Origin of the sequence: Acidovorax sp. Root217 (assembly GCF_001428645.1) — a bacterium.
Classification (GTDB): domain Bacteria; phylum Pseudomonadota; class Gammaproteobacteria; order Burkholderiales; family Burkholderiaceae_C; genus Acidovorax.
This window is the reverse complement of the sequence record NZ_LMIH01000024.1, coordinates 175,012-220,351: the sequence shown is the minus strand read 5'-3', so window position 1 is coordinate 220,351 and position 45,340 is coordinate 175,012. Positions and strand designations below refer to the sequence as shown.

42 protein-coding genes are annotated in these 45,340 nt (G+C 67.6%); 20 read left to right on the top strand and 22 right to left on the bottom strand.

The genetic code is table 11. The features are described from left to right. From ASE31_RS22655 to ASE31_RS22640, 4 genes are all read left to right on the top strand, one after another. Positions 1-706: MBL fold metallo-hydrolase (locus tag ASE31_RS22655; protein ID WP_235514727.1), on the top strand; the 706-nt coding region annotated here is incomplete at its 5' end. 21 nt (positions 707-727) lie between these two features. After that, entirely contained in the window at positions 728-2,377 is a 1,650-nt protein-coding gene (locus tag ASE31_RS22650) for an FAD-dependent oxidoreductase (protein WP_057204053.1), read from the top strand. 17 nt (positions 2,378-2,394) lie between these two features. Next, a complete protein-coding gene (locus ASE31_RS22645) occupies positions 2,395-2,646 on the top strand; it encodes a DUF2783 domain-containing protein (RefSeq protein ID WP_057204052.1) in 252 nt (83 codons plus the stop codon). A 124-nt stretch (positions 2,647-2,770) separates the two neighbouring features. Next, entirely contained in the window at positions 2,771-3,742 is a 972-nt protein-coding gene (locus ASE31_RS22640) for a tripartite tricarboxylate transporter substrate binding protein (protein WP_057204051.1), read from the top strand. Positions 3,743-3,751: 9 nt separating this feature from the next. Here ASE31_RS22640 and ASE31_RS22635 read toward each other — a convergent pair whose 3' ends face one another. The 3 genes from ASE31_RS22635 to ASE31_RS22630 are packed head-to-tail and all read right to left on the bottom strand — an operon-like array spanning position 3,752 to position 5,474. Continuing rightward, entirely contained in the window at positions 3,752-4,318 is a 567-nt protein-coding gene (locus ASE31_RS22635; protein WP_235514726.1) for a DUF2062 domain-containing protein, read from the bottom strand. A 10-nt stretch (positions 4,319-4,328) separates the two neighbouring features. Further along, the gene (locus ASE31_RS32285) at positions 4,329-4,487 is read right to left on the bottom strand and encodes a hypothetical protein (protein WP_164470727.1); all 159 of its coding nucleotides are present in this window, start codon (positions 4,485-4,487) and stop codon (positions 4,329-4,331) included. Between the two features lie 12 nt (positions 4,488-4,499). Then, entirely contained in the window at positions 4,500-5,474 is a 975-nt protein-coding gene (locus tag ASE31_RS22630; RefSeq protein ID WP_057204049.1) for a TerC family protein, read from the bottom strand. A 266-nt stretch (positions 5,475-5,740) separates the two neighbouring features. On the opposite strand from ASE31_RS22630, the gene ASE31_RS22625 reads away from it, so the two are divergent. Beyond that, positions 5,741-6,646: a LysR substrate-binding domain-containing protein gene (locus tag ASE31_RS22625; RefSeq protein WP_057204048.1), complete on the top strand. Its 906-nt coding sequence runs from the start codon at positions 5,741-5,743 to the stop codon at positions 6,644-6,646. Here the strand turns inward: ASE31_RS22625 and ASE31_RS22620 are convergent. From ASE31_RS22620 to ASE31_RS22555, 14 genes are all read right to left on the bottom strand, one after another. Then, positions 6,636-7,811, bottom strand: a complete 1,176-nt coding sequence (locus ASE31_RS22620; RefSeq protein WP_162261428.1) for an ABC transporter substrate-binding protein — start codon at positions 7,809-7,811, stop codon at positions 6,636-6,638. The two genes, ASE31_RS22625 and ASE31_RS22620, sit on opposite strands and share 11 nt — an antisense overlap. Before the next feature lie 150 nt (positions 7,812-7,961). After that, complete coding sequence (locus ASE31_RS22615; protein WP_057204046.1) at positions 7,962-8,711, bottom strand: ABC transporter ATP-binding protein; 750 nt, start codon at positions 8,709-8,711, stop codon at positions 7,962-7,964. After that, positions 8,708-10,621 carry an ATP-binding cassette domain-containing protein gene (locus ASE31_RS22610; protein WP_082604312.1) on the bottom strand — a complete coding sequence of 638 codons (1,914 nt, stop codon included), beginning with the start codon at positions 10,619-10,621 and terminating at the stop codon, positions 8,708-8,710. The genes ASE31_RS22615 and ASE31_RS22610 overlap by 4 nt, the downstream gene beginning before the upstream one ends. Next, entirely contained in the window at positions 10,618-11,646 is a 1,029-nt protein-coding gene (locus ASE31_RS22605; RefSeq protein WP_057204044.1) for a branched-chain amino acid ABC transporter permease, read from the bottom strand. The genes ASE31_RS22610 and ASE31_RS22605 overlap by 4 nt, the downstream gene beginning before the upstream one ends. Before the next feature lie 111 nt (positions 11,647-11,757). Beyond that, positions 11,758-12,912 carry an ABC transporter substrate-binding protein gene (locus ASE31_RS22600; RefSeq protein ID WP_057204043.1) on the bottom strand — a complete coding sequence of 385 codons (1,155 nt, stop codon included), beginning with the start codon at positions 12,910-12,912 and terminating at the stop codon, positions 11,758-11,760. Positions 12,913-13,029: 117 nt separating this feature from the next. Beyond that, positions 13,030-13,659 (bottom strand): TetR/AcrR family transcriptional regulator, encoded by a 630-nt coding sequence (locus ASE31_RS22595; RefSeq protein ID WP_057204042.1) that lies wholly within the window; start codon positions 13,657-13,659, stop codon positions 13,030-13,032. Positions 13,660-13,787: 128 nt separating this feature from the next. Further along, on the bottom strand, positions 13,788-14,873 hold the full coding sequence (gene paaE / locus ASE31_RS22590; RefSeq protein ID WP_057204041.1) for a 1,2-phenylacetyl-CoA epoxidase subunit PaaE: 1,086 nt from the start codon (positions 14,871-14,873) through the stop codon (positions 13,788-13,790). A 34-nt stretch (positions 14,874-14,907) separates the two neighbouring features. Next, a complete protein-coding gene (paaD, locus tag ASE31_RS22585) occupies positions 14,908-15,450 on the bottom strand; it encodes a 1,2-phenylacetyl-CoA epoxidase subunit PaaD (RefSeq protein WP_057204040.1) in 543 nt (180 codons plus the stop codon). Beyond that, entirely contained in the window at positions 15,450-16,226 is a 777-nt protein-coding gene (gene paaC / locus ASE31_RS22580; RefSeq protein WP_057204039.1) for a 1,2-phenylacetyl-CoA epoxidase subunit PaaC, read from the bottom strand. The genes paaD and paaC overlap by 1 nt, the downstream gene beginning before the upstream one ends. An 11-nt stretch (positions 16,227-16,237) precedes the next feature. Continuing rightward, complete coding sequence (gene paaB, locus ASE31_RS22575; protein WP_235514725.1) at positions 16,238-16,567, bottom strand: 1,2-phenylacetyl-CoA epoxidase subunit PaaB; 330 nt, start codon at positions 16,565-16,567, stop codon at positions 16,238-16,240. 23 nt (positions 16,568-16,590) lie between these two features. After that, the gene (gene paaA / locus ASE31_RS22570; protein ID WP_057204037.1) at positions 16,591-17,598 is read right to left on the bottom strand and encodes a 1,2-phenylacetyl-CoA epoxidase subunit PaaA; all 1,008 of its coding nucleotides are present in this window, start codon (positions 17,596-17,598) and stop codon (positions 16,591-16,593) included. A 28-nt stretch (positions 17,599-17,626) separates the two neighbouring features. After that, on the bottom strand, positions 17,627-18,934 hold the full coding sequence (paaK, locus tag ASE31_RS22565; protein WP_057204141.1) for a phenylacetate--CoA ligase PaaK: 1,308 nt from the start codon (positions 18,932-18,934) through the stop codon (positions 17,627-17,629). 31 nt (positions 18,935-18,965) lie between these two features. After that, positions 18,966-19,430, bottom strand: coding sequence for a hydroxyphenylacetyl-CoA thioesterase PaaI (gene paaI, locus ASE31_RS22560; protein ID WP_057204036.1), 465 nt, complete (start codon positions 19,428-19,430; stop codon positions 18,966-18,968). A gap of 7 nt (positions 19,431-19,437) precedes the next feature. Beyond that, complete coding sequence (locus ASE31_RS22555) at positions 19,438-20,241, bottom strand: enoyl-CoA hydratase-related protein (RefSeq protein WP_057204035.1); 804 nt, start codon at positions 20,239-20,241, stop codon at positions 19,438-19,440. Between the two features lie 145 nt (positions 20,242-20,386). On the opposite strand from ASE31_RS22555, the gene paaN reads away from it, so the two are divergent. Then, complete coding sequence (gene paaN / locus ASE31_RS22550) at positions 20,387-22,069, top strand: phenylacetic acid degradation protein PaaN (protein ID WP_057204034.1); 1,683 nt, start codon at positions 20,387-20,389, stop codon at positions 22,067-22,069. A gap of 6 nt (positions 22,070-22,075) precedes the next feature. Here the strand turns inward: paaN and ASE31_RS22545 are convergent, their stop codons facing one another. Together ASE31_RS22545 and ASE31_RS22540 are read right to left on the bottom strand one after the other, a co-directional pair. Continuing rightward, positions 22,076-23,407: a sulfatase gene (locus ASE31_RS22545; RefSeq protein ID WP_057204033.1), complete on the bottom strand. Its 1,332-nt coding sequence runs from the start codon at positions 23,405-23,407 to the stop codon at positions 22,076-22,078. A gap of 5 nt (positions 23,408-23,412) precedes the next feature. Then, a complete protein-coding gene (locus ASE31_RS22540) occupies positions 23,413-24,366 on the bottom strand; it encodes a Bug family tripartite tricarboxylate transporter substrate binding protein (RefSeq protein WP_057204032.1) in 954 nt (317 codons plus the stop codon). 96 nt (positions 24,367-24,462) lie between these two features. Between ASE31_RS22540 and ASE31_RS22535 the strand changes: the two genes are divergently transcribed. The 14 genes from ASE31_RS22535 to gspD all read left to right on the top strand — a co-directional run bounded on the left by ASE31_RS22535 (position 24,463) and on the right by gspD (position 42,367). Next, entirely contained in the window at positions 24,463-24,996 is a 534-nt protein-coding gene (locus tag ASE31_RS22535; RefSeq protein ID WP_057204031.1) for a MarR family winged helix-turn-helix transcriptional regulator, read from the top strand. Between the two features lie 126 nt (positions 24,997-25,122). Then, entirely contained in the window at positions 25,123-26,703 is a 1,581-nt protein-coding gene (locus tag ASE31_RS22530; RefSeq protein WP_057204030.1) for an MFS transporter, read from the top strand. Between the two features lie 206 nt (positions 26,704-26,909). Further along, the gene (hemE, locus tag ASE31_RS22525) at positions 26,910-28,025 is read left to right on the top strand and encodes a uroporphyrinogen decarboxylase (protein ID WP_057204029.1); all 1,116 of its coding nucleotides are present in this window, start codon (positions 26,910-26,912) and stop codon (positions 28,023-28,025) included. A 1,462-nt stretch (positions 28,026-29,487) separates the two neighbouring features. Beyond that, positions 29,488-31,611 (top strand): primosomal protein N', encoded by a 2,124-nt coding sequence (gene priA / locus ASE31_RS22520; protein ID WP_057204028.1) that lies wholly within the window; start codon positions 29,488-29,490, stop codon positions 31,609-31,611. Between the two features lie 228 nt (positions 31,612-31,839). Then, positions 31,840-33,438: a GspE/PulE family protein gene (locus tag ASE31_RS22515; protein ID WP_057204027.1), complete on the top strand. Its 1,599-nt coding sequence runs from the start codon at positions 31,840-31,842 to the stop codon at positions 33,436-33,438. Beyond that, positions 33,435-34,631, top strand: coding sequence for a type II secretion system F family protein (locus ASE31_RS22510; protein ID WP_057204026.1), 1,197 nt, complete (start codon positions 33,435-33,437; stop codon positions 34,629-34,631). Before ASE31_RS22515 ends, ASE31_RS22510 begins: the two co-directional genes overlap by 4 nt. A 33-nt stretch (positions 34,632-34,664) precedes the next feature. After that, positions 34,665-35,123: a type II secretion system major pseudopilin GspG gene (gene gspG, locus ASE31_RS22505; protein WP_057204025.1), complete on the top strand. Its 459-nt coding sequence runs from the start codon at positions 34,665-34,667 to the stop codon at positions 35,121-35,123. A 27-nt stretch (positions 35,124-35,150) separates the two neighbouring features. Beyond that, positions 35,151-35,630, top strand: a complete 480-nt coding sequence (locus tag ASE31_RS22500; RefSeq protein WP_082604310.1) for a prepilin-type N-terminal cleavage/methylation domain-containing protein — start codon at positions 35,151-35,153, stop codon at positions 35,628-35,630. Positions 35,631-35,634: 4 nt separating this feature from the next. Next, entirely contained in the window at positions 35,635-36,144 is a 510-nt protein-coding gene (locus ASE31_RS22495; protein ID WP_057204023.1) for a prepilin-type N-terminal cleavage/methylation domain-containing protein, read from the top strand. Next, the gene (locus ASE31_RS22490) at positions 36,141-36,779 is read left to right on the top strand and encodes a type II secretion system protein J (protein WP_082604308.1); all 639 of its coding nucleotides are present in this window, start codon (positions 36,141-36,143) and stop codon (positions 36,777-36,779) included. The genes ASE31_RS22495 and ASE31_RS22490 overlap by 4 nt, the downstream gene beginning before the upstream one ends. After that, on the top strand, positions 36,776-37,816 hold the full coding sequence (locus ASE31_RS22485) for a hypothetical protein (protein WP_057204021.1): 1,041 nt from the start codon (positions 36,776-36,778) through the stop codon (positions 37,814-37,816). Before ASE31_RS22490 ends, ASE31_RS22485 begins: the two co-directional genes overlap by 4 nt. A gap of 79 nt (positions 37,817-37,895) precedes the next feature. Beyond that, the gene (locus ASE31_RS22480; protein WP_057204020.1) at positions 37,896-39,242 is read left to right on the top strand and encodes a hypothetical protein; all 1,347 of its coding nucleotides are present in this window, start codon (positions 37,896-37,898) and stop codon (positions 39,240-39,242) included. Beyond that, positions 39,239-39,856, top strand: coding sequence for a hypothetical protein (locus ASE31_RS22475; RefSeq protein ID WP_157412611.1), 618 nt, complete (start codon positions 39,239-39,241; stop codon positions 39,854-39,856). Before ASE31_RS22480 ends, ASE31_RS22475 begins: the two co-directional genes overlap by 4 nt. Before the next feature lie 39 nt (positions 39,857-39,895). Then, on the top strand, positions 39,896-42,367 hold the full coding sequence (gene gspD / locus ASE31_RS22470; protein ID WP_082604307.1) for a type II secretion system secretin GspD: 2,472 nt from the start codon (positions 39,896-39,898) through the stop codon (positions 42,365-42,367). 60 nt (positions 42,368-42,427) lie between these two features. On the opposite strand, the gene ASE31_RS22465 is transcribed toward gspD, so the two are convergent. From ASE31_RS22465 to ASE31_RS22455, 3 genes are all read right to left on the bottom strand, one after another. After that, positions 42,428-43,381: an AEC family transporter gene (locus tag ASE31_RS22465; protein WP_057204017.1), complete on the bottom strand. Its 954-nt coding sequence runs from the start codon at positions 43,379-43,381 to the stop codon at positions 42,428-42,430. A gap of 97 nt (positions 43,382-43,478) precedes the next feature. Then, on the bottom strand, positions 43,479-44,741 hold the full coding sequence (locus tag ASE31_RS22460) for an ABC transporter substrate-binding protein (RefSeq protein ID WP_157412610.1): 1,263 nt from the start codon (positions 44,739-44,741) through the stop codon (positions 43,479-43,481). Between the two features lie 105 nt (positions 44,742-44,846). Then, on the bottom strand, positions 44,847-45,206 hold the full coding sequence (locus ASE31_RS22455; RefSeq protein WP_057204016.1) for a hypothetical protein: 360 nt from the start codon (positions 45,204-45,206) through the stop codon (positions 44,847-44,849). Positions 45,207-45,340: the final 134 nt, after the last annotated feature.

Sequence of the window (45,340 nt, the reverse complement as noted above, 5' to 3'; positions counted from 1 at the left end):
GCGCGTGCTGGGCGCCAGCGCCTACGGGGCCGAGCACATCATCGCCAGCGAGGACACGCGCGACCTGATCGTCGAGCGCGGCCAGTTCGACAAGGACAGCGAGATCGGCCGCTTCCCGCGCCTGTTCCAGAATGTGGAAAGCGTGCCGGACGGCCTGACCTGGCCGACCATGACCTTCAACAAGAAGATGACGCTGTGGCTGGGCAAGCTTGAGGTGCAAATCCTGCAGCTGGGCCGCGGCCATACCAAGGGCGATACCGTGGCCTGGCTGCCAGCAGAGAAGATCCTGTTCAGCGGCGATCTGGTGGAATTCGGCGCCACGCCGTACGCGGGCGATGCCTACTTCAACGACTGGCCGCAGACCCTGGACAACCTGGCGGCCTTGAAGCCCGAGAAGCTGGTGCCCGGCCGGGGCGCCGCGCTGCAGACGCCCGCCCAGGTGCAGGAAGGCCTGGCCGGCACGCGTGCCTTCATCAGCGACCTGTACGAGAGCGTCAAGGAAAGCGCCGCCAAGGGCGAGGACCTGCGCAAGGTGTACGAAGCCACCTTCGCCAAATTGCAGCCCAAGTACGGCAACTGGGTGATCTTCAACCACTGCATGCCGTTTGACGTGACGCGCGCGTACGACGAAGCCACGCAGTACCCGGACCCACGCATCTGGACCGCCGAGCGCGACGTGCAGATGTGGAAGTCGCTGGAAGGCTGAGGCGCCCCGGAGGAGACAAGCATGACAACAACAACGTCCGCGCCACCCGCCTTCGACGGAACAGGCGTCCAGGTACAGGCCATCGAATTCGCCTACCGGCGCTCCCCCGACCAGGATGCCCCGGCACCCGTGCAGCACCCCGTCGTGGTGGTGGGCGCGGGGCCCGTGGGCCTGTCCCTGGCTATCGACCTGGCCCAGCGCGGCCAGCGCGTGGTGGTGCTGGACAACGACTGCAAGCTGTCCAGCGGCTCGCGCGCCATCTGCTTTGCCAAGCGCACCCTGGAGATCTGGGACCGCCTGGGCGTGGGCCAGCGCATGGTGGACAAGGGCGTCTCGTGGAACGTGGGCAAGGTGTTCTTCCACGACGCGCCGCTGTACGAGTTCAACCTGATGCCCGAAGAAGGGCACGAACGGCCGGCCTTCATCAACCTGCAGCAGTACTACGCCGAGGCCTACCTGGTGGAGCGGGCGCTGCAGTTGCCCAACATCGAACTGCGCTGGCACAACAAGGTCACTGGCATTGCGCCGCGCGATGACGGTGCGCTGCTGACCATTGAAACACCCGAGGGCTGCTACAGCATCGACGCGCAGTGGGTCGCCGCCTGCGATGGTTCGCGCTCGCCGCTGCGCCAGCTGATGGGCCTGGAGAGCAAAGGCCGCATCTTCCAGGACCGCTTTCTGATCGCCGACGTGAAGATGGCCAGCAGCGCCGACTTTCCGACCGAGCGCTGGTTCTGGTTCGACCCGCCCTTCCACCCCAACCAGAGCGTGCTGCTGCACCGCCAGCCCGACAATGTCTGGCGCATCGACTTCCAGCTGGGCTGGAACGCCGACCCCGAGGAAGAGAAGAAGCCCGAGAACATCCTCCCGCGCGTGCGCGCGCTGCTGGGCCCCGATGCGCAATTCGAGCTCGAATGGGCCAGTGTCTACACCTTTGCCTGCCTGCGCATGGACCGCTTCGTGCACGGCCGCGTGGTGTTCGCGGGCGACAGCGCGCACGGTGTGTCGCCCTTTGGCGCACGGGGCGCCAACAGCGGCGTGCAGGACGCCGAGAACCTGGCCTGGAAGCTCGACTGGGTACTGCGCGGCCGGGCCGGCGAGAAGCTGCTGGCCACCTACGGCCCCGAGCGCGAGTACGCGGCCGACGAGAACATCGCCAACTCGACCCGGGCCACCGACTTCATCACACCCAAGAGCGAGATCAGCCGCCTGTTCCGCGACGCCGCGCTGGAGCTGGCGCGCGAGCACCCGTTTGCGCGCCGCATCGTCAACAGCGGGCGCCTGTCGGTGCCGGCCACGCTGCACGGCTCGGCGCTGAACACGCCCGACGGCGATGCGTTTACCGGCACCCAGGTGCCGGGCGCGGTGCTGCTCGATGCGCCCGTGCTGCACGGTGGCCAGAGCGCCTGGCTGCTGCGCACGCTGGGGCCGGACTTCACGCTGCTGGTGTTCGGCCCCGCTCCGGCCTGGGCCGCCACCCTGCCCCAGGTGAAGCTGCTGCAGGTGGGCACCGACCTGCAGGACACCCAGGGCCTGCTGGCCAGGCGCCTGGACGCCCAGCCCGGCACGGCCTACCTGGTGCGGCCCGACCAGCATGTGTGCGCGCGCTGGCGCATCCCCACCGAAGCCGCGGTACGTGCGGCCCTCGCCACCGCTACGGCCACCGCCTGAACCAGGAGCGCCATACCATGCTGAACACCCAGCCCCACCTGCAGGCCTGCGACGATTTCTACGAGGCACTGATCAACGCGCACCAGGGCCTCACGCCGCCAGAGAGCCACGCGATGAATGCCCGCCTGGTCCTGCTGCTGGCCAACCACATCGGCGACCAGGCCACGCTGCTGCATGCGCTGAAGCTGGCGCGCGGCAGCAACGCGCCCGCCAGCGCTGCAGACATGGCGGCCGTGACACCGGTCGCGCCGGTGCACGCTGCGAACTGACGCCGCCCACAACCGCCCCCAACCACCATTCAGCCACCGCGCAAGCCCCGCACAGACGGGGCCTGCGGCGCCGCTGTGCCCGTTCCAACCCCATCCATCCCTTGACCACCGGAGACAAACCACCATGCTGCGCCAACACTTCCTCGCCACCCTCGCGGGCCTGGCACTCACGCCCCTCGCCCTGCCCCTGCACGCGCAGGACCACAGCAAGCCCCTGGAATGGGTGGTCGGCTACGCGGCCGGCGGTGGCTCGGACATCGTGGCCCGCACCATTGCCGAATCCATGGGCGCCAGCCTGGGCCGCCCCGTCATCATCAACAACAAGCCCGGCGCGGGCACCAACATCGCGGCCGACTATGCCGCGCGCCACAAGGATTTCGGCAACCTCATCTTCTCGGCCGACTTCGCCACGCTGGCGGCCAACCCCTTCCTGTTCAGCAAGCTGAGCTACAACGCCGAGAAGGACTTCCAGCCCGTGGGCCTGCTGGTGCGCTTTCCGATGTTCCTGGTGGTCTCGAACAACGTGCCCGCGAAGAACCTCAAGGAGTTCATGGCCTGGGCCAAGGGCAACGCCGATGGCGTGAACTGGGCGTCGGCCGGCCCCGGCAGCCCGCACCACCTGGTGGGCGAGCTGTTCCGCGAGCAGAGCGGCCTCAAGCTGACCCACGTGCCCTACCGCGGCGCGGCCCCGGCCATCCAGGACGTGATCGGCGGCCAGGTGCCGGCGATGTGGATCGACAGCGCCACGGTCTACCCCTTCCTTGCCACGAACAAGGTGCGCGCCATCGGCGTGGCCAGCCCGCAGCGCGTGGCGACCATGCCCGACGTGGCCACCATCCAGGAGCAGGGGCTGCAGGGATTCGAAGGCTATGCATGGCAAGGGCTGGTGGCCCCCACGGGCACTTCGGCCGAGGCCGTGGCCCAGTTCAGCAAGGCGCTGCAGACCGCCCTGGCCGATACGCGCACGCGCGCGCGCCTGCAGGCCCTGGGTGTGGAGCCCCTGCCCGGCACCCCGGCCCAGATGGGCAGCTATGCGCGCGCCGAGCGAGAAAAATGGGGCCGCGTGATTGCCAAGGTCGGCGTCAAGCTCGATTGAGCCACAGGCTCAGGCCTGGTCGCGCAGGGCGCGGGCACGCTGCCGGCGGCGCCCGCGTTGCAGCACGGGCGCGAGCCACAGGGCCTGCACCGCTGCATAACCCAGTACGGCGAGGACCAAGCCCAGCACCGGCAGGCCGACCAGCAGCGGCGTGCCCAGCGCCTGCATCCACTCGGCCAGCGCCTGCACGCTGAAGGCGCCTGCCGGGCCGGCCGCATTGAAGGCCGGCAGCGACTGCTCGCCGGGCAGCACCAGCGAGCCCACCTGGAAGGCCAGCACATACAGCGGCACGGTGGTCAAGGGGTTCGTATAGAAGGTGGTGACGCCGCCGGCCACCACGTTGCCGCGCAGCCAGGCGCAGGCGCCGACCGCGCCCACCAATTGCAGCGGGCCGGGAATGAGCCCGCAGAACAGGCCGGCGGCGACCCCGCGTGCCAGCGGCTCGCGCTGGAAGCGGAACAGCGCACGCTGCTCCATCCACGGCACGGCACGGGCCAATGCCGTGCGTGCCAACTGGTCTCGCACACTCGGCTCCAGGTGGCGCAGCTTGCGGCGCAGGGTGCTCAGCATCCGCATGGGCGGGCCGTCACCAGCTGAAGGCCGCTGCGGTGGCCAGGCCCCACAGCGTTGCCAGGGCCGTGAGCAGGCCCACGTCGCGCCGGTCGTTGCCCAGGCGCCAGGCCATCAGGGCCGTGCCCGCCAGGGCCACCATCAGGGTGAGCATCACCGATTCGATCATGTCCATGGCCGGTCTCCTTCAAGGCTTGGGAGGCTCAGCAGCCGGTGGGCTGCCGGCCGAGCTGCGCAGCGACAGGACGATGGAGCCGGCAATCAGGCCCGCGGTGACCAGCAGAGCGTAGCCGATCGGGATCTTCACCAGGTCGATGAGCAGCATCTTGCCGCCGATGAACACCAGCACCAGGGCCAGGCCATAGGCCAGCAGGTGGAAGCGGTCGGCCAGGTCGGCCAGCAGGAAGTACAGCGCACGCAGGCCCAGGATGGCGAAGATGTTGGCCGTGAGCACGATGAACGGGTCGCTGGTGATCGCGAAGATGGCCGGGATGCTGTCCACCGCGAAGATGATGTCCGTGGTGCCGATCAGGATCAGCACCACGAACAGCGGCGTGTAGTGCTTGACGCCGTTGATGCTGGTGGTCAGCTTCTCGCCGTCGAACACGTCGGCGATGCGGATGCGCTTGCGCAGAAAGCGCAGCACCGGGTTGGTCGCGATGTCGGGCTCCTGGCCGGCGGCGAACCACATCTTGGCACCCGTGAACACCAGGAAGGCGCCGAACACGTAGAGCAGCCAGTGGAACGAGGCCAGCAGCCAGGCGCCTGCCAGGATCAGCAGCGTGCGCAGTACGATGGCGCCGATGATGCCTATGATCAGCGCGCGCTTCTGGTGCTGTGGAGGTACCGCAAAGTAGCTGAACAGCATCAGGAAGACGAAGATGTTGTCGATGGACAGGCTCTTTTCCACCAGGTAGCCGGTGATGAACTGCATCGACACGGTGTTGGCCACCTCGCGGCCCTGGCTGCCGTCCAGGTACCACCACAGGCCGGCCACGAACACGAAGGCCAGCGAGAACCACAGGGCGCTCCATTTCAGGGCTTCCTTGGTCGTGACCTTGTGCGCGCCCTGGCGCTCCATGACCAATAGGTCGATGCCGATGGCCACGACCACAAAGACGGCAAACCCCGCCCACATCCACCAGGTTCCGATTGTTTCCATGATGTTCTGATCCTTCGCGCGATGGCGTCAGCGCCGCGAACGCGGCAGGGGTGGCAGGCCCGGGGTCGGGGTGGACAGGGGACGGGGGGCGGCATGGCGCATGGGTTCTCTCCGGTGCGGTCAGTTGGGAATTTCAGGGCAAGCCCGCACTGTAGGGATGCTTTTGCATCTTAAAAACCTGTCTTCACGGTACTATGGGTTCGGTTTTTACGAACCAAATATTCTCCACGCCCATACCCCTTCAGCCTGTTGGGATACGCAACACCATGAGCCAGAGCTTCAACTACCGCCACCTGTATTACTTCTGGGTGGTCGCCAAGGAGGGCGGTATCGCGCGCGCCGCCGAGCGGCTGGACATGGCCGTGCAGACCATCAGCGCGCAGGTGCGCCTGCTGGAGCAGGCCTTGGGCACCAGCCTGCTGCGCACCGAGGGGCGCAGCCTGGTGCTCACCGAGGCGGGCGTGGCCGCGCTGCACGAGGCCGACCAGATCTTTGCGCTGGGCGAGCAGTTGACCCACCGCGTGCGCGAGGCCGCCAGCGGCCGGACGCTGCGGCTGAACCTGGGCATCTCCGACGGCATCGCCAAGCTGGCCATGCACCGGCTGCTGACGCCGGTGCTCGACGAGCCGCACCTGCGCCTGCTGTGCCACGAGGGGGAATTCCAGCCGCTGCTCGGCGAGCTCGCGCTGCACAAGCTCGACGCGGTGCTGGCCGACCGCGCCGCGCCGCCGAACCCGGCCCTCAAAACCACCAGCCAACTGCTGGGCACGAGTGCCGTGGCCTGGTACGCGCCGCCTGTGTGGGCCGAAGCGGCGGCCCGGCAGTTTCCGCAAAGCCTGGCCGTGGTGCCAGTGCTGCTGCCCACCGACCACGCCGCCATGCGCGCGCGCATCGACCACTGGCTGGAGCGCGAACGCATCCGCCCGCGCATTGCCGGCGAGTTCGAGGACAGCGCCCTGCTGAGCACCTTTGCCGCCACGGGCATGGGCGTGATGCCGGCCCCCGTGACAGTGGGCGCACACCTGCTCAAGACCCACGGCCTGGTGCAGGTGGGCTCCACGCCCGACGTGCAGGAGCAGTTCCACTTGATCTACAACGCGCGCAAGGTCATGCACCCGCTGCTCACGCGGCTGCTGGAGGCGGCGCAGGGCGGTGCGCTGCTTACTTCGTAAAACGGCCGTCGCGGCCCATCATCAGCAGATCAACAAACTTGCCCGAGCTGTGCTGCGTGGCCGATAGCTCCACGGGGTAGCCGCCCAGGTTCACGCTCTTCATCGACTCCATGGCCTGCACCAGTCCTGCGCGCGTGGGCTTGGCGCCGGCGCGCTGCAGCGCTTCGACCAGGAAGCGGGCGGAGATGAAGCCCTCCATCTGGCTGAAGGTGTACTCGGTGATGCCCTTGGCCTTGGCCAGGGTCTGGAACTCGCGCGAGATCGGCATGCTCTGGTTCCACGGCGAGGGCACGACCTGCGAGACCACGATGCCCCGTGCGCGTTCTCCGAGGGCCTTGACCAGTTGCGCGTTGCTGATCACCGAGAGCATGTAGAACGTGGTGCGGTGGCCGGCCGCCAGGTAGGCATCGACGAAATCCACGCTGGGCTTGCCCGCGCTGATGACGATGATGGCCTGGGGCGCGGCCTTGGCCACCACAGCCACGGCGTCGGCCATCTTCGAGCCGTCCACCTCCAGCGGGGCCTGGGCCACAAGTTCCACCTTGTGGTTCTTGACCGACTTCTCGACCGAGGCCAGGCCGCCGGTGCCGAAGGGGTTGTTGAGGTAGACCGCCGCGATGCGCGCGATGCCCACCGAGGCCAGTTGCTTGACCGTGGCATCGAGTTCGGCCGCATAGCCGGCCTTGATGTTGAAAACGTAGCGGCTGCCAGCCTGGCGCAGGCCGTCAGAGCCCGTGAACGGCGCGATGAAGGGCACGCCGCGATCCTCGGCAATCGGCAGGGCGGCCAGGGCCGGGGGCGTGCCGGCGTACTGGAACAGCGCGAGCACCTTGTCCTCGTCGATCAGCTTCTTCGTGTTCTCGGCCGCCTTCTTGGGGTCGTAGGCATCGTCGATGGCGACCACGCGGATCTTGCGGCCGCGCACGCCGCCCGAGGCATTGACGTGGTCGAAATACAGGGCCGAGCCCTGGCGCACTTCGCTGGTCAGTGCCGCGAGCGGACCGCTCAACTGGCACGACTGGCCGATGACGATCTCGCCGTCGGTCACGCCCGCGCTGTCCTGGGCCCAGGCCGTTCCGGTGGCCCAGCCCAGGGCCATTGCGAGTGCGGTGCGCCGGCGGGCGGCACCCGCGCGTGAGAGGGGTTGAACTCCTGCTGCTGCCATGTTGTCTTGTCTCCTGTCGTCTTTATGGTTCTTCATCACAACGCAAAAACCTTCCGGTGCCAGGCCTGGCATGCGGAAGGATGGAATAACGGAGCTGCCGCCGCGTCACGCAGCAGCCCTGGGAGCGCGCTGGCGCTCCCCGAAAAAATCTCAGGCCACCTCGGCCGGGGCGTGCGCAGCCCCGCCCATGCCCAGGTAGGTGTCGATGATGCGGCGGTCGTTGAGCAGATCCTGCGCGGCACCCGTGAGCGCCACGGCGCCCATTTCGAGCACGTAGGCCCGATCGGCCACGCGCAGCGCGGCGCGCGCGTTCTGCTCCACCAGCAGCACCGACACGCCATGCGCCCGCAGCGAAGACACCACCTGCAGCACCTCGCGCACGATGAGCGGGGCCAGGCCGAGCGAGGGCTCGTCGAGCATCAACAGGCGCGGGCGCGCCATCAGCGCACGGCCGATGGCCAGCATCTGGCGCTCGCCGCCCGAGAGCGTGGAGGCCAGTTGCGGGCGGCGCTCGCGCAGGCGCGGGAAGATCTCGAACACCTCGTCCATGCGCTGCGCCTGGTCGCGCTGGCCACGGCGCCAGCGCGAAAAACCGCCCAGCAGCAGGTTGTCCTCCACCGACATCTCGCCAAACAGCTCGCGCTTTTCGGGCACCAGGGCCACGCCGCGCGCCACCATGGCTTCCACGCTGGGGCGCACGATGCGCTCGCCGGCCAGGGTGATGGCGCCGGTGGCCGGCAAGAGGCCCATGGCCGCGCACAGCAAGGTGGTCTTGCCCGCGCCGTTGGGGCCGATGACGGTGACGATCTCGCCCTCGTTCACGTCAAGCCTCACCTGGTGGACGGCTTCCACTTGGCCATACGACACGGAGAGGTCCTGGAGTTGCAGCAAGGCGGTCATGCGGTGGCTCCTTCGGTGGCAGTGGCGGCAGGCAGGTCGTCGTCGGACCCGCCCAGGTAGGCATCGAGCACGCGCTGGTTGCTCTGCACCTGTGCGGGCGTGCCCTCGGCGATCACGGTGCCGAACTCCAGCACCGTGATGCGGTCGGCCAGGTTCATCACGAACTCCATGTCGTGCTCCACCACCAGGATGCCCAGGCCCTCGGCGCGCAGCTGGCGCAGCAGGTCGGCCAGGGCGCGCTTTTCGAGGTGGCGCAGGCCGGCGGCGGGCTCGTCTAGCAGCAGGATGGCTGGCTGGCCGGCCAGTGCGCGCGCGATCTCCACGATGCGCTGCTGCCCCAAGGCCAGCGAGGCGGCGGGCGCATCGGCATGGGCGCCCAGGCCGCAGCGCTCGATCTGGCGGCGCGCCTCGGCCAGCAGCGCGGCCTCTTCGGCCCTGTCCAGCCGCAGCATCGAGGCCAGCCAGCCGCGGTGGGCGCGCTGGTGCGCGCCCAGGGCGACGTTCTCGACCACGCTGCGCTGGCCCAGCAGGCGCACATGCTGGAAGGTGCGCGCCATGCCCAGGCGGGCGAAGGCCCGCGAGGGGCGGCGCAGCATGGCCTGGTCCACCAGGCGCACCTCGCCCTCGGTGGCGTCGTCCACGCCCGAGATCATGTTGAAGAAGGTGCTCTTGCCGGCGCCGTTGGGGCCGATCAGCGCATGCACCTCGCCGGCCTTGACGTCCATGGACACGTTGTTGTTGGCGACCAGCCCGCCAAAGCGCTTGGTCACGTTGCGGGCCTGCAGCAATACCGTGCCGGGCGCTGGCAGCGTGCGCTGCGCCAGCTCGGTGGCCTGGCGCACGGCACGCGGCGCCTCGCGGCGCAGCCAGCGCTCGCCCAGGCGGTTCAGCGTGGGCCACAGGCCATCGGCAAAGCGCTGCAGCACGAAGACCATGAGCAGGCCGAAGACGATGACCTCGAAGTTGCCGCTGGTGCCCAAGAGTGAGGGCAGCACGTCCTGCAGCTTCTCCTTGAGCAGGGTGATCAGCGTGGCGCCCAGCACCGCGCCCCAGAGGTGGCCGGCACCGCCGACCACGACCATGAACAGGTACTCGATGCCGATGTTGAGGTTGAACGGCGTGGGGCTCACGAAGCGCTGCAAATGCGCATACAGCCAGCCCGAGATGGCCGCCAGCAGCGCCGCCAGCACGAAGAGCTTGATGCGGTAGTGCGCCGTGTCCACCCCCATGGACTCGGCCATCACCCGCCCGCCCTTGAGCGCGCGGATGGCACGGCCCTCGCGCGAATCGAGCAGGTTGTGCAGCAGCCACAGCGACACCAGCAGCACCGCCCAGATCAGCACGCCGATGGCGCGCGGCGAAGCCAGAGAGAACCCGGCCACGATGAGCGGGGGCACGCCGGTGATGCCGGTCTGCCCGCCGAGGAACTCCATGTTGCCGAACAGGTAGTACAGCGATAGCCCCCAGGCGATGGTGCACAGCGGCAGGTAGTGGCCCGAGAGCTTGAGCGTGACCGAGCCCAGGCCCCAGGCCAGCGCGAAGGTGATCACCAGGCCCAGCACCAGCCCCACCCAGGGCAGGCCGGCCATGCCGACGATGCCCGAGAGCGCCTGCACCGACGCGGGCGCGGTGCAGATCCAGGCCGTGGCATAGGCCCCGACGCCCACGAAGGCCGCCTGGCCAAACGAGGTCATGCCGCCCACGCCGGTGAGCATCACCAGGCCCGCCGCGACGATGGCGTACAGGCCGATGTAGCTGAGCACGACCACGGTGAAGTCGGGCAGGAAGCCCCAGCACAGGGCCAGCAGCGCCACGGCCGCGAGCGTCAGCTGGGTGCGCGTGACGATGCCGCGCGATGGGCCTGCAGCTTGTGCCCTGGCGGCCATCTCTGTCTTGACGGGCGTGCTCATTCCTCATCCTCCACATGGCGGCTGTTGAGCGAGCGCCACCACAGCACGGGCACGATCAGGGTGAACACGAGAACCTCCTTGTAGGCACTGGCCCAGAACGATGCAAAGGCCTCCAACTGGCCCACGATCAGCGCGCCGAGCAGCGCCATGGGGTAGCTGCCCAGGCCGCCGACGATGGCCGCGACGAAGCCCTTCAAGCCAATCAGGAAACCCGTGTCGTAGTACACGGTGGTGAGCGGCGCGATCAACAGGCCCGAGACGGCACCGATCAGCGCGGCCAGGGCGAAGCTCACATCGCCCGACAACTCGGTGGGGATGCCCATGAGGCGCGCGCCCACGCGGTTGAGGGCCGTGGCGCGCAGCGCCTTGCCCACCATGGAGCGGCCGAAGAACAGGAACAGCAACATCACCAGCGCCAGCGTGACGCCCAGCACCACCAGCGACTGGCCCGAGACGGGGATGCCGCCGAGGTCGAAGCGCGCCTCCGAGAAGGGTGGCGTGCGCGAGCCTTCGGCGCCGAAGAACAACAGGCCCAGGCCCACCAGCACGCCATGCAGCGCCACCGAGACGATGAGCAGCATCAGCACCGTGGCATCGGCCAGCGGGCGATACGCCAGGCGGTACAGCAGCGGCCCCATGGGCGTGATCAGGATCAGCGTGGTGAGCGCCTGCATGCCCAGCGAGGTGGGGCGCAGCCCGAGGATCAGGCCGGCGGCCACCAGCGGCAGCACCAGGCACCACACCACCGTGGCGGACCAGTTCACGGGGCTGCCGCGCCGAAAGCGCACCGCCTCGACCACCAGCACCACCGCGGCCATCCCCAGCAGCAGCCACAGCGTGGCGGGAATGCGCCCACCCTGCATCATGGCCATGGTCAGCGCCCCGAAGGCCACGAACTCGCCCTGGGGGATGAAGATCACCCGGGTCACGGAAAAAACCAGCACCAGCGCCAGCGCCATCAGTCCATAGATGGCGCCGTTGACAATGCCGTCCTGCCCCAGCAGCAGGGCGATCTGCAAATCCATATTCGGCTTTCTGTCTATTGAAGGCAGGTATGCCGCAGGGCTGCGCAGGCAGCGGGCACTTCGTCAGCCCGCCGCCCTCGCATCTGCGCCATCAGACCTCGCTGTGCTCGGTCAGGGCTGGTATTTCCAGGTGCCGTTCTCGATCTTGACCATCACGCGGGCGCGCTGGTCCAGGCCAAGGTGGTCGTTCTCGGACATGTTGAAGATGCCGTGGGCGCCGGGCACTTCCTTGATCTGCTCCAGCGCATCGCGCAGGGCGGCACGGAACTCGACTGTGCCGGGCTTGGCCTTCTTGAGCGCGACGGGCACGGCCGCGGCCATCAGCACGCCAGCATCCCAGCCGTGGGCGCCGAAGGTGGAGACGCTGTCCTTGCCGTTGGCGGCCTCATAGGCGGCCACGTAGGCGCTGGCCGACTTCTTCACCGGGTGCGAAGCGGGCAGTTGCGAGGCCACGAGCACGGGACCGGAGGGCAGGAAGGTGCCTTCCACATCCTTGCCACCCACGCGCAGGAAGTCGGCATTGGCTACGCCGTGGGTCTGGTAGACCTTGCCGGTAAAGCCGCGCTCCTTGAGCGCCTTCTGCGGCAGGGCGGCCGGCGTGCCGGAGCCGGCGATCAGCACGGCGTCGGGCTTGGCCGAGATCATCTTCAGGGTCTGGCCGGTCACCGAGGTGTCGGTGCGCGCATAGCGCTCGTTGGCCACGATCTGGATCTTCTTGATGGCGGCGGCCTTGCCGAACTCCTGGTACCAGCCTTCGCCGTAGGCATCGGCAAAGCCGATGAAGGCCACGGTCTTGATGCCGGCGTTGGCCATGTGGTCGACGATGGCCAGCGACATCATGATGTCGTTCTGCGGGGTCTTGAAGACCCACTTCTTCTTGGCATCCATGGGCTCGACGATGCGCGCCGAGGCGGCCATGGAGATCATGGGCGTCTGCGCCTCGGCCACCACGTCGATCATGGCCAGCGAGTTGGGCGTGGTGCTCGATCCCAGGATGATGTCGACCTTGCTTTCGCTGATCAGCTTGCGCGTGTTGCCCACGGCCGTGGTCGTGTCCGACGCATCGTCGAGCACGATGTAGTTGACCTTCTGGCCGCCGATGGTGCGCGGCATCAGAGCGATGGTGTTCTTCTCGGGAATGCCCAGCGATGCGGCGGGGCCGGTGGCCGACACCGTGACGCCGACGGTGATGTCGGCCAGGGCAGCGCCGCAGGCCATGGCGGCAGCAGCGGCCACCAGCGCGAGTTGTGCAAAACGGAATTTCATGCTTTGTCTCCTGTGGATCATTGTGAAAGAAAGAGGTCAGCGCCGAGCATGGCTCCGGCGCTCAGCGGGCTCTTGGTGGCCGCTTGGGAATACACGACATGCGTGGTGCACGCATTGTCATAGACGGGGAGGCCTTTCGGCCAGTGGCGGGGGCATGCGCACGGCAGGAAACCCGCCAAAGAACAGGTCGGCCACGATGGGCGCCATAGTCTCGTAGTCGAGCTCGCCATCGGGCTTGAGCCAGGTGAACATCCAGTTGATCATGCCGAACAGCAGCATGGTCAGCGCCTTGGTCAGGCCTGCGGCATCGGTGTCGGGGCGCATCTGCGCCAGCGCCTGGGCAAAAACGGCCACCACGGCGCGCTCCTTGCCGAGGATGCGCTCGCTGTCCTCGGGCTGCAGAAAGCGCACGTCCTCGGTCAGTACGCGGTGGGCATGCTGGGCTTCGGCGTATTCCTCGACGAAGCGGTGGATCAGCTCGCGCAGCCGCGCCTCGGGTTCGAGCTGCTTGCCCTGCACCTCGTCCACCAGGGCCTGCAGGCGCGAGACATGGCCGTCGGCGATATGCACGAGCAGGTTGTACTTGTCGCGAAAGTAGTGGTACAGCGTGGGCTTGGACAGGCCGCAGGCCTCGGCCACCTCGTTCATCGAGGTGGCGGGGTAGCCGCGGCGTGCAAACAGTTCGGCGGCATGGCGGAGGATCAATTCGCGCTGGTCGTCGTATCCGGGGGATCGTCCTCGGGCCATGGGCAGTTTTCCTTTGCATCCGGTAGTGAAGGGCCGCCATCTTGCCGCATGCCGACGCACAGGGAGCACGCTGGCGCCCATTCTCCCCAGGGAGAAGGCGCTGTACGGCACTGCGGCAGCCGGGTTCATCACCGCTCGTCGAACGACAGCACCACGCTGTCGGTCAGGGGCCGGCACTGGCAGGTGAGGACGAAGCCGGCGGCCACGTCGGCCTTGTCGAGCGCAAAGTTGCGCTCCATGCGCACCTCGCCCTCCACGCACTTGGCGCGGCAGGTGCCGCACACGCCGGACGTGCACGAGAAAGGCACCTCCAGCCCGGCGGCCGACGCGGCATCGAGGATGCTCGCCTGCCCGTCGGAGAAGGGGAACTCGCGCCTGAGGCCGTCGCGCACGATGGCGATGCGCGCGGTCTTGGCATCGCCCGGAAGTGCCTCGTGCACCACGGTCCCCACCTGCCCGCCTGTGGGCAGGGCCACGCCGAAGCGCTCCACGTGGATGCGCTCGGCCGGCACGCCGCCCGCCAGCAGCGCGGCCTCGGCCTCGTCGTTCATCTGGAAGGGACCGCAGATGAAGGCCTCGTCGATTTTCTGCGCGGGGATAAGGGCGCGCAGGAACTCGGCGAGCTTTTCGCGGTTCACGAAGCCCATGTTCAGCGGCGCGTCGGTCTGCTCGGCCGAGAACACATGGTGCAGCACCAGCCGCGTGAGGTAGCGGTTCTTGAGGTCCTCGATCTCCTCCTTGAACATGGTGGACTGCAGCGTGCGGTTGCCGTAGATCAGCGTGAAGCGGCTGCCGGGCTCGCGCGCCAGCACCGTCTTCATGATGGACAGGATGGGCGTGATGCCGCTGCCGCCCGCGATGCCCAGGTAATTGCGCTGCGCCTGGGGCTGTATCGGTACGAAGAAGCGGCCTTGCGGCGCCATGACCTGCAGGGTGTCGCCCACCTGCAGCTGCGCATTGATCCAGTTGGAGAACACGCCGCCGTTGACCTTGCGCACGCCCACGCGCAGCTCGGCATCGTCGACACCGGCGCAGATGGAGTACGAGCGGCGCAGGTCCTGGCCGCCAATGTCGGTGCGCAGCGTGAGGTACTGGCCCTGGGTGAAGCCGAAGACCTCGCGCAGTTCGGGCGGCACGTCGAAGGAGACGATGACGGCCTCGGCCGTGTCGGGCTCGATGGCGCGCACGCGCAGGGGATGGAAGATGACGCTCATGTCGGTGTCTTGTAGGAGGGCGTGAAAAGGGTCTTCACAGCGGCTTGAAGTGCTCGAAGGGCTCGCGGCAGGCCATGCAGCGGTACAGCGCCTTGCAGGCCGTGGAGCCGAAGGCCGAGAGCCGCTCGGTCTGCAGGCTGGCGCAGCGCGGGCAGGCCAGCGACGGCGCAGCGGCATGCGTGCGCGGCATGAAGCGCAGCGGCACCTCGGTGCCCGGCGGCAGCGGGCCCGGCGGCGCGATGCCATAGGCCAGCAGGCGCGCGCGCCCTTGCTCGGTGATCCAGTCGGTGGTCCAGGCGGGGGCTCGCTGCAGGGTGGCGTGGGCCGGGCCCAGGCCGGCGGCGTCGATGGCCGCCAGCACGTCGTGCTCGATCACCTCGGTGGCCGGGCAGCCCGAATAGGTGGGGGTGAGCACGATCTCCAGGCCCTCGCCCGCCAGACGCACGTCGCGCACGATGCCCAGGTCGCACACGGAGACTGCGGGCACCTCGGGATCGGGCACGTTGGCGAGCACCTCCCACGCCCGCGCAATGCGTGCGTCGGCGGCTTGCGGGCGAGCAATGGCCTCGGCCATCATCACCACACGCCCCCGGGAAAGCTGCGCTGCAGGTGCTGCATCTCGGCCAGGATGAAACCCATGTGCTCGCTGTGCACACCCTGCTTGCCGGTGCTGCGAAACGCCGACTCTTTGGGCGTGGCCAGGCTGGCGGCGGCGAGGACCTGCGCCATCTCATCCGTCCAGGCGCCCTGCAGGTCGGCCCAGCGCGGGCCCAGGCCTGCGGCGTGGGCAGCGTCCTCGACCGCATCGGAGGCGAACAGCTCGGGCGTGTAGCGCCACAGCGAAGCCAGGGCGGCCTCGGTGCGGCGGCGCGACTCGGCCGTGCCGTCGCCCAGGCGCACCACCCAGTCGGCACAGTGCTGCTGGTGGTAGCGCGCCTCCTTGAGGGCCTTGCCGGCGATGGCGGCCAGCTCGGTGTCGCTGGAGCTGGCCAGGCGCTCCCACAGCAGCTTGAGCAGAGTGGCCACCATGGTGTTGCGCACCATGGTGAAGGCGAAGTCGCCGCGCGGCAGCTCGACCAGGGTCACGTTGACGTAGTCGCGCTCGTCGCGCAGGAAGGCCAGCTGGTCTTCGTCATGGCCGCGGCCCTCGATCTGGCCGGCCCGCGTGAGCAGCGCGCGCGCCTGGCCCACGAGGTCGAGCGCCATGTTCGCCAGGGCGATGTCTTCTTCGAGCACGGGACCGTGGCCGCACCATTCGGACAGGCGCTGGCCCAGGATCAGGCAGGTATCGCCGATGCGCAGCAGGTACTGCACGGCCGGGTCCTGGCTGGTGTGGATGCTGGTGGCTTGCATGGCAGTCGCTCTCACATGTGGTCCACGGACTCGGGCAGCACGTAGAAGGTGGGGTGGCGGTAGACCTTGTCCTGCGCGGGGTCGAAGTACATGGCCTTCTCGCCCGGGTCGCTGGCCACGATCTGGTCGGAGCGCACCACCCAGACGCTGGTGCCTTCCTGGCGGCGGGTGTAGACGTCGCGCGCCAGCTGGATGGCCATGCGCGGGTCGGCCGCGTGCAGGCTGCCGCAGTGCTTGTGGTCGAGGCCTGCCTTGCTGCGCACGAACACCTCCCACAGCGGCCATTCAGTGGCCATGGCGGGATCGGCAACGGGGGTGGAGGGGGCGGATGGGGTCGTCATGGGGTATCTCGAATGGGGAAGGCTCAGGCAGCGGCGCGAACCGGGGTGTGCTTGGCGGCATGGGCCAGGGCGGCTTCGCGCACCCAGGCGCCATCGTCCCAGGCCTTGACGCGGGCGCCCAGGCGCTCTTCGTTGCAGGGGCCGTCGCCGCCGATCACACGCCAGAACTCGCTCCAGTCGATGGCGCCGTAGTCATGCGCCTGGCGCTCTTCATTCCACTTCAGGTCGGGATCGGGCAGGGTGACGCCGAGCAGTTGGGCCTGCTCGACCGTGGCGTCGATGAACTTCTGGCGCAGGGTGTCGTTGGAGATGCGCTTGATGCCCCAGCGCATAGACTGTGCGGAGTTGGGCGACTGGTCGTCCGGCGGGCCGAACATCATGATGGAGGGCCACCACCAGCGGTTGACTGCGTCCTGCACCATGGCACGCTGCGCCTCGGTTCCCTGCTTCATCATGGTCAGCAGGGCGTCGTAGCCCTGGCGCTGGTGAAAACTCTCTTCACGGCAGATGCGCACCATGGCACGCGCATACGGCGCGTACGAGCAGCGGCAGATCGGCACCTGGTTCATGATGGCCGCGCCATCGACCAGCCAGCCGATGGTGCCCATGTCGGCCCAGGTCAGCGTGGGGTAGTTGAAGATCGAGCTGTACTTGGCGCGCCCGGTGTGCAGTGCGTCGATCATCTGGTCGCGCGAGGTGCCCAGAGTCTCGGCCGCGGCGTACAGGTACAGGCCGTGGCCGCCCTCGTCCTGCACCTTGGCCAGCAGGATGGCCTTGCGCTTGAGCGTGGGCGCGCGGGATATCCAGTTGCCCTCGGGCAGCATGCCGACGATTTCCGAATGCGCATGCTGGCTGATCTGGCGCAGCAGGGTCTTGCGGTAGTGGTCGGGCATCCAGTCCTTGGCCTCGATGAATTCGCCTGCGTCGATACGCGCATCGAACTGCTCCTGGCGCTGCATCTCTTCGGCGCTGCGCAGGGCCTTGGCGTCGCCGCCTTCCTTGCCCATGGTGTCCATGGCCTGGGTGTACATCGTGGTGTCCTTTCGTGGGGGTCGCCGCTCAGCGGGCGCGCTGGTCGATCACGCGGCGGGCCTTGCCCACCAGCGTGCGTTCGATGGAGTCGGTGGCCAGCACCTCGACCTGGCAGGTGATGCCCACCAGGGTCTTGATGCGGTGCTGCACCCAGCCGGTAAGGTCCGGGCGCTCGCCGTCTGCCACGCCGGGCTGCAGCTCGCAGCGCACGGTCACCTGGTCGAGGTTGCCGTCGCGCGCCACGAGGATCTGGTACTGCCCCGAGAGCTTCTCGTTCTGCAGCACGATCTCTTCGATCTGCGTGGGGAACACGTTCACCCCGCGGATGATGAGCATGTCGTCCGAACGGCCCACGATCTTGCCCATGCGCCGGAACGCGCGCGAGGTGGGCGGCAAGAGGCGCGTGAGGTCGCGCGTGCGGTAGCGGATCATGGGCAGCGCCTCCTTGCTCAGCGAGGTGAACACCAGTTCGCCCTCCTGGCCATCGGGCAGCACCTCACCCGTCTCGGGGTCGACGATCTCGGGGTAGAAATGGTCTTCCCAGACCACCGGGCCGTCCTTGCTCTCGATGCACTCGCTGGCCACGCCCGGACCCATCACCTCGGACAGGCCGTAGATGTCCACCGCGTCGATGCCGGACTTGGTCTCGATCTCGCGGCGCATGGCCTCGGTCCAGGGCTCGGCACCGAAGATGCCGATCTTGAGCGAGCTTTCGCGCGGATCGAGCCCCTGGCGCACGAACTCTTCGTTGATGACCTGCATGTACGAGGGCGTCACCATGATGATGCTGGGCGCGAAGTCGCGGATCAGCTGCACCTGCTTTTCGGTCTGGCCGCCCGACATCGGGATCACCGTGCAGCCGGCGCGCTCGGCGCCGTAGTGCGCGCCCAGCCCGCCCGTGAACAGGCCGTAGCCGTAGGCCACGTGGATCAGGTCGCCGGCGCGCCCGCCCGCAGCGCGGATCGAGCGCGCCACCAGGTCGGCCCAGGTGTCGATGTCCTTGCGCGTATAGCCCACCACCGTGGGCTTGCCCGTGGTGCCCGAGGAGGCATGGATGCGCGACACCTGCTCGCGCGGCACGGCGAACATGCCGAAAGGGTAGTTGTCGCGCAGGTCCTTCTTGACGGTGAAGGGGAACTTCGACAAGTCGGACAGCTGTTTGAGGTCCGAGGGGTGCACGCCCTTGGCATCGAAGGCACGCTGGTAATGCGCCACGTTGTCGTAGGCGTGCTGCAGCGTCCAGCGCAGGCGCTGCAGCTGCAGGGCCTGGACTTCATCGCGGCTGGCGGTTTCGATGGGCTCCAGGTCGCCTGGGGCAGGTTGGCGCACGGCCATGGATGTCTCCTGTGGGTCTATGTAGGGGGGGTCAGCGGCCGGCGGCATCCAGCGGCACGGTGGGCTTGCCCTTCATGCAGTACGAGCGGCCGCGGAACACGGCGATCGCTTCGCCGCGCTGGTTGTGCACGTTCACGTCGTACACGCCGGTGCGGCCGGCCAGCGAGACCTCGCGGGCCTCGGCCGTGAGACGGTCGCCCTCGCGCGCCGGTGCCAGGAAGTCGATGGACAGGCCCGAGGCCACGGTCATCTCGTTGCGCGCATTGCACGAGAAGGCGAAGGCCGAATCGGCCAGCGTGGTGATGAAGCCGCCGTGGCAGATATCGAAGCCGTTGAGCATGTCGGCCCGCACGGTCATCTCGAGCGTGGCCTGCCCCGGGCCGATGGCCGTGATGGCGATGCCCAGGCCCTGCGTGGCGCGGTCGTTGGCCAGCATGCCGCTGCGCACATGCTCGGCGATGGCCTGGGGGTCGAGCGTGGAAGTGGTGGAATCCATGGGGTACTCAGCGGTCTTTGAACACGGAAGCGCGCTTGCCGATGAAGGCCTCGACGCCCTCGCGGTAGTCGGCGGAAGCCCCCAGCGTGCGCTGCACGGCAGCCTCGTGCGCCAGGGCCTGGCCGAAGTCCATCTGCGCCGCAGCGTCCATCGCGTTGCGCGTGGCCACCAGCGCCTTGACGGGCATGGCGGCCAGGCGCTGGGCCAGGGCCTGGGCTTCGTCCTGCAGCGCGGCATCGTCCACGCAGCGCCAGATCAGGCCCAGGCGTTCGGCCTCGGGCGCGGGCAGCTTGTCGCCCAGCAGCGCCAGGCCCAGGGCCTGGGCGCGGCCGACCAGGCGCGGCAGCAGCCAGGTGCCGCCGGTGTCGGGCACCAGGCCGATCTTGGTGAAGGCCTGGATGAAGCTGGCCGAGCGCGCGGCCAGCACCAGGTCGCAGCCCAGGGCCAGGTTGGCCCCGGCGCCCGCAGCCACGCCGTTCACGGCGGCGATGACCGGAATGGGCATGCTGCGGATGCGCTGGCACAGCGGGCCGTAGAACTTGTCGATCACCTCGCCCAGGTCCTTGGCCGGTGCACCGGGCGTGAGGTCGGGCGCCACGGCGGGGTCGGCCAGGTCCTGGCCGGCGCAGAAGGCCCGGCCCGTGCCCGTGAGTACAACGCAGCGCACCTCGGCGTTGGCCGCAGCGGCCTCCAGGGCTGCCAGCAGCTGCGCATGCAAATCGGCGGTGAAGCTGTTCAGCGCGGCCGGCCGGTTGAGCGCCAGTGTTTGCACGGCGCCCGACTGCGTTACGAGGACCAGGGGTTCGGACATGGATGCTCCTGCCTGCCAGGGGTGAGGGAAAGTGGTCTTGATCGATCGCAAACATTATTGACCGACCGTTCGGTAGAGAATAAACTTTCCACAACCCTGATGCAAGTCAAACCCCTCAGGGCAAACCCTTAACGGAGACAAATACATGCCCCTGTTCGATACCCACCGCGCTCTGCTGGACGGAGCCATCAATGCCCTGGCGACGCGCGGCCACTGGACGCCCTTCCCCGAAGCGCCCTCGCCCAAGGTCTATGGCGAGACCGGCCAGGCCGATGGCCAGGCGGCCGTGGCTGCCTTGCTGGGCAAGGACTTCCCGCTGCAGCAACCCGGCGAGCGGGGCCGGCTGGCCACGGAGCGCTCGCCCTATGGTGTGGCGCTGGACGTGCGCTACCCCGATTGCGACGTGCACGCGCTGGTGGCCGCAGCCCAGGCCGCCGAACCGGCCTGGCAGGCGCTGGGTGCGCAGGGCCGCGTGGGCGTGCTGCTGGAGGCGCTCACGCGCATCCACCGCCGCAGCCACGAGATCGCGCATGCCGTGATGCTGACCACCGGCCAGGGCCCGATGATGGCCTTCCAGGCCGGCGGCCCGCATGCGCAGGACCGCGCGCTCGAAGCCATCGCCTACGCTTGGAAGGCCATGGCCGACGTGCCCGGCGAGGCGCTGTGGGACAAGCCCCAGGGCAAGAACCCCTCGCTGGTGATGCAAAAGCACTACGAGATCGTGGGGCGTGGCGTGGCCCTGGTGATAGGCTGCGCCACCTTTCCGACCTGGAACACCTACCCCGGCCTGTTCGCGGCGCTGGCCACGGGCAACCCGGTCATCGTCAAGCCGCATCCCAACGCCGTGCTGCCGGCCGCGATCTCGGTGAACATCCTGCGCGAGGTGCTGGCCGAGCAGGGGCTGGACCCGAACACCGTGACCCTGGCCCTGAGCCCCCGCGCCGAAGACACGCAGGCCCTGGCCACGCACAGCGCGGTGGCCAGCATCGACTTCACGGGCAGCAACCAGTTCGGCCACTGGCTCATCGACAACGCCCGCCAGGCGCGCGTGTATGCCGAAATGGCCGGGGTGAACACCGTCATCATCGAATCGACCGACCAGTATGCGGCGCTGCTGCGCAACCTGGCGTTCACGCTGTCGCTGTACAGCGGCCAGATGTGCACGACCACGCAGAACATTTTGGTGCCGCGCGGCGGCATTGCCACCGACGAAGGGCACAAGAGTTTCGAGCAGGTGGGCGAGGACCTGGCCGCCGCCGTGACCGAGCTGGCCTCGAACCCGCGCGTGGGCACCTCGGTGCTGGGCGCCGTGGGTTCGCCCGAAACGGTCGCGCGCATGCAGCAGGCGAGCAGCAAGGGCCGCCTGGTGCTGGCCTCGCGCGCCCTGCCCCACCCCGAGTTCGCCAGCGCGCAGATCCACACGCCGGTGATCGTGGCGCTGGAGCAGGCCGACAGCGCCATCTACGGTGAGGAATGCTTTGGCCCCGTGTCATACCTGGTGGCCACCGATTCGGGCGCGGCCTGCCTGCAGGTGGCCGAAGCCACGCTGCGCACACACGGTGCGCTGACCCTGGGCGTGTACTCCACGGACCGCAGTTATGTCGACGCAGCCGTGGCTCTGGGCCGGCGCACGCGCGTGGCCCTGTCCATCAACCTCACGCAGGGCGTGTTCGTGAACCAGTCCGCATCGTTCTCGGACTACCACGCCACGGGCGGCAACCCGGCCGCCAACGCCACCTACACCAGCCTGGCTTTCGTGGCCGACCGCTTTGTGATCGTGCAGCGGCGCGAGCATGTGGCTGCGCCGATAGCGCCTGCTGCGCAGTAAGCGGCCTCAGCGCTGGGGCATGTCCTTGACGGAATAACCCAGGCTGACCGTCGCGTCCTCCGGGATGGCCGGCATGGTGGCATTCCACACCTCCCATGCCGCGCGCATCGCGGCCAGGCGCCCGGGGTCCACCTGGGCGCGGTTGGCACGCTCGCGCTCGTCGTCGGCCAGGTTGAAGAGGTAGTCATTGCCGTCCACGCGAAGGTACTTCCACTCGCCTTCGCGCATGGCGCGCTGGCCGCGGTGGTTCATGCGCCAGAACAGCGGGCGCTCGCATTCCCAGTCGGCATCGCGCAGCAGCGGCATCAGCGAGGTGCCGTCGAGCGGGTAATCCGCATCGGCGGCCACGCCGGCCGCGTCGAGCATCGTCGCGGACCAGTCCATGGTCATGCAGCTGTGCACGCTCTCGCCGCCCGGCGCGATCACGGCGGGCCAGTGGGCGATCCACGGCACGCGGATACCGCCCTCGGTCAGGTCCATCTTGCCGCCCACCAGGGGCCAGTTGTCCGAGAAACGCTCGCCGCCGTTGTCGCTGGTGAAGACCACCAGTGTGTCGCGATCGATGCCGTGGCGGGCCAGCGATTCCATGATGCGGCCGATGCCCTCGTCCATGTGGTGGATCATGCGGCGGTAGGTCTCGATGTTGCCGCCGTGCAGGTGGAACAGGTTCTGGCGCACCTCCTCGGCCAGCGCGGCATCGTCGCGTGTTTCCCAGGGCCAGTGCGGCGCGGTGTAGTGCAGGCTCAGGAAGAACGGCGTGCCCGCCTGGGCGCCGGGCGCCATGCGCTCCACAAAATCCAGCGCATGGTCGGTGATAAGGTCGGTGAGGTAGCCGTCCTGCTGCGCCTCCTCCTCCCCCAGGTAAAGATCGTGCTGCCCGGCAGAGCTGCAGTGCGTGAAGTAGTCCACCCCGCCCGACATGGGGCCGAAGAATTCCTCGTAGCCCGACTGCAGCGGCCCGAAGGCCGGCGGGTAGCCGAGGTGCCACTTGCCCATCAGCGCCGTGCGGTAGCCGCCGGCGCGCAGCAGCGAGGGCAGCGTGGGGTGCGATGGCGGCAGGCCCAGCGTGGTGCTGCCCCGGCTCTTGCTGTTGATGGGCTCCTCGGCCGCGCCGCGCAGGCGGTACTGGTAGCGCGCGGTCATCAGCGCAAAGCGGGTGGGTGAGCAGACCGGCGAGTTGGAATAGCCCTGGGTGAGCTTGAGGCCCTGGACGGCCAGGCCGTCGAGCACGGGCGAGACCGGGCCGAAGGCGGCCTCGCGTCCACCGTAGCAGCCCAGGTCGGCATAGCCCAGGTCGTCGGCGACGATGAAGAGGATGTTGGGGCGCTTTTGCTGCATGGCGATCAGGGTTTGAAGCCGGAGCGTTGCACAACGGGGGCCCATTGCGCACGGTAGGCCTTGAGCATGGCCTCGGTCTGCGCCATGGTGCTGGCCACGGGCTCCATCTTGGCGGCCTCGAACTTGCGGCGGGTGTCGGGGTCCTTCATCACCTCGTGGATCAGGCCAGCCAGGCGCTCGGCCTGGGCCTTGGGCATGCTCATGGGCGCGAAGAAGGTATTCCAGCCCGTGGCGGCCAGGTCCATGCCGCCTTCCTTGAAGGTCGGGATCTTCGGATCGAGCGGGCTGCGCTTGGCGCTGGACACCGCCAGGATGCGGATCTTGCCCGCCTCGTGCTGGGGCAGCAGGGTGTCGAAGGTGTCGAAGGCCACCGGCACCTGGCCGCCGATCAGGTCGTTGAGCAGGGGGGCCGAACCCCGGTAGCCGATCACCTCGGCATTGACCTTGGCGGCATCGCCCACCATGAGGCCGAAGAAGTGCGGCAGGCTGCCCGTGGCGGGCACGCCGAAGTTGGCCTTGTCGGGGTTGGCACGCAGCCAGGCGATCAGGTGTGGCAGCTCGCGCACGGGCACGGCGCTGGAGACGGCCACGCCGAACTCGTAGCTGTTGACATGGCTCACGGGGCGGAAGTCGCGCTCGGCGTCGTAGCCCGCATCAGGGAAGACCAGCGGCGCCACAAGCATCACGGCCGGGTTGGCCAGCAGCAGCGCGGGCTGGTTGGCCGGCGCGCTCTTGACGGCCTGGGCCGAGAGGCGGCCACCGGCGCCGGTGCGGTTCTCCACGATCACGGGCGAGCCGAGCTTCGCCTGCAGCTTGTCGGCCACGATGCGGGCGACCCGGTCGCTGGAGCCGCCGGGCGCATAGCCGACGATGATGCGCAGCGGGGCCTCCTGGGCGTGGGCCAGGCAGGCCGACAGCGCGAGCGCGGCGGTGAGGATGAAGGCAGGCGGTTTCCACATGGCGGCGCTCCCGGATGAATATCGATAGAAGGAATGGCGCACTGTATCGGGCCCACAATGGATTGATCTAAACAACCATTGCCCGGACATACCCTGATGCCCGCACCCGAACCCGCCACCCCGCCCCGGCTGGCCGACCCCGAGGCGGCCCAGCACCTCCTGATGTACCGCCTGAACCGCCTGCTGGCCGTGGCCGGCAGCCTGGTGGTGCGCCTGTGCGAAGGCGGCTACGGCATCACGCGGCGCGAATGGGGCCTGTTGATGTGGCTGGCCGAGCGACCGGGCATGCCCCCGGCCGAGCTGGCCCAGCGCCTGGGGCTGGACCGTGCGCGCACTTCGCGCGCCATCACCTCGCTGCTGGCCAAGAAACTCATCACCCGCGATGCCATGCCGGGCGACCGGCGCCAGGCCGTGCTTTCGCTCACCCCGGCAGGCCAGGCGGTGCACGACGCCCTGTTCCCACAGATCAAGGCGCTCAACCAGGGCCTGCTGGCCGGGCTGGACGCGGGCGCGGTCGAAGCGCTCGATGCCAGCCTGGCCCACCTGCAGCGCCAGGCCGAGGCCCTGGTGGCCACCCGCACCGATGTGCCGCGCACCTACCGGCTCAGGGGCGGGCGGCACATCGAGTAGGCCAATTCATTGGCCGATGTACAGGCAATCGAAGGGTTGTGCCACGCCAAAGGCGGCTGGTAACGCTATCCTGTGGCTACAGGTGCAGCGCGCACCTCCTCTATATAAGAATCCCACTCCGCATCCATGTCCACATCCACCTCGCTCTGGAGCCCCTTGCGCCAACCTGCATTCAGGGGCCTGTGGCTGTGCGGCGGGGTGTTCTTCATCGGCAGCGGCATGCAGACCATGGCGGCAGCCTGGCTGATGGTGGAGCTCACGGGCTCCTCCTTCCTGGCCGCGCTGGTGCAGACCGCCGTGTTCATGCCCATGTTCCTGCTGGCGCTGCCAGCCGGCGTGCTGGCCGACACGACCGACCGGCGCCGGCTGATCTCGGGTGCGCTGATGGCGCAGATCGGTGCCTGCAGCCTGCTGGCCCTGCTGGTGCTCATGGGCTGGGGCGGGCCGGCGTCGGTGCTGTTCCTGGTGTTCGTGTGCGGCTGCTGCACCGCCGTGCTCACGCCGGCCTGGAACTCCTCGGTCATCGACCCGGTGCCGCGCGAGGAATGGCCGCAGGCCATCACCGCCGTGAGCATCGCCTACAACGCAGCGCGCGCCGTGGGCCCCACGCTGGCCGGCCTGGTGTTCGCACAGCTGGGGGCTGGCTGGGTGTTCGCCGTGGCGGCGTGCACCACCGTGGTGATGTGGGAATCCATCCGCCGCTGGCCCCCGCGCCCGCATGCCCCGACGCGGCTGCCGGCCGAGCGCCTGTGGGGCGGCACCCTGAGCGGGCTGCGCTTTGCCTGGCATTCGCGCATGATCCTGGCGCAGCTGGTGCGGGTGATGGCGTACAGCGCGGCGGGCTCGGCCCTGTGGGCCCTGCTGCCCGTGATCGCCCAGCGCCAGCTGGGCACGGGCGCCCAGGGTTTCGGGCTGCTCATGGGCTGCCTGGGCACGGGCGCCGTGGCCGTGGGCCTGGTCATCGGCAAGCTGCGCGCCCGGTTCAGCCTGGATGCCATCGTCAACGTGGCCTGCCTGGTGTTCGCCGGGGCGATGCTGGTGGCGGCGTTCTCGCATACCGCCTGGGTGGTGTACCTGGCCATGGTGCTGGGGGGCGCGGCCTGGATGTCGGCCATGTCCACCTTCAACACCGCCACCCAGGCCAGCGCCCCGCCCTGGGTGCGCTCGCGTGCGGTGGCCATGCACATGGTGGCGGCGCTGGGCGCCTTCGCCATGGGCTCGGCCTTCTGGGGTGCGGCTTCGGACATCGTGGGCCTCGCGCCCACCCTCTGTGTCGCCGCGGCCATCATGGGCGCAGGCCTGCTGCTGGCGCGCCCCATGCCGCTGCGCATGGGCGCCTTGCACGAGGTGACGCAGGCCACGCCCTGGGACGAGCTGTTCATCGAGGCCGAGCCCCTGCCCGAAGCCGGCCCGGTAGCCGTAGAGGTGGGCTACCGCATTGCGCCGGGCAACGACGCCGACTTCCTGGACACCATCAGCCGCATGAAGGCGCCGCGCCGGCGCGACGGCGCCACTTTCTGGCGTGTGTACAAGGACCTGGGCGAGCCCTCGCGCTATGTGGAGCGCTTCATCGTCGAGTCATGGGCCGACTACCTGCACCAGCGCGCCCGCGCCACCATGGCCGACCAGGCGTTAGAAACCGAGGTGCGCGCCTACCTGGCGCCCGGCGAGGTGGCACGCATGTCCCACTACATCGCTGAACGGTAGCTCCCCCTGAGCCGCTTCGCGTCTTCCCCCTGAGGGGGACGCCTCCAGTGGACCGGCAAAGCCGGATCCACGGTGGCGCTTGCAGGGCCGCGCACTTGGCACGGATCGGTCGGGTGCACAACGCCGAAGCATCTGCGAACGCAGTCCTCACGGAACCTGTTCGGCTGGGGCAAGAACGCTCTCCACGGCCCTGCGACAATCGGGGCATGAGCTTTGCCCCCCTCTCCAACGACACCTTCCTGCGCGCCTGCCGCCGCCAGGCCACCGACTACACCCCCCTGTGGCTGATGCGCCAGGCGGGCCGCTATCTGCCCGAGTACAAGGCCACGCGCGCCAAGGCCGGCAGCTTCATGGGCCTGGCCACCAATGTGGACTACGCGACCGAGGTGACGCTGCAGCCTTTGGCCCGCTTCCCGCTCGACGCGGCCATCCTGTTCAGCGACATCCTCACCGTGCCCGACGCCATGGGCCTGGGCCTGTCGTTCGCCGAAGGCGAGGGTCCGCGCTTTGCCAGGGTGGTGCGTGACGAGGCCGCCGTGGACGAGCTGGCCGTGCCCGACATGGACAAGCTGCGCTATGTGTTCGACGCCGTCACCAGCATCCGCAAGGCGCTGAACGGCCGCGTGCCGCTGATCGGTTTTTCGGGCAGCCCCTGGACGCTGGCCTGCTACATGGTCGAAGGCAAGGGCAGCGACGACTACCGCATGGTGAAAAGCCTGATGTACGCCCGCCCCGACCTGATGCACCGCATCCTGGCGACCAACGCCGACGCCGTGGCGGCCTACCTGAATGCCCAGATCGACGCGGGCGCCCAGGCGGTGATGATTTTCGACAGCTGGGGTGGTGTGCTGGCCGACGGCGCCTTCCAGGAGTTCAGCCTGGCCTACACGGCCCGGGTGCTGGCACAGCTCAAACGCACCGGCGTGGACGGCACCGACGTGCCCCGCCTGGTCTTCACCAAAGGCGGCGCCCTGTGGCTGGAAGACATGAAGCCGCTGGACTGCGAGGTGCTGGGCCTGGACTGGACCGCGAACCTGGCGCGCGCGCGTGCCCTGGTGGGCGGCGGTGTGGGCGGCCCGGGCAAGGCCCTGCAGGGCAATATCGATCCCAATGTGCTGTTTGCCCCGCCCGAGCAGATCGCCGTGCAGGCGCGCCGGGTGCTCGACAGCTTTGGCACGCCGCACACCGACCGCAGCAGCACCGGGCCCACGCACATCTTCAACCTGGGGCATGGCATCAGCCAGTTCACCCCGCCCGAGCATGTGGCGGCGCTGGTCGAGACCGTGCACCGGTATTCCCGCAGCCAGCGCGCAGGAGGCTGAAAAAACCGCCCTCCAGCGCCAGGAATAGCCTGGGTTGTGCACACCAGCGGTACATCTGCGAAAAAATCAATCGGGCCGTCTGCGTGACGGCCCTTTTTTTTCGCACTGCTGCAAGTGCCTGATTTGTATAGGCATTCACCGGGTGCACTTTTGCTGGGCAATCTACCGTAAGCACGGTTTTGCAAGGGTCGGCAGGCCAAACACCGGGGATATCAACAAAGTTATCCACAGAATTTCTGGATTTCTTGTGAAAACCCCGTGAAATCAAGCACTTGCAGCCGAAATGACAGGAAACACTGGATATCGCCCAGCAGCGCTAGCATAAAAACCAGGGCCAACTGCCCCTTGACGAATCGGGCCCAATGCACTTATGCACACAAAACGTGATGCGGCGCAGCAAAAACCACAGGCATGGCCCCAGCACAAGAAAGCGCTGTAAAAATCCTCAGATGATTGATTCATATGGATTTTTTGACCCTGCCACTTTGACAGGCATTCTGTTGGAGCCCAGCATCCATGCGGCTTGCGAAGCCATGGAGACATGGATGTCAACAAAGTTATCCACAAAATGCTGGGATGACTTGGCAGAGCGCGGCAGAACCGACAGCCGGGTGATCCGCCCCGCCACTGCGCCTGCGCCGTGAAGTGCGCCGGTCGAGAATGCCGCCGGCCCCCGCAGGCCCACTGATTTGGGTAAAAAAGGCTGTCAGAAAAGCCATCCCAGGACCAGGAATAGCCAGGGTTGTGCACACCGACGGCCCATCCTTGAAAAATTCTATCGCGCGGTTTCCACGGCAGCACTTTATTTTCGCCGTGTCGCAAGTGCTTGATTTGTATAGGCATCCACCGGTTGCACTTTTGGCAGGCAACCTAGCGAAAGCGCGGTCCTTCAAGGGCTGGCGGTCTGAGCACGGGAGATATCAACAAAGTTATCCACAGATTTCCTGAACTTCTCGGGAAACCCTTGATAAATCAAGCACTTGCGTGCGATATCGCAGAAATCAGTGGATATCTCGCCTCGTCGGCTAACACAGAAAGCACGCCCAATGTCCTCTTGACGAACCTAGCCAACTGCACTTATGCACACAAAACGTGATGCGGCGCAGCAAAAATTGGATCGATGCCGTTAACACAAAAAATCGCCCAAAAAATCTTCAGATGATTGATTCATATGGATTTTTTGACGCTGCCGGATTAACAGGCAATCTGTTCAGGCCCAGTATCCATGCGGCCTGGGCCATGGTGAAGACAGGATGTCAACAAAGTTATCCACAGAATTGTGGGATGACTGGAAAAACGCAGCGCGATCATGCACTTGGCGCCCACATCGCCACAGGACATGAACTAGCGCACGCAAGCTGCGAAGGCCGTCCGTGCGCCCGGCGACCTGGAGGATTCGCGTACGATTCCCGGTTGCCTTACCGCTCCTGCGCGGTCGCCGCACACCCCTGATCCCTTGACCTTGCCCCCCACCACCATCGTCCATGTGGCCCTGCACGCGCCCTCGCACAGCGGCGTGGGGGAGCTGCTGAGCTACGCCAGTCACGAGGCCCTGCCGCCGGGCACGCTGGTGCGGGTGCCGTTTGGCACGCGCGAGGTGCTGGGCGTGGTCTGGGACAGCGATGAAGGCACGGGCGAGCTGCCCGAGGGCGCGACCATGCGCGCCATTGCCGGGGTGCTGGCCGGCGTGGCGCCGCTCGATGCGCCCTGGCGCCGCCTGGTGGGGTTTGCGGCACGCTATTACCAGCGCTCGCTGGGCGAGGTGGCCCTGGCGGCCCTGCCGCCGCAGCTGCGCGACCTGGGACCGGAGCAACTGGCCCGGCGCCTGCGCCGCCCGGCCGCGCCCGTTGGCGACACCAGCCAGGACCTGCCCACCGTGGCCCTGACGCCCGAGCAGGAAAGCGCACGCGCGCAGATCGCCGCCGAAAAAGGTCCGTTCGTGCTGTTCGGCAGCACCGGCAGCGGCAAGACCGAGGTCTACCTGCGCTGCGTGCAGGAGGTGCTGGACGCCGACCCCAGCGCCCAGGCCCTGGTGATGGTGCCCGAGATCAACCTCACCCCCCAGCTCGAAGAGCGCTTCACCGCCCGTTTCGCACCCCGTTTCGGCGCCCAGGCCGTGGTCTCGCTGCACAGCGGCATGACCAACCCGCAGCGCCTCAAGAGCTGGCTGGCCGCGCACAGCGGCACCGCGCGCATCGTGTTGGGCACGCGCATGGCGGTGTTCGCCAGCCTGCCCTGGCTGCGCCTGATCATCGTGGACGAGGAGCATGACCCGAGCTACAAGCAGCAGGAGGGTGCCCGCTACTCCGCACGCGACCTGGCCATATGGCGCGGGCGCGAGCAGGGTGCCAAGGTGCTGCTGGGTTCGGCCACGCCCTCGCTGGAGAGTTGGCACGCCAGCCGCCCGCCTACGCCCGAAGACCCGGAGGGCGGCCGCTACCTGCGCCTGCACATGCCCAGCCGCATCGGCGCGGGCCAACTGCCGCGCGTGCGCCGGGTGGACATGAACCAGCAGCCCCGGCGCGCGGTGTTCACCGCCCCCTTGCTGGCCGCCATCACCGAGCGGGTGCAGCGCGGTGAGCAGAGCATGGTTCTGCTCAACCGCCGCGGCTACGCCCCCGTGCTGCACTGCGCCGACTGCGGCTGGAAGAGCGACTGCCCCCACTGCAGCGCGCACCAGGTGTTCCACAAGACCGACCGCACCCTGCGCTGCCACCACTGCGGCTACACCGTGCGCGTGCCGCGCCACTGCCCTACCTGCGGCAGCCCCGACATCCTGTCCATGGGCCGGGGCACCGAGCAGTTGGAGGAGCAACTGGGCGATCTACTGTCCGAGGTGCTGCGCCCCGATGGTTCGCCCGCGCGCATCGCCCGCATCGACGCCGACACCACCAAGGCCAAGGGCGCTCTAGAGAGCCAGCTGGCGCAGGTGCACTCGGGCGAGGTCGACGTGCTGGTGGGCACGCAGATGATCGCCAAGGGCCACGACTTTCGCCGCATCACCCTGGTGGCGGCGGTGCAACCCGACGGCGCACTGTTCTCCAGCGACTTTCGCGCGGCCGAGCGCCTGTTCGCCCTGCTCATGCAGGCCGGCGGGCGCGCCGGGCGCGACGCAGCCTACATGGCCGCCCAGGGCGGGGCCCCCTGCGAGATGTGGGTACAGAGCTTTCACCCCCAGCACGCGGTGTTCGAAGCGCTGCGCACGCACGACTACCCGGCCTTCGCCGCCCAGCAGCTCCAGGAGCGCCAGGAGGCGGGCATGCCGCCCTTCGCCTACCAAGCCCTGGTGCGCGCCGACGCCCGCACCCAGGAAGTGGCCCAGGGCTTCCTGACCGCCGCCAGTGCCGCCGCCCGGGAGCATGGCCTGCCGGGGCTGGACCATGTCACCCTGTACCCGTCGGTGCCGCTGACCATCCAGCGCATCGCCAACGTGGAGCGCGCCCAGATGCTGCTGGAAAGCCCGAGCCGGGCCGCCCTGCAGCGTTTTCTGTCCACCTGGCAGCCCGTGATGCAGGCAACGCGCAGCGATCCGGCCCACAAAGGGCTGATCCGCTGGCTGGTGGATGTGGATCCTCTGACGATCTGAGCCGGCCCATTAACAAGAACTCGTCTTTGTTACGCGGCCCGGCATAGCCCCCCCAGGATGGGGGGTGCTCCGGCAAAGGCGAACAAACTACAATGCCGGGTGGTGCCAGAACGCCCCCAGCCCGTGGCTGGACGGGTCGTGCAGCACCCATGCCACATGCCTTTGGCAGCTGGCAAACCCCTTCCACCCCGAGTCCTCCGTGCCGAACCGGCCATTCCCACAGCAACTATGAGCAGTCTCCCCATCGGCACCGATGACGCCGGCAACCAGGAAGCAGAGCTTCTGGCCCAGTTCGCGCGCAACCTGAAGGTGCCGCTGCTCAACACCATGACGCACGCGCTGCAGGACGTGGCCCCCATCGAGGGGCTGTCGCCGGCCTTCCTGCGTTCCAACTCGCTGCTGCCGTTCTCGGTGTCGGACGAGGTGGTGCACATCGCCTCCAGCGTGCCGGTGCAACTGGCGGCGCTCGATGCCCTCAAGCAGTTCTTCAGCGTGCCCACGCGCCTGCACCTGGCCCCGCGCATGTGGATCCACTCCGGGCTGGACCAGATCTACCGGCCCGAAAACGCCAACCTCGCCGCCTTTGACGATGAGAACGCCTCGGGCTCCGACAACCAGGACGACGACCTCGAAACCCTGAAGGCCCTGGCCGAAGATGCCCCCGTGGTGCGCCTGGTGCAGTCGCTGCTGCTGCGCGCGGTGGAAAGCCGAGCGTCGGATTTGCACCTGGAAGTCTCGCAGCAGAAGTTCCGCGTGCGCTACCGCATCGACGGCGTGCTGTTCGACGCAGAATCGCCGCCCCGGCGCATGTACATGGCGTCCATCTCGCACCTGAAGCTGCGCGCCAAGATGAACATCGCCGAGCGCCGCCTGCCGCAGGACGGCCGCATGAAGATGGAAGTCGGCGGCCGCCAGATCGACATGCGCGTCTCCACCGTGCCCACGGTGTATGGCGAAAGCATGGTCATCCGCCTGCTGGACCAGGGCCCCGGCATGATGGGCATGGACTCGCTCGGCCTGAACGCCGAGGCGCTGGCCATGCTGGAGGCCGCCATCGTGCAGCCGCACGGCATGATCCTCGTGACCGGCCCCACCGGCAGCGGCAAGACCAGCACGCTGTACGCCTCGCTGGGCAAGGTGAACCTGCCGGGCAACAAGATCATCACGGTGGAAGACCCGGTCGAGTACCAGATCGACGGCATCAACCAGATCCAGGTCAAGTCGCAGATCGACCTGACGTTTGCGAGCGCGTTGCGCTCCATCGTGCGGCAGGACCCGGACATCATCATGGTCGGCGAAATCCGCGACCGCGAAACGGCCGAGATCTCGATCCAGTCCGCCCTCACGGGCCACCTGGTGTTCTCGACCCTGCACACCAACGACTCGTTCGGCGCACCTCACCGGCTCATGGAGATGGGGGTGGAAAGCTACCTCATCGCCTCCTCGGTGGTGCTGATCGTGGCGCAGCGCCTGGTGCGCATGATCTGCCCGCACTGCCGGGAGGGCACCACGCCCACCTCGGCCGACCTCTTGTTCCTGGCCGAAGAAGGCGTGCAGGCACACCAGGTGACCGAGCTGTTCCACGGCAAGGGCTGCCACCACTGCGGCCAGTCGGGCTACATCGGCCGTACGGGCATCTATGAAATGCTGCCCATGACCACGGCGATCAAGGAAGCCATCATCCAGAAGCTGCCCGCCGAAGGCGTGCGCCGCAAGGCCATCGAGCAGGGTGTGCGCACCATGCGGGCCGACGGCATCGGCAAGGTGCTGGCCGGCGTCACCACGCTGGAAGAGCTGGCGCGCGTCACCCGCCAGGAGATGACGTGAGACCCCGCCCCAGTGCAGCGGGCGCCAGCCAGCCGCCCCTGGTCGACAGCGGCAGCCCGCTGCCTACCGACACCGCCCAGCATCTGCCGCTTGCGGCCGACGCGAAGCCGGCCGCAAGCGGCATCTCCTGGACGGCCTCGCTCGGCGGCGGCAGCAAGCGCGTAGGCATCAAGCATGTGCTGGCCATGACGGAGCAACTGCTTACTTTGCTCGACGCCGGCCTGCCGCTGGACCGGGCGCTGCACATCTGCCAGAGTAGCATCGAGCAGCCCTTCTTTCGCGGCGTGATGCAGGCCGTGGTGGTCGATGTGGAAAAGGGCAACTCCCTGGGCGATGCCTTCATGCGCCACCCCTCGGTGTTCCCGCGCCTGTACGTGAACATGGTGCGCGCGGGCGAAGAAGGCGGCGTGCTGCCCGTGGTGATGCAGCGGCTGGTGGAGTTCTATACCCGCAGCATCGAGTTCCGCTCGTTCCTGGTCACTTCGTCGATCTACCCGGTGCTGCTGTTCTTCTTCGGCGTCAGCGCACTGCTCGGGCTCACGGTGTTCGTGCTGCCCAAGTTCGGCCAAATCTTCACCGACATGCACCAGGAGCTGCCCATGGCGGCAGCCGTGCTGATCGGCACCGGCGAGTTCCTCAAGACCTATGGCCTGTACATCCTGGCGGTGATCGCCTTGGCTCTCACCGGCTTCGTGATGGCCCTGCGCGACGAGAAATGGCGCGAGCGCTGGCAACTGCTGCTGCTGCGCATGCCCATCCTGGGGCCCCTGCTGCTCAAGATCCAGTTGGCCCATGTCTGCCGCACGTGGGGAACTCTATTGGCCAGCGGGGTTCCGATACTCACCGGCATGCGCATCGTGCGCGAGCTGACCGAGCACATCCCTTTGCGCAAGGCGCTCGACCGGCTGGTGCGGGCCGTGCAGGAAGGCAAGGGCGTATCGGGCCCGGTGCGGGCGGACCCGTTCTTTCCCCGCCTGCTGGGCCAACTGGCCGCGGTGGGCGAAGAATCCGGTGCGCTCGATGCCATGCTCGTGAAGGTGGCCGACCAGTATGAGAAAGACATCCAGAAGGCCACCCGCAACCTGGTGGCGCTGTTCGAGCCCATGATGATCCTGCTGATGGGCGGGCTGATCGGCACCATCGTGGTGTCTATGCTGACCGCCATCTTCTCGATCAACGACATGCCCCTGTGAATGAACAAGTGAAGTAGCAAGTAGGTTTTTTCAATGCATATCCCCTTCCAGATCCCTTCCCGCAAGCCCTCGCTGCGCCGCGCCGGCGGCTTCACGCTGATCGAGCTGCTGATCGTCATGGTCATCCTGGGCCTCTTGGCCTCGCTGGTCGGCCCACGCCTGTTCGGCCAGCTCGACGCCTCCAAGGTCAAGGCCGCGCGCACCCAGATCGAAATGCTGGGCGCCGCGATGGACACCTACCGCCTGGACATGTCGCGCTACCCGAACACCGACCAGGGCATCGCCGCCCTGTCGGACAAGCCGGCCGACGCGGCCGAGGCCGCCCGCTGGCGCGGCCCCTACCTCAAGAAGAAGGTGGACAAAGACCCCTGGGGCAACAGCTACGTCTACCGTTCGCCTGGCGAAAAGAGCGACTACGAGATCTCGTCCCTGGGCGCCGACGGCAAGGAAGGCGGCACGGGCGACGACGCCGACATCCGCAGCTGGGAATAACGCCTTTGTGGCTCCGTGCGGTTGCGCATGAAAAGAACCGCCGGGTTCACTCTGCTGGAATTGCTCTTGGTGCTGGTGCTGGTAGGCATCGGCACGGGCCTGGCCATGGTCTCGGTGGACCAGTTGGCCGGCCGCGCCGAAGAGCGCCGCTGGCTCGACCGCACGCAGCAGGAGCTCAAGCGCCTGCGCAACCGGGCCGTGCTCAGTGGCGCATCGGTCGAGGCCACCCTGTACTTTGACTCGGGGCGCATCGCCACGGCGGCCGGCAATGTGCTGGAGCTGCCCGGCAGCTACCGCTTCGTCGCCAGCCCCGACACCCGCCCGCGCACGGCTGCCACGGCCACCCGTGCCGAAGACGAAACACTGCAGCTCCTGTTCTACCCCGATGGCACCGCACAGGAAGCGGCCTTCCTCGTGCGCACCCCCTCGGGCGTGCAGCAGCAGTTCCGCATGGCCCGCATCAGCGGGCGCATTGAAAGAAAAGATGCCGCGCCGACCGAGCAGTAAGCCCTTGTCGGCCTGGCCACGCCCCCTGCATCAGCAGCACGGCTTCACGCTGCTGGAGGTGCTGGTGGCCATGGTGCTGATCGGCTTTGGCCTGGCGATCGCGTTCACCGCGATCTCGGGCACGGCGCGCCTGGACGACAAGATCAACGGCCACACGGCCGCCATGGCACTGGCCCAGGCCAAGCTTGACGAAGCGCTGGCCAGCCCCACCTTCAGCGTCGCCGACGACGCCGTGGACCAGGGCTATGCGGGCACCGATTTCGGCTACCGCATCCACCTGCGCCCATTCGAGGCGCTCACGCGCGCCCAGCAGGAGCGGATTCCCGCGTTCCGGCAAAAGCTCGAAGAGGTGGAGGTCGAGGTCTTCTGGGGCCCCAAGGGCAACCAGCAGGTCTACCGGCTGAACAGCTACCGCCTGGCACCGCCCCCGCCGGGCGAGCGCGCGGCAGGCGGCGCGGCGCCCACGTCGTCGACCCCGCAGAACCCGCAAAACCCCGTGCGGCCCACGCCATGAGGAGCCAGCGCAAACTCCCCCGTCCACGCGCCCAGACAGGCTTTACGCTGCTGGAGTTGATGGTGGCGCTCGCCATCTCGGCCGTGGTGGCGGTGATCGGCGCATCGGCCATGTCCACCGCGCTCGACTTCTATGGCCGCAACAACGACCGCGCCCGCTCGCGCGAAGAAGTGCGCGGCGCCGAGCGCATCCTGCGCCATGAATGGACCACCCGTGGCATCGCCGTCAAGGGCAGCGCCACCACGCTGGAGTTCGACACCCTGCACCCGGTGATGGACGCGCCCGGGGCGGCTCCGGCCATCGCGCGCGTGGAATACGCCTGCGAAACCGCCGAAGGCGGCGGCACCATGGTGCTGGTGCACCGGGTCAAGACGCTGGCGGTGGCCACCACCAACAACAGGCAACCGGCCCCGACGCTGCTGGACACCAGCGTGCTGGCCTCGGGCCTGCGCATGTGCGCCTTCTCGTACCTGACCCGCATGCCCAACCGCGAAGGCAAGCCCATCCCGACCTGGCTGGCCAAGTGGGAACAACTGCGCCAGCCACCGGACCTGCTGCGCCTGGGGCTGTCAGGCGTGCGCGACGACATGCCGGCCCTGGTGTACAGCGCACGCGGCGAGGCGACTGCACCATGACCCCGCGCACCCTGCAACACATCAGGCACCTGCAGCGCCGCACCGGCCATGGCGCGGCCGAGCGCGGCTACATCCTGCTGTTTGCGCTGGGCCTGATGGCCGTGGTGACCACGGTGGTGCTGGGCGTCTCGGTCTCGCTGCGCCTGGACGCCCAGTTGCTCGCCCGCGAAAAAGAAGCACTGCAGGAAGGCTATGTGCTGCAGTCGGCCGCCGCGTACACCGCCCTGCAGCTGGGCGTTGCCTCGGCCGTGGCGGGCGCCAACCCGCCCTTGCCCGAAGAAGTGCGCCGCAACTGGCCGCTGTGGCGCCTGCCCGAACCGGGTGCGCCGCCCGCCGCTGCACCGGGCACGGCCCCCTCATCCCGCGGCACGGCGGCAGCGGCCGCTGCCGGCACCACGCCCACGGCCCGTTACGAAGCCACGCTGGGCCGCCAGCCCTTCACGGCCGAGTTGCAGGACGCCAGCGGCCTGCCCGACGCCAACGACCTGACCGCACAGGAGTGGGAGCGGCTGTTTGCGCTGCTGGGCACGGCCCCGGAGCGTGCCCGCGAGCTGGCGCTGCTGACCATGGAGTTCAAGAACCGGGTGATGGATGCGCGCGGAACGACCGGATTTTCAAGCATGCGAGAATTGACGGATTGGAACGAGATACCGCGCTCCCTGGTGCGGGGCGGCACGACCCAGGTTCCCGTGGGTTTGCAGGACCTGCTGGTGGTAGGCACCAAGAACCGCAAGGTGCGGCTGGACACCACGCCCGTCGTGCTGCTGCGGACCCTGGGCAATCTCACGGACGACCACCTGCAGCGGCTGGCCACCATGCGCCGCTCGGGCACCCCCATCACGGCAGCGCTGGCCCAGCAGTGGACCGCCGGCACGGGCCTGATCGCGGCTGACATGGCGGGCCCGCCCACGGCCGCCAAGGCGCGGTTGCGCCTTGGGGGGCCCCGGCCCACGGGTGCGACCCTGGTGGCGACCCTGGTCCAGCAGGGTGGAAAGTACAGCGTGGTGGACTCCGTTGTCGATGTAAGCGCCCGCTGACCATTGCCGGCCCCGCGGCCGACCGAACACCCGAAGGCAGCCCGAAAAGAACACCTCGATCAGATTGAAACCTCAACCGATGCGCAATTTTTCCCCCTCAGCCGGCTGGCGCCACCAGCTCGTGCTCTCCCTCTCACCGCACTGCCTGTGCATCCTGCATTTCTACCGCGGGCTGCTGGGCTGGAAGCGTGCGCATGAGCTCTCGGTGCCCCTGCCCGAGGGAGACGGGTTTTCGTCGCAATTGCAGCAGCAGCTGGCCGACTGCGTGACGCGCTGGAAGATTCCGCCAGCCACGCGCGCGCACTGGGTACTGGCCGGTGACATCCTGGGCATCGTGCCGCCCAGCACGCAGGGCGCAGGCGCGCCTCCCTCGCTGCCCTTCCCGGCCAGCGACACGCGCACCCAGGTGGACGCCTTCGGCGGCGCCGAGGGCACCTCGCTGATGTGGATGCACAAGGACTGGGTGACCGAGATCGAGCGCATCAGCAGCGCCTGCCGCCTCGACCTGGTGGAGCTGTACGCCCGCGCCCAGCTGTTCCAGCGCATGGTGGCCAAACAACCCGCCTCGCTGCGCGCCGTGGTCGAGGCCGATGCCTCGGACCAGTACCTGCATGTGTACGGCGCCAACGGCACCATGCTGCGCACCCGCGTGCTCGACGCGGGCGACACCAACGAACACCTGGCCCAGACCCTGCAGGTGGAACTGGCCGCCCTGGGCACGCCGGCCGACAGCGCACCCGGCCGCCCGGTGCAACTGACCACGCCCAAGGGCTACGCCGCCGAGCCGCAGACCTGGGCCGACTACCAGCACCATGTGCTGCCAGCCGACTCCCACAGCGACCTGCTCGAAAAACTCTGGCGCTCGGACCAGGGCGGCATCATCGTGCGCCACACGCACAACGACATGGTGCAGGCGCTCAAGGTGCTCAGCGTGGGGCTGGGCGCCGCCGGCCTGGCGGGCCTGGCGCTCATGGTCTGGCACGACGGGCGCCTGGTGCGCCAGATCGAGGAAGGCCGTGACCGCGTGCGCAAGGACCTGCCCAAGGTCGAGGCAGCCAAGCTGCTCAAGGCCCGCACGCTGCGCATGGCCGATGCGGTGCAGGCCGTCAACACGGCGCGCGAATCCCCCTCCGCATTGGGCCCGTTCTCGCAATTGGTTGCGTATTTCCCGCCGCCTCCGGCCACTTTGCAGTACTTCAGCTCCGACAATGGCGTGGTCGCGCTGGCGGGCCAGGGCAATGAAGCGAGCGTGAAATGGCTGCAGGAGCGGCCGCTCGCAGGCTTTGGCGCCTGGACCGACTTCCCCGTGCCCGAATACCTGGCCGCCAGCACCCCGCAGATCCACCTGCAGTCGCGCAAGGAAGCGCCCAAACCCATTGTTCCCGCACCGGCACAGCCACCCGCATCGGGGGCCTCCCAACCATGATGAAGCGCGATCTCAAGCGGGTGCATGCCGCCCACGGCATCAAGTACTTTGCCTTTCCCGTCGTTGTGCTGCTGCTGATTGCCGCACTCGTGGACCAGCGCCTCACCGGCTACCTGGAGCACCGCGAGCAGGCCAGCGACCTGCAGACCCTGTTGGAAAGCAACCAGAACACCCTGGACCTGGACAAGAAGGTGCAGGCCAACGCCGAACAGGTGGGCGGCAGCTACACGCCCGTGCAGGCGCAGCTGTTCGTGGCCAATGACATCACCGACTCCGTCAACGCCATGCAGCAGCAGGTGACCAAGCTGCTGCAGGGGCTGTACTTCGACAACATCGACCTTTCGGACTTTTCGGATGCACCCAAGGGCAGCATCTCGCGCATGTCCCTCACGGCGCGCTTCAACGGCGTGCCCCAGCAGTTGCCGCGCCTGCAGCTCGCCCTGGCGCAGTCGCCCACCCTGCTGGTCATGGACAAGGTCGAGATCAAGGTGGTGGACGACACCCAGCGTGGCGGTCAGCAACTGCACATCGTGGCCCGGTTTTCCGGCCTGCACATGAAGCCGCTGCCCGAGGCCGCCGCCCCTGCTGCGCCTGCCGCCGCTGCCCGAAAATAAATCGAAACCCAGCCGAACTGCTGAATTTCAGAGACTGCAATGAAAAAATCCATTCCTCCCATGCTGCGCAAACTGACCGCTGTGAGCATGCTCCTGCCCACACTGGCGGCCACGCAACTGGCGATGGCCCAGCAGGCACCGATCAACCCCTTCACCGGCCAGCCCATGCCTGCAGTGCCCAGCGGCAGCGGTACCCCCGTGCCCGGAGGCTTCAGCCTGCCCGGCATCACCATGCAGCCCCCGCAGGCGGGCGGTGCTGCTGCACCGGCCGCAACACCGGCAACGGCCCCTGCCGCCACGCCCGGTGCGGCAGCACCTGCCATGCCGGCCCCCATGGCCATGCCCGCCTCTGGAGTCGCCGCAGCGCCTGCGGGCGGCAACCCCGGCGCGGTGCTGTCCAACACGCCCAACCCGGGCGTGACGCTCAAGTTCGACAATGCCGACATCTACGAAGTGATCCAGGTCGTGCTCGGCGAAGTGCTCAAGCTCGACTATGTGATCGACCCCACCGTGCAGGGCCGCGTCACGCTCAAGAGCACCGGCGCCATCAGCATGGCCGACATCTACAGCACGCTGGAGACGGCGCTCGCGGCAAGCAACATCTCCATCGTGCGCCAGGGCAAGGTCTACAAGGTGCTGCGCGACACCAATGCCGTGCGCGACAGCGGCATCGGCCAGGGCGTGGGCCCGGCCTCGTCGGTGATGCAGATCATTCCGCTGCAGTTCGTGCAGGCCAACCAGCTGGCCAACACCCTGCGCGGTTTCGTCGGCGCGCAGGCGGCCATCACCAACGACCCGTCCAACCGCTACCTCATCGTGGTCGACCGTGCGGCCAACGTCGAGAAGATCGTGGAGATGGTCAAGACCCTGGACTCCGACTACGTGAGCCAGGTGCAGATCAAGCTGTTCCCGCTGGCGCACAGCGAAGCGGCCGACGTGGCCAAGGAGCTTGACGCCATCTTCAAGACCTCGGGCATCTTCAACAAGGCCGGCACCGACGCCAACAAGACCTACTTCCTGCCCGTGGCACGCATGAATTCGGTGATGGTGGCCGCCGCCAACCCCGCCCTGCTGCAGACGGCAGAGCAGTGGATCAAGACGCTGGACGCCGAGCCGCGCAATGGGCTGGGTTCGTTCGTGCATGTGTATCCAGTGGCCAATGGCAATGCGGCCAATCTGGCGAGCTTGGTGACGCAGATTTTTGGCGGGTCTGCTCCTACGCAGAACAATGCGAATACCGGCGCTTCGGGGTTGCCATCAGCATCAGGAACGGCCTTCGGTTCGGCTACGGGTGCAACCGGTAGCAGCACCGGCCTGGCAGGTGCAGCCGCCGGTGGCACCAACAACCAGAACAACAGCTCCGCAGCGCGAACCATCGAACGGGGCAACACGCCTTCGCAAGGCACAACGGGCACCGCCCCTGGCTTGGGTGGCTCGGTGCAGGTGATTGCCGACACCGAAACCAACACCCTAATCGTTCGCGCATCGCCACAGGACTACCAGCAAGTGCGGAAAGTGCTGGAACGACTGGATGCATCGCCGCGTCAGGTCTTGGTACAAGTGATGGTTGCCGAAGTCACCTTGACTGATGCATTGCAATACGGCGTGGAGTGGTGGATAAAATCTGCTTTGAGCACCGGAGGCAAAAGCTGGCCGGGCTTCTTTGGACTTGACGGCTCCCCTACTCCTTCAGCGGCAGGTGCGGTTTCCATTGCTGGCGCAACGCCGACAGTTACCGGTACCGGCTCTGGCCTGAATTACGCTGTTTTTGGCAGCGCTGGTCAAGTGATTGGTCTGCTCAACGTGCTCGCAAAAGACACCAACGTGAACGTGATGTCCACGCCACACGTGTTGGCGAGCGATGGAAAGATCGCCAAGATCGAGGTGGGCCGTGAAGTTCCAATCGTCACCCAAACTGTATCCACGCCTAGCAGCAGCTTGCTCGGCACTTCGAATTCCACCTCCAACTCCGTGCAATACCGCCCCACCGGCATCCTGTTGGAAGTCAAACCAAGCATTACATCCACAGGACGCATCACACTCAGCATCTCGCAAGAAGTGAGCAATCTGGGTGACCCGGTCAGGGCGGGCGGGGTCGACTATCCGAGCTTCCAGAAGCGCAAAGTCACGACGGATGCGACGATTGAAGATGGCAAAACCATCATGCTTGCCGGCCTGATTGAGCAGAGGCTTGAGAACACTGGCAACGGAATTCCTGTGCTCAAGGACATTCCAATGGTTGGTGGGTTATTCGGAAATACGAGCAAGAGCAAGAACAAGACTGAACTGCTGATCACGATTACCCCCTATATCATCAACAATCGTGAAGAGGCAGATCGTTTGGCGGGCAGCTTTCAGGAGAGCCTGCAAAAGCTCCGCGTGATGCTGCAGGACAAAGACAATGCGGGGATGGCTCCCAACCTAGGCCGCGACGCACCCGTACGCAGCCAGCAAAAACCTGCTGCCCTGCCAGCACCGCAGATCCAGAACAGCGAAGCCTTCGTCAACTGATCCCGCTGGTACCAAAAGCAAAACAGCCCACTTCGGTGGGCTGTTTTGCTTTGCAGGCCCTCAGGTCAACAAGGCCACCGCCCCTGAAAAGCTCAGAAACGCCAGCGCCGTAGACACCAGAATGATCCGCGCCACGCGCCCGTTGTTGGCGCCAAAGCGCTCGGCCAGCAGCGACACGTTGCTGGCGCTGGGCAGGGCCGCCACCAGCACCAGCACGGTAAGTGCAAACGGCGTGAGCGGCACGCCCATGGCCATGGCTACCGTGCCAGCGCCCCAGACCAGCACCGGGTGCACCAGCAGCTTGGCCAGTGCCACCGGCACGTACTCGCGCGCGGGCACCTGCTCGTGCTGGTTCATCTGCGAGCGGGCCAGCACCGCGCCGATGGTGAACAGTGCCACGGGCGAAGCCGCATCGGCCAGCATGGCCACGGTGCGGTCCACCGGGCCGGGGAGCTTGAAGCTGAGCGCCGATGCCAGCGCACCGAGGGCGATGGACCAGGGCATGGGATTCGCCACCATGCCCTTGAAGGCATTGCGCAGCGCCACGCCCACGCCATGCGTGCCCGCGCCGTCCAGGCGCGAGAGGGCGATGCACAGCGAGCTGGTGACCAGCATGTCCACCGCAATGGTCACGATGGCGGGCCCCGCGGCCTGCGCACCCAGCAGCGCCACGAGCAGCGGCACGCCCATGAAGCCGGTGTTGGGGAACGCAGCCACCAGCGCGCCGAAGGCGGCGTCGTTCCAGCCAATGCGCCCGCGGCGCGTGAGCGCCACCGTGCCCGCGACCATGACCAGCGCGCACAGCACGTAGACACCGGCCACGGCCGGATCGAGCAGCTGCGCGATGGGCGTGCTGGCGCCAAAGCGGTACAGCATGCAGGGCAGCGCGAAGAACAGCACGAAGGCATTGAGCCCCGGGATGGCCGGCTGCGGCAGCACGCCGCGCCGGGCAGCCAGGTAGCCGCACAGCACCAGCGCAAAGAAGGGGAAGGTGACGAGAAGGACGGAGAGCACGGGAGATATTGTCGGGCGGGCCGGGCCCTGCAGAGCCGCAGCGTCAGCGCACAGTCAGGCGGGGGCCATCGCCTGCGGCGAGGCTGCTCCGGACTGCTTACTGTTTGCGCTGGATGATCAGGTTGCGCTTGGCATCTTCGGGATAGGCAAACGTGATGGCGCCGTTCTTCACCGCGCCGATGACCAGCATGTTGCGCGTGATGGCGTCCTTGTCGGCAGTGCTGAACGGCTTGTCGTAGGTGGCGACCACGCCGTAGTAGGTCTTCATCTTGCCCTCCAGCGATTCCTTGAGCGCCGGGCCGTTGAGGTTGCCGTCGCGGATGCCGAGGAAGGAGTACATCAGCAGATAGGTGGCATCGTAGGCATTGGCTGCCGCCATGGGCACGGCCAGCTTGCGCTGGAACTTGCGCGTGTAGCTGGCCAGGAAGGATGCGCGGCGCTCGTTGCTGGGCTCGGCGATGAAGGTCTGCACCATGAGGGCGCCCTCGGCCGCATCGCGCGCGCCATCGAGGAAGTACGGGAACGACAGGGTCCATGGCCCCACCTGCGGCGCCTTCCAGCCCAGGGTCTTCTTGCCGTTGGCGATGACGGCGTTCTCCTGCCCCACGGTGTAGCTGAAGACCACGTTGGCACCTGCCGTGCGCGCGGCGGCCAGCTCGGCGGTGAGGTCCTTCACCCCCAGGTCGAAGCGTGCCACGTGCACGGGTTTCAGGTTCTTGGCGGCCAGCGCGGCCACCACGTCGTTGTAGCCGCCTTCGCCATAGCCGGTCTTGTCGGCGAAGATGGCCACCTTGTCCCAGCCGCGCTTGACGATGTCTTCCACCATGAAGGGGGCCTGCAGTGCGTCGCGCCCCTGCACGCGAAAGATGTAGCTGTCGGCCGGCGGGTACTTGGCGGTGACGGCCGTGCCAGACGCGCAGGGCACGATGAGCGGCGATTTGGCGTCCTGGAACAGGTCGATGGCCTTCATCGCCACGCCGGTGTTGCAAAAGCCGATGGTGGCGACGACCTTCTCGGCCAGCAAGTCCTGCGAGACCTTGCGCCCCTGGTCTGGGTTGGCCGCATCGTCCTTGACCACCAGCTCCAGCGGCCGGCCCAGGTAGCCGCCGCCGGCATTGATCTCGTCCACCGCCATGCGGATGCCGTTGAGCATGGGCACGCCGAAATCGGCCGATGCCCCGGTGAACGGGCCCACCACGCCGATGCGCACGGGGGCCGTGTTGCCGATCTGCGCGCGGGCAGGTAGCGCAGCCAGGGCCATCGCCACACCGGCGCTCAGAATGAAAAACACCCCACCCCAGCTCGCGCGTTGCGGCGCGGCGGCGATGGGGCGCGATGGCGCGAGGCTCTTGGTCGGCATGGCACGGCCTTTCGGGCTTGTCTCGTTGGTCCGTGCAGTATCAAAGTGCTAACAGACCTGGGACAGCGGGGTTTCCCGCAGGAAGGCGCGTGCCGGCGCGTGCCGTCAGAATTCGATCAGCTTCTCGACGTCCTGCACCTTGCGGCGGGCCAGGGCCAGGTTCGCGCGCGACTTGTCGAGCACCATGTAGATGAAGATGCCTTCCTTGGTGGCCAGGGGGCGGATGATGTGGTACTGCTTGCCCAGCGTGATCAGGATGTCGTCGATGGTGTCCTGCAGGCCCAGCGCCTGCATGGTCTTGTTCTTGGCACGCACGACTTCGGTGTTGCCGGCGGCGGCCAGTTCCATGTCCACCCCCGTGCCGATGCTGCCCAGCAGCATGCCGCTGCCACTGTCCACGATGGCGGCGCACAGCGCACCTTCCACGGACTGCAGCTGGTTCAGGGATTCATTGAGAGTCGCCATTTTTTCGTTTCCTTGTCGTTCGTTCACACTGGCTGGAAAGGGGAGTGGGCGCAGGCTGCCAATGAACGCCCGCGCCCGGAAATCGGTTGAGCCTCAGAGGCTGGGAATTTTTTGGCCGTGTCCGAAGGGTGCGT

Coding starts and splice junctions, on each gene's coding strand:
- paaI (WP_057204036.1), bottom strand. CDS start 19,430: ATGGATTCCACCACTTCCACGCTCGACCCCCAGGCCATCGCCGAGCAT.
- ASE31_RS22645 (WP_057204052.1), top strand. CDS start 2,395: ATGCTGAACACCCAGCCCCACCTGCAGGCCTGCGACGATTTCTACGAG.
- ASE31_RS22455 (WP_057204016.1), bottom strand. CDS start 45,206: ATGGCGACTCTCAATGAATCCCTGAACCAGCTGCAGTCCGTGGAAGGT.
- ASE31_RS22500 (WP_082604310.1), top strand. CDS start 35,151: ATGAAAAGAACCGCCGGGTTCACTCTGCTGGAATTGCTCTTGGTGCTG.
- paaE (WP_057204041.1), bottom strand. CDS start 14,873: ATGAGCGTCATCTTCCATCCCCTGCGCGTGCGCGCCATCGAGCCCGAC.
- ASE31_RS22625 (WP_057204048.1), top strand. CDS start 5,741: ATGAGCCAGAGCTTCAACTACCGCCACCTGTATTACTTCTGGGTGGTC.
- hemE (WP_057204029.1), top strand. CDS start 26,910: ATGAGCTTTGCCCCCCTCTCCAACGACACCTTCCTGCGCGCCTGCCGC.
- ASE31_RS22545 (WP_057204033.1), bottom strand. CDS start 23,407: ATGCAGCAAAAGCGCCCCAACATCCTCTTCATCGTCGCCGACGACCTG.
- ASE31_RS22480 (WP_057204020.1), top strand. CDS start 37,896: ATGCGCAATTTTTCCCCCTCAGCCGGCTGGCGCCACCAGCTCGTGCTC.
- paaK (WP_057204141.1), bottom strand. CDS start 18,934: ATGGCCGTGCGCCAACCTGCCCCAGGCGACCTGGAGCCCATCGAAACC.
- paaD (WP_057204040.1), bottom strand. CDS start 15,450: ATGATGGCCGAGGCCATTGCTCGCCCGCAAGCCGCCGACGCACGCATT.
- ASE31_RS22640 (WP_057204051.1), top strand. CDS start 2,771: ATGCTGCGCCAACACTTCCTCGCCACCCTCGCGGGCCTGGCACTCACG.
- ASE31_RS22515 (WP_057204027.1), top strand. CDS start 31,840: ATGAGCAGTCTCCCCATCGGCACCGATGACGCCGGCAACCAGGAAGCA.
- ASE31_RS22555 (WP_057204035.1), bottom strand. CDS start 20,241: ATGTCCGAACCCCTGGTCCTCGTAACGCAGTCGGGCGCCGTGCAAACA.
- ASE31_RS22615 (WP_057204046.1), bottom strand. CDS start 8,711: ATGACCGCCTTGCTGCAACTCCAGGACCTCTCCGTGTCGTATGGCCAA.
- ASE31_RS22620 (WP_162261428.1), bottom strand. CDS start 7,811: ATGGCAGCAGCAGGAGTTCAACCCCTCTCACGCGCGGGTGCCGCCCGC.
- ASE31_RS22610 (WP_082604312.1), bottom strand. CDS start 10,621: ATGAGCACGCCCGTCAAGACAGAGATGGCCGCCAGGGCACAAGCTGCA.
- ASE31_RS22540 (WP_057204032.1), bottom strand. CDS start 24,366: ATGTGGAAACCGCCTGCCTTCATCCTCACCGCCGCGCTCGCGCTGTCG.
- paaB (WP_235514725.1), bottom strand. CDS start 16,567: ATGACGACCCCATCCGCCCCCTCCACCCCCGTTGCCGATCCCGCCATG.
- ASE31_RS22650 (WP_057204053.1), top strand. CDS start 728: ATGACAACAACAACGTCCGCGCCACCCGCCTTCGACGGAACAGGCGTC.
- ASE31_RS22460 (WP_157412610.1), bottom strand. CDS start 44,741: ATGCCGACCAAGAGCCTCGCGCCATCGCGCCCCATCGCCGCCGCGCCG.
- paaC (WP_057204039.1), bottom strand. CDS start 16,226: ATGCAAGCCACCAGCATCCACACCAGCCAGGACCCGGCCGTGCAGTAC.
- gspD (WP_082604307.1), top strand. CDS start 39,896: ATGAAAAAATCCATTCCTCCCATGCTGCGCAAACTGACCGCTGTGAGC.
- ASE31_RS22475 (WP_157412611.1), top strand. CDS start 39,239: ATGATGAAGCGCGATCTCAAGCGGGTGCATGCCGCCCACGGCATCAAG.
- ASE31_RS22530 (WP_057204030.1), top strand. CDS start 25,123: ATGTCCACATCCACCTCGCTCTGGAGCCCCTTGCGCCAACCTGCATTC.
- ASE31_RS22635 (WP_235514726.1), bottom strand. CDS start 4,318: ATGCGGATGCTGAGCACCCTGCGCCGCAAGCTGCGCCACCTGGAGCCG.
- ASE31_RS22630 (WP_057204049.1), bottom strand. CDS start 5,474: ATGGAAACAATCGGAACCTGGTGGATGTGGGCGGGGTTTGCCGTCTTT.
- paaN (WP_057204034.1), top strand. CDS start 20,387: ATGCCCCTGTTCGATACCCACCGCGCTCTGCTGGACGGAGCCATCAAT.
- paaA (WP_057204037.1), bottom strand. CDS start 17,598: ATGTACACCCAGGCCATGGACACCATGGGCAAGGAAGGCGGCGACGCC.
- ASE31_RS22485 (WP_057204021.1), top strand. CDS start 36,776: ATGACCCCGCGCACCCTGCAACACATCAGGCACCTGCAGCGCCGCACC.
- ASE31_RS22600 (WP_057204043.1), bottom strand. CDS start 12,912: ATGAAATTCCGTTTTGCACAACTCGCGCTGGTGGCCGCTGCTGCCGCC.
- ASE31_RS22595 (WP_057204042.1), bottom strand. CDS start 13,659: ATGGCCCGAGGACGATCCCCCGGATACGACGACCAGCGCGAATTGATC.
- ASE31_RS32285 (WP_164470727.1), bottom strand. CDS start 4,487: ATGGACATGATCGAATCGGTGATGCTCACCCTGATGGTGGCCCTGGCG.
- ASE31_RS22490 (WP_082604308.1), top strand. CDS start 36,141: ATGAGGAGCCAGCGCAAACTCCCCCGTCCACGCGCCCAGACAGGCTTT.
- ASE31_RS22535 (WP_057204031.1), top strand. CDS start 24,463: ATGCCCGCACCCGAACCCGCCACCCCGCCCCGGCTGGCCGACCCCGAG.
- ASE31_RS22605 (WP_057204044.1), bottom strand. CDS start 11,646: ATGGATTTGCAGATCGCCCTGCTGCTGGGGCAGGACGGCATTGTCAAC.
- gspG (WP_057204025.1), top strand. CDS start 34,665: ATGCATATCCCCTTCCAGATCCCTTCCCGCAAGCCCTCGCTGCGCCGC.